This window comes from Pseudodesulfovibrio senegalensis (genome assembly GCF_008830225.1).
Lineage (GTDB): Bacteria > Desulfobacterota > Desulfovibrionia > Desulfovibrionales > Desulfovibrionaceae > Pseudodesulfovibrio > Pseudodesulfovibrio senegalensis.
The window spans coordinates 57672-115342 of the sequence record NZ_WAIE01000004.1; the positions used below are offsets into that span (position 1 = coordinate 57672).

Below are 57671 nucleotides of genomic sequence, written 5' to 3' on the forward strand. Positions count from 1 at the left end.
GCGGCCATGTCCTGCGAAAGGGCCAGCCACGAGTAGCGTTCGTAATAGAATAGTCGCTGCAGGGTTTCGGGTTCTCGGCACTCGTGTACTAGGTAGTGAATATCCATGGGTTCCCTTTATACTCAATCGGACCGGTTTTCCACCTTTACGGCAAAATTCTTCGGGCACCCACATAATGCTCGCGCCAGAACGGGTTGTTCATGTCCGATTCCATGACATGCTTGCCTGAACGGGGGCTGTGAATAAAGGTCCGTTTTTCCGTGACGATGCCCACATGCAGGCTTTTCCCTGTCAGGACCCGATAGAAGACCAGATCGCCGGGGCGGATGTCCCGCTTGTCAACGAACCGCCCGGCCCCGTACTGCTGCCACGAGACGCGGGGCATGCGCACGCCGTTTTTGGCAAAGGCCCACCATACCAATCCGGAACAGTCGAATCCCTGCGTGGGGGTTTCACCGCCCCATGCGTAGGGGCGTCCCAGCGCCGAGCGGGCTGTGGCGATGACGGCTGCGGCCCGTTTGGTGGCCGGGGGGAGCGGGCCTGTGGCAATCGGTGCGGCATTACCCCCGAAAGGGGTGAAACCCGCGCAGCCGCCCATGCACAGAACCACCAGCAGAAAGAACAGGGGAACCGCCCGGCAAACCGGGAAACGACTGGCGAATTCGGCCCCCCTGTCCATCATGCGTTATTTGACCTTGAGGAACGATTTCACGCTGCGCACGCCCGTGACGCTTTTGGCATGGGCCACGGCACGGTTGCGTTCCGCGGTGGAGCCGACAATGCCCACGAGCACGGCGTTGCACTGCACCATGTACACGTCCACGTTGGTGGACCAGATGTTGCTGTCCTCAATGAGCCGTTTCTTGATGCTCGCTTTCAGTTCAAGGCTGTCGAAGGTGCCGCAGGCGTCGTTTTCACGCTTGGGCAGCAGATAGGTGCTGACCCTGCGGACGCCTTCCACCTTGCGGGCCAGGGCAACGGCCCTATCCGCCTGACTGCGGCTTTCGTATTCGCCCATGATGAAGATGTGGCCATGGTAGCTGGCAACGTCATAATCGAGGTATTTCACGGAGTCGTCGTTCAGGAACTCCTTTTTGATGAGCAGGGTGATCTTTTCGTCGCTGGCAATGTCGCCCACGTTGCGTTCGTCCACGGCCGCCTTGTATACGGTGCAGCCCTGGAGCAGAACCGCACAGGTCAGAACGGCCAGGACCAAAACGGGAACAAGCAGTCGTTTCATGGGATACCTCCATGGTTTATCGGGTATCGTGCCGGAGTGCCGGCGTTTGCATTTGGCTGCAGCTTTTCATCTTATACGAGAAATTCATTCGGCAGCAGGCCCCGGGCTTTGCGAAGGTGTGTTTCGGAAACAGCCCATTTCCCCTGCCATGCCGGGGGCAGGCAAAAGGTCTGTTTCGGCAACTGCAGGCAGAAACAGTGCAGTTTGAGCCCGGTGCGCGCGATTTTGCCGTATTTACCGTCTCCTATCACCGGATGCTCCCGGGATGCAAGCTGTAGCCGTATCTGGTGGGTGCGTCCGGTGAGCAGGCGGATGGCCATGAGACTGGCGGTGTCATGGCTGCACAGGCACACGACCTCGGCCTCGGCGTGTTTTCCGCTTCCGGTGGTCATTTTTTCGCTTCCGGGGCCGCCTTTTTTTTTCACGCGATCCCTGAGCATGGTCTTGCCCGGCCGCGTCCAGCACCCGGTCACCCAGGCCAGATACAGCTTGTGCACGCCGTTTGATGCAAAGCGGTCGTTCATGGCCCGGAGCGTGGCGTAGCTGGTGGCGGCCAGCAAAAGCCCCGAGGTGTCGCGGTCCAGCCGGTGGCAGAGCGTGGGGCCGAAGTCCGCGTCCGGGTACATGGCCTGCAGTCGTGACACCACGGAATCGTCATGGCCGTCGCCGCCGTGCACGGCCAGTCCGGCGGGCTTGTTCACGGCCAGCAGTCCGTTTTCATGATGGATGATGTCCAGCGGCTTTGCCTGAGAGTCTGCGGATTGTTGCGGGGCGTCCTCCGCGCGGTACGGCGGGATGCGCACGTTTTGCCCGGCCCGCACACGGTCAAAGGGCTTTTTGCGCCCCTTGTCCACGCGCACCTGCCCCTTGCGTATCCAGCGCATGATGGCCGAGCGCGGGACGTCGCCCTGCAACCGGCGCTCAAGGAACTGCACCAGTTTCTGGCCGGATTCGGCCTGCGTTACTTCGATGATGGCAGCCTGCGGCATGAGGGTTCCCGATTGAAAACGAGTTGGTTGGCGAAAAAATAGATGTTTTGCCGCGCCGGGGCAAGCCCTCTACATCATGGAGGGCAGGAACGTGACCAGCGCGGGAAAGGCCAGCAGCAGGCCGGTGAGCAGCATATAGGCGACCATGAAATGGAGCACGCCCTTGAACACGCTGCCCATGGGCACTTCCGGGGCCATGGAGGCCACGATGAAGATGTTCACGCCCACGGGCGGGGTGATGGCGCCCAGCGTGGTTACCACGGTGATGAGCACGCCGAACCAGAGCGGATCGTAGCCCATGGCCTGCACCACCGGAAAAAATATGGGAATGGTCACCAGCAGCATGGCCAGCGCGTCCATGACCATGCCGCCCACCACATAGATGAGGCAGATGAGCATGATGATCACCAGCGGCGGTATGTTCAGCGCGGCCACGGCGTTGGCTGTTTCAAAGGGCAGCCGGGTCACGGCCAGAAAGCGGCCGAAGATGACCGCGCCCATGACGATGACCATGATCATGCTCGAAACCTTGAGTGTGTCCGTACAGGCGGTGCGGAATTTCGCAAAGGTCATGGTCCGCGTGACAAGGCTGATGAGCAGGGCCAGCGCGGCCCCGGCAGCGCCCGCTTCCGTGGGGGTGAACAGGCCCATGAACAGGCCGCCCATGACCAGCGCGAACAGCACCAGCATCTCCACGGACCCGGGCAGGGTGGCCATCTTTTCGCGCAGGCTCATGCGCGCGCCCGCCGGACCCCAGTCCGGGTTTTTGCGGCAGAGCCGGTACACGGTTCCCAGAAAGAATGTGGTCAGCAAGACGCCCGGAATGATGCTGCCCACGAAAAGTTCGGCGATGGACTGGCTGGTCTGCAGACCGATGATGATCAGCACAACGGATGGCGGGATGACCACGCCCAGCGTTGCCCCGGCAGCCACGGATCCGGTGGAGAGGATCGGGCTGTAGCCGTATTTTTTCATCTGGGGCAGGGCCACTGTGCTCATTGTGGCGGCCGTTGCCGAGTTGGAGCCGCAGATGGCCGCGAATCCGCCGCAGGCCAGCACCGTGGCCATGGCCAGTCCGCCGCGGATGTGTCCCATCCATGCGTAGGCCGCCTTGTACAGGCGCTCGTTGACCCCGGAATAGAAGCATATCTGGCCCATGAGTATGAACAGGGGGATGACCGTGAGCCCGTAGGAGGAAAATACGCCCCAGACCTCGGTGCCGAGCATGCCGGTGGCCGCCTTCCAGCCGAGGATGTGCGTGAATCCGGCAAAGCCGATGATGCCCATGGCAAAGCCCACGGGAACGCGCAGCAGGAAAATCGATGCCAGCAGGATGATGATTCCGGTCAGGCCGGCTGCGGACGGGTCCATCAGTGTTCGGTCCTTCCGGTTACGGTTTTCAGGGTGTCCACCAGCAGCACGAAGGCCATGAGCAGACAGCCCGCTGCCGTGGCGAACACAAAGGGATGGTAGGCGATGCGCAGGGTCTCGGAGAGCTCGCCTGTGTTGACCAGATAGCCTGCCCACTGGGCGGTTTCCGAACCGATGAGCGCAAAGAACGCGCAGGAGATCAGGCTGGTCAGCGCGTCCAGCAGGCGGCGCACTGGCCGGGGCAGGTGCTTCATGAGAATGCCCACGGAAATGTGGCTCTTGTTCAGCTGGGCGAACGCCAGGGCAAATGCCGTGGTCACCGCACCCAGAAAGCCCATGAGCTCGAACGTGCCCTGAATGGGCAGCCACACGGCGCGGGAGACCATGTTGGCGCAGGCCAGCAGCATCATGGCCACTAGCATCAGTCCGGCCAGCAGGGTCAGCGCCTTGGTCAGCGCGCGGCTTATTCGGTCCAGCGTGTCGATCATGGGGATGGAAGGGCTGTCCCGGCACAGGGCAGGGACAGCCCGGATTGTTGCTATTGGGCGGGATATTCCGCTTCGTACTTGGCCTTGAGTTTCATGACGTCGCCGAGCACGGTGTTGGCGTCGTAGCCGGCCTTGGCGGCTTCGGTTTTCCAGTCCGCGATGATGCCCTGACCCTTGCTGCGGATTTTGGCCTGTTCCGCTTCGGTCAGTTCATAGATGTTGATGCCGTATTTTTCCTTGGACCATTCGATTGCCTCATGGATGTGTTTGTCCATGTACTGGCCTGTCCAAAGAGCCTGTTCGCGGCCGAGGTCTTCCAGCACCTTTTGGGTGCTTTCGGGCAGGGAATTCCATTTGTCGAGGTTCATGACCACGGCAAAGGGGTAGACCGGCAGGTTGGTGATGGTTTCATGGCGGCAGATTTCCGCGAAATTGAAGTCCTTGAGCACTTCCAGCGAGGAGACAAGCCCCTTGACCACACCTTTTTGCAGGGCTTCCGGGGTCTGGGACATGGGCATGCCCACGGGCTGCGCGCCCATGATCTCGATCATGCGCAACAGGGATCCGCTGCCGCGCAGTTCCACGCCGCGCATGTCGTCGAGGCTCTTGAGGGGTTCCTTGCTCATGACGTTGGACGGTGCGGAAGTGAACATGGTCAGCACCTTGAGATTCTTGAACTCAGCGGGTTTGTACTTCTGGAAGAGGTCCCACAGGGTCAGGCTGGCCACCGTGGCCGAGGAAAAGCCCACGGGCAGGTTGGTGGCGATGGTGCACGGAAACACGCCGGGGTAGTAGGCCAGGCTCAGACAGCCGATGTCGGCCTGTCCTTCCTGCACGCCGCGGAGCATGTTCTTGGCGCCCAGCAGGGTGGATCCGGGAAAGGTGTTGACCGTGACCGCGCCATCGGTGCGGGCGTTCACTTCCTTGGCCCAGCGTTCCATCTGCACGCAGGGGAACGTGATCTTGGGCGGGAAGTTGGCGTAGCTCAGGGTTACGGCTTCGGTCTTTTGTTCGGCGGGTTTGTCCGCGCCGGAACAGGCTGCCAGCCCCAATGCCAGAATGGCCAGGGTAACGGCGACGAGGGTCTTTTTCATGGCGTGCACTCCGTTGGGTGAAAAAAGGCCCGGCCGCAAACGGGTTCGCGGCCGGGCAATGATTTACATGTCCAGTTCGTAGGTGACCACGATGGTCTTGCGGGCCTTGACCCCGAGGTTGCCGGGGTAGGTGTTGACCAGCACGGCAAGCTGTTTCTTGCCGTCGTTGTTCAGGTCCACCACGTCGTAGTCCGTGACCGTACCCTTGATGCGGCGGGTCTTCCAGGCGAGGTTCATGCCCACGCCGTCCCAGACCAGCGAGTGGATTTCACCCTGCGCAAACTGGTGGAAGCGGTCAAAGACCACACCGGCCAGGGTAATGTCCTTGTTTACCAGCAGCTCGAACTTGTCCTTTTGGGTCAGGTTGGCCGCGGTCATGCGGATGGGGATGTAGATGTAGGAATCGATTCCCTTGGTGGGGGAACCGCCCATGCCCAGAGGGACATCCTCGAATTCCACCATGATGGGCGAGGTGTTGTAGGATTCCTGCGTTTCGGCCTGCCGTTCCAGCGTGGGCGTGAATGTCAGCAGTCGGCGGAAGTCGTTGATCAGGCAGATCTTGTACGAATCGCCGTCCGGCAGGTAGCAGATGTTGAAGATGTTGCCGAATGCGGGCGTGGGGATCTTGTTGGCCAGCTTGACCTCGCCGTCCTTGTAGTAGGCCTCATACATGTATTCGTCGAAGAATTCCCGGCGGCCCAGCTTCTGCGCCACGAGCATGGGGCGGTAGGTGGGCGGCGTTTTCAGCGCGCCGAGGAATTTGGTGAAGCTGTCCACCAGTTTCTCATATTTGCCGCCCTTGAAGGACAGGATGTGGGAAACCGGGCGTTCATCCTGATAGCCGCAGACAATCAGGTCTTCGGCGCCGTCACCGTTTACGTCCAGATGCGAAAGGCGCAGGGGCTCGAACCGGCGGACCAGTTTGAAGGATTCCAGCGGCAGGAGCTTGCCCTCGGAGAACCGGTAGGCGTGGATGTTGTGTTCCGCCATGATGAATACTTCGTTCTTGCCGTCGCCGTCGCCATCGCAGACCACCATGTTGAAGGAGGGGTAGCGCAAGGTCTGGCTGCGCCAGCGGCCCGGCGTGTTCACGCCGCCTTCATAGCGGAACTGCGGGTTCAGGGTCTTGACCCCGTAGTTGTTGCTGGGGTTGTTGGAATTGGCGGAAAGGAAGTTCGGTCCCTTGGGCCCGGAGTTTCCCTGCTGTTGCGCCTCGAGTTTCTGTTCGGCTGTCTGTCCGTAGCCGGGGCGCTGGAAAACGTCGCCCATGATGGCGTCCGCGGATTTGCGCATCCAGTTGGTGATGCCGGTCATGGGTATCTGGCCCTTGTTGCTCCATTTCTTGCCGCCCACGCCCTGAATGGAGAGTTTCATGGTGGCGGTCTTGTCCAGAATGGTGGTGGAGCCCCAGGCCACGTAATCCACGCTGAGGTTCTTGGCCAGTTGGATGGCTTCGGCCTCGTTGTTGGGGATTTTCACGTTGGTGGTGTCTATCTGGTTTTCGGGCTGAAAATGTCCGGTCCATTCCAGCTTGCTGCTCAGATCGGCCTGCAGAGCCTTGGAATAGTATTGATATTTGGCCGGGCCGGTGTATTCGAACGGCAGGACCAGATACCGTTTTGCATTCTGCGCTTGCGTGGGCGCGGCCATGAGCAGCAGGCCGAAAAGGACCAGTGCGGCATGCCGTGAAAATGCGGAAATTCGAGACATGTATGTTCCTCCGAATGAAAAAGGGCGGTGCGCCCGGTGTTTTCTTGGTGTACCGTCTACGTTTCGGACGGGAGCATGTAATAGCAGGTTACGGCCCGCCTTGCAAAGGGGCTGTGGTCTTGTAAACCGCGGATTATGCCTGTAATGAGGCGGCACGGGACATATGAGCCCGGTCTTTGTTTTTCAATTGCAACATTTTCGGGGGGAATCAATGGGGCGCGAGAGCCGGGGCCATGAGAGCCGGGAATCGGAAAATCGTACTTTCCGGCTTGTTTGCGGCGAAGCGGAGATTCCCGCGGTGGAGCGGCTGCTCCGCGTGCAGGGATACGAATTCCGGCCCCTGCCGTTTGATCCCTTTGCCCGCGAACTGCTGGCCGAACCCTTTCCCCTCGGCACCTCCTTTGCCCTGCGTTTCGGGCGCATCTACATTCAGGACCGTTCGTCCATGCTGCCGCCGCTGGCCCTTGCGCCGCCTTCCGGCGCGGGCGTGCTGGACATGTGCTCGGCCCCGGGCAGCAAGACCGGCATGCTCTCGCGCATGGTCGGGCCGGACGGGTTCGTGCTGGCGTCCGAACCCTCTGCCGAGCGCGTGGGCATCCTGCGCATGAACCTGCGCCGCTACAACGCGGCCAACGTGGGCACGGTGCGTTCGCCCGCGCAGGATTTGTCCCTGTCCGCAGGCCGATGGACCCACATTCAGCTGGACCCGCCGTGCAGCGGCTGGGGAACCCTGAACCGCAACCCCGGCGCGCGGGAGCTGTGGTCCGGCGACAAGCTGCCCCCGCTGATCGCACTGCAAAAAACGCTCCTGACCAAGGCGGCCTCGCTGCTGGCTCCGGGCGGGGTCGTGGTCTATTCCACCTGCACCACCAACGTGCAGGAAAACGAGGAACAGGTGCGCTGGGCCATGGACAACCTCGGGCTGGTGCCGGAATCCCTTGAACGGCCGCAGGGTTTCACTTTTGAAACGCCGCTTTTGCCGGGCATGGACGGGGTGCTGCGCGTGGCCGACGATTCGCTGGGGCAGGGCTTTTTTCTGGCCCGCTTGCGCAGGCCCGGTGCATTGCCCCATGACGTGCTGACGGGAGCGGGTGCGCACGATTGCGCACGGCCCGGAGCAAAAAATGCGCTCGGATCGCTGCCCGGCGCGCCGCTGGACCGCGAACGTCTGCCCGCCATGCAGGGGGCCGGGCCCATGGCCGTGGAAAGCCTGCCACCCGGCATGTTGTACGAATCCCGGGGCACGCTCTTCTTTTTGCATCAGGGGCTGCTGCCCTGTGTGGAACAGGGGCTTCGGGTGCGCGGATTTCCGCTGGGGCGCTGCAAAACGCTGGAATCACGCGGCGGAGGCAGGCCGGGATCAAAAAAGATGGGCGGCAAAAAAGCGGGCAAGGGCCGTAAGAACGGCGGTGCGGGCGGCATGAACGACCGCGCACGGTTTCAGGTGGACCCCACGGCCCGCGCGCTCATGCCCTCCGTGCAGGAGGCCGGACCGGCTGCCGTGCAAGTGGACGATGCGGCGTCGCTGGAGGCCCTGTTGCAGGGGCGTTCGCTCACGGCCGCGAGCGCGGATGCCAAAGGCCCGGCACCATTGTATTTTGACGACATGCCCCTCGGCTGGCTCACCCGCAAGGGCAAACGGCTTCTCTGGCCGGAAAAGTCCATGATAAGCTGAATGATTCCGAGTAATTATCTGGTGGTTATTTTTTTTGAAAATTCTGTTGACAATCCACGCGTCTGTGGGCATATTCCCATCTCGACGCTGGATGGGGCAACCCATACGGCGCAGGAGCGGAGCCGTAGTTAAGCTGGTTATAACGCCGGCCTGTCACGCCGGAGGCCGCGAGTTCGAGTCTCGTCGGCTCCGCCACTTGAAAGTACAAGGGCATTGACCATTCAGGTCAGTGCCCTTTTGCTTTATCTGGTCCGGAAAACATCGGACACATCCATTAGATACGGTTTTATTCTTCGAAAACAATCGTGCAGGGTTGGAATGTTCTATTTTGTTGTGGCTTTCGGCTGGATGAGTTTATCCTATCGGGTTTATTTGAGAAGTGAGGTGGGTGGGGAGGTCTATGTCAATGCCATCAATGAATTCTAGGGCGCACGAGCTTCCATGGAAGATATATTTGTGTTTGGCTTTGATCGTCATTTATGGGCGTGTTTGTTCATACTATGGGAGCATTATGTTGACCTTGTTGAACATTGCTTCAAAGCGAGCCAATGTCTCTTCACTAACAGGGATGTCTTTTCCAATAACGGATAAGGCTGTTTGTGAGGGTTTAAAGTGGTTGAAGGGAGTATCAATCTTTTCAGACTTTATAAAAGATTCAATCCGCTTAATGATTCTAGGCTGCTGGCCCAGTTTTGTGACAGTCAGTTGCTTAAGTTTCGGATATGTTTTCTTAACCAGCTTTATATATTCGCCAGGAGTAAAAAGATCTTCAATGTCAGCATCTTTCTGTTTGGTAAATTGGTTGAGTTCAATAATTTGTTTACGAGTTAAGAAGTGGTTTTTAATCAAATTATCTACTCGTTGTTGGTCTTTCTTTGTAATGTCCATAAGTACACATATATTTAGTTCATTAGAACCAATTAACGTTGCAAATGTTGCGAGTTTGTCTGCTCCTCCAACAGGCGTAATAGCCCATTTGTCACTCAAACCTTCTCGTCCCTTATCTCGCAGCACTTCAGAAAGGATTTGCATGTAAAGAAGATCAGAAGGTCCTTCTACCAATAAGCAGTTGGGACCTAAAAATAATGTTTGTGCTAAACTGTACCCCATTGCTGCTTGAAGTGGGAAAACTGTGTTGTGGTCAACGCTCAGGCAGTCAGAAGAGACCTTAACGCCTACATCTTCCAAATCCTCTACAGTTCTAACTCGTTCAAGGTGCTGTGAGTCGATCATAAATGGAGAATGTGTCGTGTAGATAATTTGGTGATCTGTTGCCAATACCTCTTCTATAAAACGAAGTAGGTCTGCTTGAGCACTTGCGTGAAGGTTTAACCCTGGTTCATCAAGAAGTATGATGACGTTCGAATGGTCTTGAGACAGTTTTTTAAATGCCGTTAAGAAAGAGAAAAACCAAACGAAACCCCTGGAACGTTCATCAAAAGGAACTGTTACTCTGTGTTTGTTGTTTTTGATTCGAACATGGAATATCTCAGCTTGATTATTGCCAGGAGCCCTGTTGACATCAAATTCTACTTCTAGTTGTGAGTTTTGTTTCCAGTATTTGAAAACGTCATCTGTGATCTCGTTTGCGATTGCTTCCAAATTAGCTTTGTGGTGCTCGTAGTTAGTGTTTTGTTGAAGCTCTTGAGGTGTGATGTCTGCGAGTGCAAGTAGTTCATTCAAGGTCTTTATGCCGTCATCTGTAGAGTCCGTTATTTGATCTAACGAGGCTTGACCTTTCATGATTCGATAGTCGTCAAAAAAGAATATCTTTGGAATCCTGTCTTCTAAAATTGTGTTCCATATGTGGATTGTCAGGCTTTTGTCCTGAATATTCTTTAGTTCATCAATCCATCCTGCAACGACGGTTTGGTCTTCCAGAGCTTCTAGTGCTGCAATTTGGGATTCTATGTCTTTAGTTGTTTTAACTGTTGGAGATTCTTCCTCGGAGGCCCTTTTGTCCTTAATATAGTTTTTCAGCCATTCTTCTTCGTCGACACTGAGGCCTATGGTTCGATTCCCGTTGTATTTAATATCGACTGAAAGTTTGGCTCCCTTCGACACACAGCTTCCGTGTTCCTCAGAAATTGCATGGATGTCCGATGTGTCCAACGTGAAAACTGTTTTTAAGACAGTTGCGACTTGTTCTTTACCCGATTTAACATTTCGTTGGTAAGCTCTAAGTTTTTTACGAGGGTAGTCTCGAACTTCATCGTAAGTGCATTCTTCAACTGGATTTAGCCGATATAGAGCTTGCAGAAGGGTTGTTTTACCTGCTTCATTTTTCCCTACAAAGCATGTGACCTTTGACCCGGTATCAATTTTAGTAGAGTCATCGATGTTTTTGTAGTTAAGTACTTGGTAATGACTTAAGTGCATGGGGTCCTCCTTCAGCGATTTCTTGGATAGTTCTTGACCCTCCAAGCTCGTCGATGACCTTGACTGTGGGAATCATCATTTCATGGTATTGCGGCATGTTCATTTGTCGTTGATATACTCCTCTGTCTATAAAAAGCCAAGGTCTGAATAAAAAAAGTGATATGGAAACCTCAACACAATAGCCCTGTTGCAACACAAAGCCTCCCCGTTTGACAGCTCCCGTTGAAAATGTTTCGGTTGCCTTCCCTTCGACTGTCTTCTAACGCGGGATCGATTCCATGTTTGAATATTCCCTTGCGCACTGGTCGGCCTTTCTGGCCGCAGCCTTTTTGTTGAACGTTTCCCCGGGGCCGGACATGGCCTTTATTCTGAGCCACACGGTCAAGGGCGGCAAAAAGGCCGGGCTGGCCGCCATGCTCGGCATCTGGACCGGCGCTTCCTGCCACGTGCTGCTGGCCGCGCTCGGGCTCACGGCCATTGTGGCCGGTTCGGCCATGGCCTTTTCCGTGGTCAAGTGGGCGGGTGTGGCCTATCTGCTCTGGCTCGGGGTGCAGGCCATCCGTTCGGACGGTGGGACGCTGCTCGTTGAAAAGCGCGGCAAGTCCGTAAGCATCGGCTCCGTGTTTCGCCAGGGCGTGTTCATCGATTTGCTGAACCCCAAGGTGGCCACGTTTTTTCTGGCATTTCTGCCGCAGTTCGTGGTGGAAGGGGCCGGACCCGTATGGGCGCAGCTTTTGCTGCACGGCGTGCTGATCATCGCTGTGGCCGCGTTTGTGGAGCCTCCGGTGATCCTGTGCAGCGACAGGTTGACCGAAAAATTGCGCCGGAGCCGTTCCCTGCGCGTGTGGCTGGACCGCGGCCTCGGTTCCGTGCTCATTGCGCTCGGCGTCCGGCTGGCCCTGACCGAGCGGTAGGGCGGAACACGCCGCGTCTGTTGCTGACCGTATTTATCAAGGACCCGCACATGGATGTGCGGGCCCTTTTTTATGCGGTTAGCGTTTCTTTTTCATGCGTTTTATGCGCAGGGCCACGTCTTTCCAGCGTTCCTTTTCAACGCGGTCCGCGCTTTTTTCGCTGCGGGCCGAAACGTATTCCATTTCCCGTTTCATTTTGTGGTAGCTGGCCAGCCTGTCTTCGCCGAGGTCGCCGGAGGCCACGGCGCGGAGCACGGCGCAGCCCGGTTCGTGCTGGTGCGTGCAGTCGGCAAAGCGGCAGGATTCCGAAAGCTCCCGTATCTCGGGAAACGCGCCGTCAAGGCCGCTGCCGTCCGTGTAAAAGGCGATTTCGCGGATGCCGGGATTGTCCATCAGCAGCCCGCCGCCGGGCATGGGGATGAGTTCGCGCGCCGTGGTGGTGTGGCGGCCCTTGCCCACGCTTTGGCTCACGGACGCCGTGGCCTGGATGTCGCTGCCATGCAGCAGGTTGGCCAGCGTGGACTTGCCCGCGCCTGAAGAGCCGAGCATGATCACGGTTTTTCCGTGTCCGAAGTGCACGCGCAGTTCGTCCACGCCGGTGCGGTCGGTCATGGATGTCGGCACCACGGGAACGCCGAAGGCTATCTGTTCCACTTCCTGCCGGTACGTTGCCGGGCTCTGAACGAGGTCCGCCTTGGTCAGCACGATCACCGGCGCGATGCCGCAGTTGTAGACCAGCGCCAGATAGCGTTCCAGACGCCGCAGGTTGTAGTCGCGGTCCAGCCCGCAGACAATGAACGCTGTATCCATGTTCGCGCCCATGGGCTGTTCGTTTCTGGCGGTTTCGTCCTGTTTGCCCCGTGCGCCAGCCCGGCCTCGGCAGAGCATGTTCCTTCGAGGCAGGACCTCGGTTATGACGCTTTCCTTTGTGAGCACCCAGTCGCCGGTGACCGGATAGCGGTGCTGTTCCCTGCGCAGCAGCCTGCCCGCCGGGGCGCAGAGCCATTCCGCATGGCCGTTGCCCACCAGAAAACGGCCGCGTTGCGCGCTGAGAACACGGGCGACGCGGGCGTGCGGTCGGTCCATGGTCGCGAGGTGGTGCTCGAAGAGGTCGTCCCATCCGAGTTGGTTGAGCCTGTCGATTCGTTGTGCCGGGTCCGTGCCCGTATTGTCGTATATGGTCATGGTTCACCTGTATTGTCGTGCCGACGCCGTGCATCGGCCCTGATTCGTGAGCAAGGGCGGCCGGTGGGTAACCGGCGGCCGGTTTCATGCATAGTGGTGAATGGCGTGAATCACGGGCACGACAAAAGACCTGTTTCGGGCGAAACAAATCGGACAGGCTGAAAACAGCCGAATGGAAGCCGTACCAGAATACGGCGGGGACAGTTTAGACCTGCGGGGTGCCCTTGGTGTTCACGACATGGGGCACAAGATCCATTGACTGGCTATACATCCAAACTCCTTTGGCGTGTTAAGATGCCGCTTTTGTGAAGAAAATACGGAGCAGTGTCAACCCTGCTTCGGCGAGGGGCGGCCGCAAAAAGATAAAGGGCCTCAGGCAAACGCCTGAAGCCCTTTTAGGTCCCGGAACAAGGCCCCATGTCCGGGACGCAATATGGTTGCGGGCGAGCTACCAGCCTTTGCTGCCCATGATTTCTTTCATCTTGGCTTCGGTCTCGCGTTCCACCAGCAGCATCTTCTTGGCCTGGGCCTTGTGGATTTTCTCGGTCAGCGAGTTGATGTCCGCGGGTTTTTCCATGAAGTCCATGGCTCCAAGCCGCATGGCTTCCACGCCCTTTTCCAGCGAGGCGTGCCCGGTGAGCAGGATGATCTGCATGTTGGGACGCTCGGCCTTGATGCGCTTGAGCACCTCGATGCCGTCCATGCCGGGCATTTGCAGGTCCAGCACCACGGCATCGAACGAGTCCTGATTCACGGCGTCCAGCGCGGCGTTGCCGTCCTGTGCCGTGGTCACTTCCATGCCGCGCAGGTTCATGCGGTCCGAAAGGTTTTGCAGGAAATCGGTTTCGTCGTCGATGAGCAATACTTTTTCAGCCATCTGGGGTCTCCTTGTGTGGCTTTGATTGAATGAAGTGTATTCTTTGCCCGTTTACGCCTGCCGGAGCGGGAGGGTCAGCTCCAGCGCGTTGCCGTGTGCGTGCAGGGTTGCGCCCACGGCTTGGGCCGTTTCTCGCAATTGTTGGTCGGGCGCGGGTTCCTGTTCCAATCCCTGGAGCAGGACCTGTACGCCGTCTGCCACGGTGGTGGCGGAAAATTTCAGGGCCGTGCCCTGCTGTGCGCTCTCCAGCGCGCAGAGTATCATGCCGTGCAGCACGCGCTCCACGCCGTACGGGTCGGCCCGTAAATGGGCCTCTCCGGGCAGCGCTTCCAGCGTGGCACCCTTGGCGTTCACCGGTCGGCGGCACAGCTCGCTCATGAGCGTCAGCATTTCGCCCATGTCCATGGAGCGCACGTCCTCGTCCACGCTGTGGGCAAAGGTGTTCATGTTCTTGATGATCGAATCTCCGCGGCGCACCTGTCCCAGTATGGACTTGGCCACCGACACCAGACGCTCGGGCTCGATGGGCCGCCCCTTGTCGGCCAGCATGCACAGGTCGTCCAGCAGGCCTGCGCTTTCGTTGATGACCGCCAGCACGTTCTTGAGATCGTGCGAAATGGTGGCGCTTACGCGGCCGAAGAATTTCAGGTCTTCGCGTCGGGATGATTCGCTCATGCTATTTCTCCATGACTCTACGCAGGGTTTCCATCAAGTCTTCGATGGCCACGGGTTTGATCAGGTAGAAGGCGGCTTCGGCGCACCCTTGTTTGAAGTCCTCTTCGGACCCGTGTCCGGAAAGGAAGACAAAGCGCATGTCCGGGCACAGGGCCGAGAGTTCGCGCCGAAGTTCAAGCCCGCTCATGCGGGGCATCTTCATGTCCAGCACGGCCACGTCAAAGCATTTTTCCTTGGCCATTTCAATGGCATCCGTGCCGCAGCAGCAAAATTCCGCGTGAATGCCGCGCATGTCCAACCGTTCAGCCATGGCGGAAACCAGTTCGTGTTCGTCGTCTACCAGCAGTATTTTCATGCCTGTTCAGCCTTGTTGGTTGTGGGGGTTATGGGCAGTGTGATGGTGAAGGTGGTTCCCTTGCCCACTTCGCTTGCCACGGTCATGGTGCCGTCCAGTTCCTGCACCAATCCGTACGTGATGGAAAGGCCCAACCCGGTGCCGCCGCGTTTCTTCTTGGTGGAGAAGAACGGTTCGAATATGCGTTTGCGGTCGTTTTCCGGGATGCCGCAGCCGTCGTCGCTCACCGTGAACTGCAACGCGTTGGGCCCGGCCTTGTGGGCCGTGATGGTCAGGGAGCCGCCGTCGTTCATGGCCTGGAAGGCGTTGTTGACCAGGTTCAGGAATATCTGCTGCAACTTGCCGCGGTCCGAGGTGAAATCCGGCAGGTCGTCGGGAATATCCATGGTGATGGATATGCTGCGGTATTCGGCCTCCTTGTGCAGAAAGCCGATGACCTCGGTGGCCAGTTTCTTGAAATGAATCTGTTCCATGGCCACGTCGATGTGCCGGGCAAAGCTCAGCAGCCGTTTGGTGATGGTGCCGCAACGGTGCACGGACTGGAGAATGGAGTCCACGTTGCGCACCAGCCGTTCATCCTTGCCGTATTCGTCGCGGAAGGTGAAGATGTCCTTAATGAGTCCGGCCTTTTCGTTGATGATGGCCAGCGGATTGTTGATCTCGTGGGCCACACCCGCGGCAAGGCGTCCGATGGAGGCCATGCGGTTGGTGTGTTCCATGTGGTGCAGGGTCTTGGCCCGGGTCTGGTCCGCAATGAATATCTTGGAAACCATGCGGGTGGCCACGCCCACGATGACCAGCAGAATGACCACGATGCTGACCACCAGCAGCCAGAGCAGTTCCATGCGGATGGTTTCCCATGGCTGCATGACCTGTTCGGTGATCTTGACCACCATGAGCACGAACGGGGTGTCCGTGATGAACGCGTACCCAACCATGACGCCGGTACCGTCTTTTTCCTGCGCTTCGAGCACGGTGGTCTTGGACGAATACTCGGGCATGGGCAGGCCGAGGTCCGTGAGAACGTCGCCGTGCCAGCGCGAAGGGGTCTGGAGCGTGCCCTTGTGGTTGGTGATGAACACATCGCCGCCGTGGGCGAGGTCCAGCGAGGCCAGCAGCGCGTTGAAGCGGGCCGTGTCCAGGGTGGCGCGTATCACATAGGGACCGTCGGGTCCGGTTTCCGGGCAGCGCACCGCCACAATCAGGTGCGGCTCGTCGCGGTAGCCCAGAAACACGCCGCTGATGTAGGCACCCTTTTCACGGGTGCGGGTGAACCAGTATTGCTCCCCGTAGTCCCGGCCCTGCAGTTCGTAGGGGCCGATGTAGGCCACCTGCCTGCCGCTGCCGTCGATGAGCCCGATGTCCACGAATCCGCCGAAGCTGCTTTTGAGTCCCTGCAGGATGCTTTTCAGCCGTTCGGGATTGCGCAGGTTGCGCACGGATTCGCGCTGGGCGATGAATTCCAGCGCGCTTTTGCGTTCGTCCAGAAAGTAGGCCACCGAGCGGCGCGTGTTGGAGGTGACCCGCGTGAGACGCAGGATGTTTTCGGATTTCAGGGAACGACGGGTGACGTTGTAGTCCATGAAGGTCATGATCAGAAGCGGCACAAGGGCCACCACGGTCAGCAGGCCGATTGCCTGCCGCCATGTGCGCCTGTAGTTGAACAGGCTCTTGTGCGGTCCGGCGTCCGGGTTGGTATCCCAGAAATCCGGTATCAATCGCTTCAGAAAGGACATTTCGCCACCCGTCTCCCGTTGCTATCTGTTCTGGTTGATCTTTTCGTTGGCCTTTTTCAGCGTTTCGCTGAGAACGTCGATGTCCACCGGCTTGTGCAGGTAGGCAAACGCGCCCAGTTCCATGCATACTTCGCGGTCCTTTTCCGAACCGTGGCCTGTGAGGATGATGACCTCGATGCCGGGCCGGGTACTCTTGACCCGTCTGAGCACCTCGATGCCGTCGATGCCGGGCATCTTGAGGTCAAGGATCATCACTTCGGGCTCGTCATCTTCCATGAGATCCAGCGCGGACTCTCCATCGTAAACCACAGCGGAACCCATGTCACGCAGGAGCAGCCGTTCGGAGAGGGTCTGCACGAATTCGCGTTCGTCGTCCACCAGCAGCACCTTGGACGGCAGGGCGAAGTCCACCTTGCGGTAGATGTCGGTCTGGTGGAAGCCCTTGCCCACCTGCGTGTTCACGCCGGTCACGCCGTCCACGCCGGAGACGATCTCCTTGAGTTCGCGTTCAAGGCGTTCCAGCATGAGCACGTGCTTGTTGATGGTCAGGGTGATTTCGCCCTTGTGCGCCCGCACGGTCACGTTGTGGCCTTCTCCGGCCAGCACGGTTTCCACGGTGGCGGCCAGCAGGAAATCGCGCACGGCCTGACGGCTGGCGTCGGTGGTTTCCAGCGCCTTGTTGCCGAGCTGTTCGATGATCAGGTCCGCGCAGCGTTCCACGCCGGTGGAGGCCACGGGCAGCACCATGTCGTAGAGGGATTCGGCCCAGGGGTCTTCCGCACCGGTCACGGCCTTGACCCATGCAGCGCGGTCTTCGTCGTCCTTGTGGATCAGCTTGTGGGCGTGCTTTTCGGCATAGCCTTCCTGCTTTTCAGCCACGGCGAGCCGGGCCTGCATGTCGGAGATGAGGCAGACGCGCATGACATGGCTGATTTTCCTGTCCGCCAGTTGCGAGGCGAAACCGGACACCAGCAGGTTGTCGGCGTCTTCAAGCTTGTGGGCCATGGCCAGCCGCAGCCAGGCAATGGCGCGTTCTTTTTCATGGCTGAATTTGTTGAATACGGACGCTCCCGAGGAAAAGGCCCGGGTGATGGCCGATTCGGCCATGCCCGAGAGCTTGGCGGCGTCGGCCACGATTTCCTGATCGGTGATCAGCCGGTGTTCCGTGGCGTCGAGCACGCGCTTGACCACGAGTCCCGCCTCGGAGAAGAGACCGTTGAATACGGTAATTACGGACATGTTCATACTCCTTTCGTGCCGCGCCTAGGCGAGGTGGCAGACAGAGGTGAGAGGACAGGAATCTTCGCTGCCGTCCTTGTGCGCCTGTTCATGGGTGGCGTACAGGGCGGTTTCCATTGTCGGATAGACATGGTCCCTGCCGATCTTTTCGAGCAGGTGGGTGCGTTCCAGCACGGCCATGACCGATTCGTTGACCCCGCTGAGCGAGATGTCCAGCCCGGAGCTGCGCACGCGGTCCACGATCAGGGAGAGCGCTTCCTCGCCGGATGCGTCCATGTCGTTGATGCCGTTGGCCACGATGATGATGTGCCTGAGCTTCTGGTTGTTCATCATGCGGTCCGTGATCTGGTCCTCAAGGAAGCTGGCGTTGGCAAAGAAGAGCGGGCCGTCGAAGCGGACCACCGCAATATGTTCGCACTGGCGCAGGCCGTGGGCCGTGGCGTCGCGCAGGGATTCGTCCTCCGAACGGGAGAGGTCCGCCACCTTGGGGCGCATGCTCTTGTAGAGGAACACGCCCAGCGAGAGGACCACGCCCACCATGATGCCCTTGTCCAGATGCGGGGCAAAGGCCAGGGTGCAGGCAAAGGAGAGGATGGAAATGGCGCCGTCATACCACTGGGCCTTCCATGCGTGGATGAAACCCGAGGCATTGATCAGCCCGATGACCGCCATCATAATGACCGCGGCCAGCACGGCCTGCGGCAGGTGGTAGAGCAGCGGGGTGAAGAACATGAGCACGATGACCACCATGAGCGAGGTGAACACGCTGGAGAGGCCGGACACCGCGCCTGCCTGCAGGTTGACCGCCGAGCGGGAGAACGAGCCCGAAGCCGGGTAGCTCTTGCCGCAGGCACCGAGCATGTTGGCAAGGCCCTGGCCGATGAGTTCCTGGTTGGGGTCGAGGCGCTGGCCGGTCTTTGCGGCCATGGCCTTGGCAATGGAAATGGCCTCCATGAAGCCCAGCAACGAGATGATGGCCGCAAACGGGATCAGGTGCAGCATGATCTTGAGGTCCAGCTTGGGCATGCCGATGGCCGGGATGCCCGAGGGGACCGTACCCACCACGGCGCCGCCGCCCATGATCCGGAGGGATGCGGTGTCCAGCGCGGTGTTGCCCACCTTGATGCGCCAGGTGCGGCCGTCCGTGGCCATGCCCTGCGGCGCCTGACCTTGCGGGTAGAGCAGCAGGGTTCCGCTGTCCTCCACGCCGTCGAACAGGGTGGATCGCAGGTCCTCGCGCAGCAGGTGCGCTTCATGCTTGAGCCGGGATATCTGGATGTTCAGCACGCTGAGGTCGTGCTCCGCGTCCAGCGCGGCAACGACCTCCTTGGCGGACCGGGCCTCTTCAAGGCTGGCCGTGAGCGCGGTGCGCTGGGTGGCCAGTTCGTCGATGTTTTTCACGGCATTGTTGAAGGCCAGCACGTTCTGCTGCACTTCGGGTGCGTTGATCGCGTCCAGGGCGATTTTGGAATCGTGATTGAAGCCGAGGCCCCAGGACAGGCCCGTGGTGATGACCACGGCCACCAGCACGTTGGGGATCTTGGGATTGATGCGTTTGAGGACGATCATGATGGCGAAGGCCAGCACGCCCATGCCCAGCGTGGGCAGGTGCGTGTAGTGCAGGGCGCTTTTGACCACGTTGATGATGGTTTCATAGTGGTGCTCGGCCTTGTCCACGTATACGCCGAACATCTTGGAAAGCTGGGATGAGGCGATGATGATGGCTGCGGCGTTGGTGAAGCCGTTGACCACCGGGTGGGACAGGAAGTTGACCACCAGCCCGAGGCGCAGCACGCCCAGCAGGAACTGGAATCCGCCCACCATGAGCGCCAGCAGGATGGCGTAGGCGATGTATCCCTCGCTGCCCGCTGTGGCCAGCGGCTCGAGCGAAGCCGCGGTCATGAGCGATACCACCGCCACGGGACCGGTCGCCAACTGGCGGCTGGAGCCGAACAGGGCGGCGATGAGCGGGGGCAGAAACGATGCATACAGCCCGTAGTATGCGGGCATGCCCGCCAGCTGGGCATAGGCCATGGATTGCGGGATGAGAACAAGGGCGACCGTGAGACCGGATATGGCGTCCGCCCGGAGCGAAGCCATGTCGTAGCCCTTGAACCAGCCAAGGAAAGGAAAAATTTTCGTAACCATCAGTTGTTCCTCTGGGTAGCCTGCAGCAGAGTGCGGCATGCGTTCATCAACTCGTTGAACAATGCGCCTGCGTCGTACAGATTATAGTTCTTGAACCTCACAAGACCATCCACCATGGTAAAAAGAATCAGCGCGGTTTTTCTCGGATGCAATTCCGGATTTATGGTCCCGTCTTCCTGTCCGGCGATGATCGCCCATTCGAAAAAGTCGGTCAGGCAGTTGTATATTTCCTCAAGATGCTTCCGGAATTCGGGGTTGGTCTCGGAAAATTGATATACATGATGCCTGTGCAACAACAGGAATTGATCCTCCAGAAAGCCCGCCAGATACAAATAAAAGGAAACGGTTTCTTCCACACGGTCCAATCCCGAGCTGAACTCCCGGGCTTCCAGAAATTCCTCGAACTGATGCACGATGGATTTTCTGGTCTGCTCCAGGATGGCCAGCAACAGGCCCTCCTTGGTACCGAAATGGTAGAATATGGTTCCCTCGGCCGCCCCGGTCAGGCGCGACAACTCCTGCACGGAGGTGTCGCTGTAGCCCTTGTTTGCAAACAGCACGGTGGCGACTTTGAGAATTGCTTCCTTTTTTTTCATTGCATCTCCTCCGAGTGGCGTCGGAAAACCGAGTGACCACTCAGTATCTTTGTCCCTATAAGCGCAAGGCACGAATGTCAAAGAAATCGCCAAAACTGAGCGTTTACTCAGTTTTGGCGACAATATGTGCGGAACCGTTGGTGATTTTGTGATCAGCTAATAAAAATCAGCAGGGAGAATTACATTTTTTTTGGTTTCTTTCATGCGTTTTGCCGGGAAAACGTTTGGGCGTCCATGTTGGCGAAACGCACCTGCCAGCTTCCGTGGTCAAGGGTCAGCAGGGTCAGGCGGCAGTAGTCCTGATCCATGTCGAACAGGCGGTCAAGGGGCGTTTGTCGCACAAGGCAGAGCAGGGTGCGTATGAACCCTGCGTGGGTCACGGCCAGCACCGAGTCGGCGGGTTCGTTTTTCATGATGTCCAGAAAGCGGGCGGCCCGTTTCTGCACCTGCGCAAAGCTTTCGCCCTGCTCGGGAACGAACCCCCCCAGATCGTTTCCCCGCTGTTCAAATTGGCCGGGAAATGCGGCCCGGACGTCGTCCTTGGTCATTCCCTCCCAGCGGCCGAGGTTGATTTCGCGCAGCAGGGGCATGGGCTCGGCCGCAAGCGGGGCGGGGTGTTGTTCCAGCGCGAGCCGGGCAGTATGCATGGTGCGGCCCAGGTCACTGCATACGGCCTTGTCCAGCCGCACGTTTTTCAGGGCCTGTCCCATGGCCGCGGCCTGTTCTTTGCCGGTTTGGTCCAGCGGCACGTCCGTGCAGCCAATGAACCGGCGCGGGGTGATCTGGGGAATCTGGCCGTGGCGGAGGATATAAAGCTGCTGCATGGCGATGCCTCTAGAGGGTGTTCAGGATTACGGAAAGGGCCTTGAACGAGAAACGTGCCGTGTCCCCGGCCTGTATGCCCATGATCTGCGCGGTTTTGGTGGACACGAGTGCGCAGACATTCTGGCCGAACTTCGTGCGGGCGTTGATTTCCGTGATGACCGGATTGGAGCGCACCGAGGTCACGGTCGCGTCCAGCCGGTTGCGGCGGGAGCCCCCGGTGTGGGCCGGGTTGGCGCAGACCGCCACCAGCGGGGCCTTGACCGAGGCGGCCACAGTGGTTCCCGGCTGCAACGCCAGCGTGTTCAGGCTTTCCGTTGTGATGACCGCGCAAAGGCGTTGCCCGTGGGCGGTTTCCAGCATGATTTCTGCCATGACCGGATCGCGAACGATGTCCGTGACCCGGCAGGAAAAGGTGTTGCGTGCGCTGGTCTTGTCGCGGAGGTCGTCCATTGCCAGCCTGCGCACGATGCGGGAAGCGTCCTGACTGGAATAGCGTTGCAGCACGGCGGTGAGTTCCGGGGAAGACTGGCCGAGCACGGATTGCACCACGGCCAGGGGTACGCCGTTGCGCAGCATTTCCACGGCGCGGGTATTGCGCAACACGCGGGCTGTGGCCAGTTCGCGCGGCACGCCGCATTGGTCTGCCCGGGCATAGAAGGCGCGGCGCACCTGTCCCTGGTCTGCATTCAGGAAATGGCCCTGGCTGCCTGCGGCCATGGGGCTTTCCAGCACCCGGCGCAGTTCCCGGCACAGCCCCTGCGGCAGGGGAACCTCGCGCGTGTTGCCGTTTTTGCCGAACAGGGCCGTGCCCTGCGTCAGGTCAAGATCCCTGTCGTGGTCCAGAGCCAGCACCTCGCCCAATCGCGCTCCGGTGTGGCGCAGCAGCAGGAAGATGAGGCGCATGCGTTCGCGGGCGCGCATATGGTCTGCACGGGAAGCCGTGCCGCGCCAGATGTCGAATGCGGCTTCCAGCCGGGCCGCCTGTTCGGGGCTGAGCAGCCTGATTCCTTCGGGAACCGTGAAAATTTCACTGGGTGCCAGATTGCTGTCGGATGCGTTCATGTGGTTGCCGTGGGTCACGGATTTTCCAGCAGGCGTGACTCGGTTGAGGTTGGGCAGCGTTGTATCTACATATCAAGACGGGCGGGTGTTGTAAATTACGCACGATATAAAGGAGATTGGAATGAAACGCATTGCTTCCATTGTTTTGGCTCTGGTTCTGTTGCTGCCGTCCTCGGTTTTCGCGGCGGACATCATGGTGGCGCAGGCCGCCAACTTCATGCCCGCCATGAAGGAAATCATCCCCGCGTTCGAGGCCAAGACCGGGCTGACCGTGCAGGCCACCTACACGTCCACCGGCAAACTTTACGGACAGATCATCAACGGCGCGCCTTTCGACCTGTTCCTGGCCGCGGACCAGCGCCGTCCGGAAGCCCTTTTTGCCAAAGAGCTTTGCGAAAAGCCGTTTGTGTACGCCAAGGGCCAGATTGTGCTCTGGACCAAGAAGAAGAACCTCTGCGCCATGGAATGGACCAGCGCGCTGAAGGACCCGTCCGTTTCCAAGATCGCCATCGCCAACACGGAAACCGCTCCCTACGGAACCTCGGCCATGAACGCGCTGAAATCCGCGGGGCTGTGGGAATCGATGAAGTCCGAACTGGTCTACGGCCAGTCCATCGCTCAGGTGTTCCAGTATGCGTCCACCGGCGCTGCCGACGTGGGCCTGTGTGCCTTTTCTTCTGTCTTTACCGAAGAAGGCCAGAAGGGCTGCTACACGCTCATCGAACTGGCCCCGCCCGTGGTGCAGGCCGCCTGCGTGCTCAAAAAGGCCGCAAACAACAAGAACGTGGCCCGTTTCGTGGAGTTTCTCGGCTCCGACGAGGTCGCTGCCATCAAGAAAAAGTACGGGTACAAGTAACGCATGGAATGGGAGCCGTTTTACCTTTCGGCCAAGCTGGCCTTCTGGACCATGCTGATCATCCCGTTCATCGCAGCTCCCATCGCCTGCATGCTGGCCTTTGGCCGGTTTGCGGGCAAGAGCGCGGTGGACGCGCTGGTATCCCTGCCCATGGTGCTGCCGCCCACGGTGCTGGGGTTCTGGCTGCTGGTGATCATGGGGCCGCACGGCTCGCTGGGCATGTTCTGGGAAAACATGACCGGACAAAGGCTTGTGTTCAGCTTTATGGGCATCCTCCTGGCTTCGCTGGTGTTCAACCTGCCGTTTGCGGTTCAACCCCTGCGCGCCGCCTTTGAAAAGCTGGACCACAGGCTGCTGGAAAGCGCAGCCATACTGGGGCTTACGCGCACACAGGCCTTTGTGCGGGTCATCATTCCCAACAGCCTCGGCGGGCTGGCCGCCTCTTCGATTCTGGTGTTCGCCCACAGTCTGGGCGAGTTCGGGGTCATCCTCATGGTCGGCGGGAGTATTCCCGGCGAGACCAAGGTGGCGTCCGTGGCCATTTTCGAGGCCGTGGAAGCGCTTCGGTTCGACGACGCGTTCCTCATGTCCGCCGCGCTGGTGCCGGTCAGTTTCGTGGTTCTACTCATCATCAACCGAATCAACGGGAGGCGTTCATGACAGCGCCGTCAATCTTGCAAGTGGCCGTACGCAAGCAGCTCGACCATTACGACCTTGACGTGGATTTTACCTGCGAGGCGGGAACGCTCACGGCCATCGTGGGGCCGTCCGGTGCGGGCAAGACCACGCTGATCCGCATCATCGCCGGGCTGGAACGGCCCGATGCCGGGCGGGTCTGTCTGGGCGATACCTGCTGGACCGACACGGACGCGGGCGTGTTCATGCATGCGCGCAAACGTCGGCTCGGGCTGGTCTTTCAGGAATACACGCTGTTTCCGCACCTCAACGTGCGCAAGAACGTGGCCTTTGCCGCCTCGGACCCGGGGCGCGTGGAACAACTCATGACCCTGTTCGGCATCAGCCACCTTGCGGACAAGCGTCCCTCGGCCATTTCCGGGGGCGAACGCCAGCGGGCCGCATTTTGCCAGGCCCTTGCCCGCGACCCCGTGCTTCTGCTGCTGGATGAGCCGTTTTCCGCGCTGGACGCCGGGACCCGGCGCAGCCTGCGCAGCGAATTGCGGGATATCAAGGACGAACTGGACATTCCCGTGCTGCACGTGACGCACGATCTGGAAGAGGCCGAATATCTGGGCGATTCCATTCTGGCCGTGGACCATGGCCGGGTGTCGCCGGATTGGTTCAGCGGCCAGATGTGTTCCTTGCGCAGTATGAATACTTCCATAAATCAAGAGAGTTACATATGAAACGCTTTCTATGCATGGTGGTGGCGCTGGTTCTGTTTGCCGCGCCTGCTTTTGCCGGAGAAAACATGGTTTTGGCCGCGGGCGGCGGATACAAGAAAATGGTCAACGCCTTGGCCAAGGTCTACAAGACCGAGACCGGCAACGACGTGCAGCTCGTGTATGGCAACATGGGCCGGGTCACGGCCCAGGCCAAGAACAGCGGCGCCGTGGACATGGTCATCGGGGCCCGGTTCTTTTTTTCGCGCGCCAAGCTGAATTTTGCCCGCACCATGGAATTGGGGAGTGGCCGCCTTGTGCTGGCATGGCCCAAGGATGCGAGCGGCGGCAATGATCCCGCGGCTCTGCTCACGGCCTCTTCGGCCAAGCGCATTGCCCATCCCGATCCTGTCCGGGCCATATATGGCCGGGCCGCGCACCAGTATCTGGAACGTTCCGGGCTGTTGCCGGAGGTGGAAAAACACATCGTGGTGGTGGCCACCGTGCCGCAGGTGTTTTCCTATCTGAGCATCAACGAGGTGGACCTCGGATTCCTGAATCTGACCCATGCCCTGAACGTGCACGATTCGTTGGGCGGGTTCATCGAGGTGCCGCAGCAATATTACGACCCCATCGACATCATTGCCGGGGAGTTGAACAATGCCGCCCATCCCGAGCGGGTCGCGGATTTTTTCCGTTTTCTGAAAACGGACAAGGCCCGCAGCATCATTCAGGAAAACGGACTGTAACCCGTGTCCTGGCAGGCGATCCTGCTTGACGCCTCGACCTGGGGGCCGTTGCTGCTAACTGCCCGGGTCATGGCTGTGGCCGGGGTGCTGTTGCTTGTGGCCGGGGTGCTCATCGCCTATTATCTCACCTGCAGCCGGTCGCGCCTGCGGCCGGTTGTGGATTTTCTGGTTACGTTGCCGCTGGTTTTCCCTCCCATTGCCACGGGGTTCGCCCTGCTGCTCTTTTTCGGCAGGGACGGCCCGGTGGGAAGGCTGACCGGAGCGGAACTGGTCTTCAGCTTTCCGGGCGTGGTGCTGGCCTCGTTCGTGGCCGGGCTGCCGCTCATGGTCAAACCCGTGGAGGCGGCCCTGCGCGGTCATGGTCGCAAGCTGGCCGAGGCCGCATACGTGCTGGGCAAAAGCGAATGGCAGACTTTTTCACAGGTCTTGCTGCCCAACGTGCGCCGCAGCGTGCTGGCCGGCTGGCTGCTGGCGTTGGGACGCTGCCTGGGCGAGGTGGGCATGACCCTCATGCTGGGCGGCAACGTCATCGGCAAGACCAACACGTTGTCTTTGGAGATATACAACGCCGTATTCAGCGGCGAATTCGACCGGGCCATTGTACTGTCCTGCGTCATCGGGGTGGTTTCCCTTGCCCTGTACGCGGCGCTCAGGCGGTTGTCCGCAGTTTGACAGGTAACGGAATACAAGGAGTAGACATGAGCGAGATTCTTGCCGCGGTCCGGGACAGGGCCGTGGAAATATGGAAAAAGGAAGATATTCTGGGACAGAGCGTGCGGGTGGTCACCGGCCCGCTCAGTGTGGAACAGGCCATCGGCGATCCGGGCGGCGGGGATTTTCCCATCCAGAAGGGCAAGGAAAAACTCATGGAGGCCGGAGTGGGCGATGCCCGCGGGCAGGCCTTTACCGACGACTTCGGCACGCACAGCGCCACGTTGGGCGAAATTGCGCAGTTGCCGCTGGATTCCAATTTCAACCGCGCCGTGTTCGTGGCCGCGTTCAATGCGGCCATGCGTAGCATCGGGCAATCGGAAAACACCGTGCATTGCAGGGACAACGGCCCGCACGACTGTGCCGCGCAGTTGCCCGATTACATTCGGAAAACCTACGGCAAGCCGCGCATAACCCATGTGGGCTTTCAGCCCGCTATGATCGAATCCGTGGGCAGGGAGTTCGAATTGCGGGTGCTGGATCTCGACCCGGACAACATCGGCCAGACGCGGCGCGGCGTGCTTGTGGAAGGCCCGGAAGCGGCCGCCGAAGCCATTGAATGGGCCGAACTGCTCATGGTCACCGGCACCACGCTGGCCAATGCCACCATCGACAACTTCATTGACGCCGAAGGCCGGGGCGTGACAGGCGCGCCCGTGCTCTTTTACGGCACCACCATTGCGGCGGCCTGCGATCTCATGGGCTGGGACCGTTTTTGCCCCATGAGCAGCTAGCCTTTCATACGCATACTCGATTTCACCGGGCGGTGCAGGAGTTCTCCTGCGCCGCCTTTTGTCATCGTGCTGTGCAGAACATATTAAAAAGGTCATTGACCGAATATGTCTTTTGGGGCATAATAATAATATTATATTGAAATAATTATTATTTTTTTTGAAAATAACGAAAAAAGATCTCCCGGTCAGCCTCGTTCGACGGCGTTGTTCGGGAGGATATCACGGAGTTTGGTGAACATGAAAACGGTAGCAGTGGAGGAGGCCGTGGGAATGGTCCTGTGTCATGATATGACGCGGATCGTTCCCGGAGAGTCCAAGGGACCGGCCTTTCGCAAGGGGCATGTCATCAGCGAGCAGGATATTCCCCTGCTTCTGGAAATAGGCAAGGAACACATCTACGTGCTGGACCTCGAAGAGGGCCAGCTGCATGAAAACGAAGCGGCGCGGCGCATCGCCAATGCCGTGGCCGGACCGGGCCTGAGCCTGAGCAGCGTGAGCGAGGGCCGCATCAACATGACCGCCTCGCCCGGGCTTTTGCGCGTGGACGTTGCAGCCCTGAACCGCGTCAACTCGGTGGAGGAAGTGGTCGTGGCCACCATGCACAACGGCCTGCTGGTGACCGAGCCGCGCGAGGTGGCCGGAACCCGCGTTGTTCCGCTGGTGGTGGACGAAGAGCGCGTGCGCCGGGTGGAGGAGATCTGTAGCGAGACCGGCCCGGTGCTTCGGGTCAAGCCGTTTCTGCCCTTCAATGTGGGCGTTGTCACCACGGGCAGCGAAGTTTTTCATGGCCGCATCCGGGACCGTTTCGGCCCTGTGGTGCGCCGCAAGTTCGAATCCATGGGTTCCACCATCGCCGGGCAGGTTTTCGTCAGCGACGAGCCGGACATGACCCGCGACGCCATTCTGGAATTCATCGACAACGGAGCCACCATGGTGGTGCTCACGGGCGGCATGTCCGTGGACCCGGACGACCAGACCCCGGCCAGCATCCGCGCCACCGGGGCCGACGTTGTCACCTACGGCTCGCCCACGTTCCCGGGTGCCATGTTCATGCTCGCCTATCTGGACGGCGTGCCCATCGTGGGCCTGCCCGGGTGCGTCATGTACTACCGCGCCTCCATTTACGATCTCGTCGTTCCCCGACTGCTGGTGGGTGAGAAGGTCACCCGTGAAGACATCGTGGCCCTTGGCCACGGCGGTTTTTGCGCGGGGTGCGATACGTGCCGATTCCCGGTCTGTCCGTTTGGCAAGGCCGGTTAGAGCAATACTGCCCCTGAAGGGGTGACGATAGTCTGAATGCGTAAATCCGAACAAGGAGGATTTCGGATGATCAAGAGAACAATCAAAGTGAATGATGTCGAACGCATGGTCATTGCCGAGGCCGACAAGTCCTTGGCTCTGGTCCTGCGGGAAAACCTCGGGCTCACCAGCGTCAAGGTGGGCTGTTCCACGGGACAGTGCGGCAGCTGCACCGTGATTCTGGACGGCAAGGTCATTCGTTCCTGCACCCGCAAATGGGGCAAGATGAAGAACGGCGCCCGGATTCTCACCCTCGAAGGCGTGGGCACGGCGGGCAACCTGCATCCCATCCAGCTGGCGTGGATCGCCTACGGCGGCGCCCAGTGCGGATTCTGTTCCCCGGGTTTCATCGTCTCCACCGTGGGCCTGCTGGAATCCAACCCCTCGCCCACCCGCGAGGAAGTTCGCGACTGGTTCCAGAAACACCGCAACGCCTGCCGCTGCACCGGCTACAAGCCGCTGGTGGACGCGGTCATGGCCGCGGCCGAGGTCATGCGCGGCGAAAAGACCATGGACGACCTGCTGTTCAAGATTCCCGAAGACGGCCGCATCTGGGGCACCAAGTATCCCCGCCCCACCGCGGTTGCCAAGGTCACCGGCACATGGGACTTCGGTGCGGACATCGGTCTGCGCCTGCCGCAGGGAACCCTGCACTGCGCGCTGGCGCAGGCGGAAGTTTCCCACGCCAAAATCCTGTCCATCGACACCAGCGAAGCCGAGGCCATGCCCGGCGTTTTCAAGGTGGTCACCCACAAGGACGTCAAGGGCAAGAACCGCATCACCGGCCTGATCACCTTCCCCACCAACAAGGGTGACGGTTGGGATCGTCCCATTCTCTGCGACGAAAAGATCTTCCAGTACGGCGACGCCATCGCCATCGTCTGCGCGGACTCGGACAAGCACGCCCGCGAAGCCGCCAAAAAGGTCAAGGTGGAGCTGGAACAGCTGCCCGAATACATGAGCGCCCCGGCCGCCATGGCCGAAGACGCCATCGAGATTCATCCGGGCACGCCCAACGTCTATTATGAACAGAAGGTCGCCAAGGGCGAGGACACCAAGCCCATCTTCGACAAGGCCGACGTGGTCATCGAAGGCGACTACTACACCCAGCGCCAGCCGCACATGCCCATCGAGCCGGACGTGGGCTTTGCCTATGAAAACGACGAAGGCAAGCTGGTCATCCACTCCAAGTCCATCGGCGTGCATCTGCATATGTTCATGATCGCTCCGGGACTGGGCATGGATCCGGAAAACATGGTCATGGTCCAGAACCCCACGGGCGGCACCTTCGGGTACAAGTTCTCCCCGACCATGGAAGCGTTGGTGGGCGCGGCCGCACTGGCCACCGGACGCCCCTGCTTCCTGAATTACGACTGGTATCAGCAGCAGACCTACACCGGCAAACGTTCGCCGCAGTTCACCTCCGTGCGCATGGCCGCCACCAAGGACGGCAAGCTGCTGGGCATGGAGAGCGACTGGACCGTGGACCACGGCCCGTACTCCGAATTCGGCGATCTGCTGACCCTGCGCGGCGCGCAGTTCATCGGCGCGGGCTACGACATCCCGGCCATCCGCGGCGAAGGCCGCACCGTGTGCACCAACCACGCGTGGGGCGCGGCGTTCCGCGGCTATGGCGGACCCGAAGCCGAATTCCCGTCCGAAGTGCTCATGGACGAACTGGCCGAAAAGCTGGGCATGGACCCGCTGGAACTGCGCTACAAGAACGTGTACCGCAAGGGTTCCACCACACCCACCGGACAGGACCCCGAAGTCTATAGCCTGCCCGAGATGCTCGACAAGCTGCGTCCGGTCTATGAAGAAGCCAAGAAAAAGGCCGAGGCCAATTCCACGGACGAAATCAAACGCGGCGTGGGCATTGCCCTCGGCATCTACGGTTCCGGCCTTGACGGCCCGGACACCGCCGAAGCCGATGCCGAGCTGAACGAAAACGGCACCGTGACCATCTATTCCTGCTGGGGCGACCACGGTCAGGGCGCGGACATGGGCACGTTGGGCACGGCTCACGAAGCCCTGCGTCCCCTGAACATCACGCCGGATCAGATCAACCTGATCATGGCCGATACCAGCCTCGCCCCCAATGCAGGCCCGGCCGGCGGCAGCCGTTCGCAGGTCATGGTCGGACAGGCCATCAAGAATGCCTGCGAGCAGTTGGTTGCGGCCATGAAGAAGCCGGACGGAAGCTTCCGCACCTATGATGAAATGGTGGCCGAGAAAAAGGAACTGCGCTACTTCGGCAAGTTCACGGCCCCGGCCAACAACTGCGACGAAAACGGACAGGGCAACCCGTTCTGCTGCTACATGTACGGCGCGTTCCTGGCCGAGGTTGCCGTGGAGACCGCCACAGGCAAGACCACAGTGGAAGGCATGACCATGGTTGCCGACATCGGCAAGGTCAACAACTTCCTGCTGGTGGACGGCCAGATTTACGGCGGCATGGCACAGGGCATCGGTCTTGCGCTCACCGAAGATTACGAGGACATCAAGAAGCACTCCACCATGTCGGGTGCCGGATTCCCGTACATCAAGCAGATTCCGGACAAGATGGACATCATCTACGTGGAAACCCCGCGTCCCGACGGCCCGTTCGGCGCGTCCGGCGTGGGCGAAGTGCCGTTGTGCGGTCCGCACCCGGCCATCATCAACGCCATCTACAATGCCTGCGGCGTTCGCATCCGTGAACTGCCCGCACGCCCGGAAAAGGTCCTTGCCGGACTCAAGGGCTAATTGACGAACCGACAACACGGGGCGGTGGTTTTTGCGAACCGCCGCCCCGATTTTTTTATGGAGTGCCGCGCCCATGGAACAGGCTGATCTCAGGAAACTGGAAGCGCAATGCGTTCAGGAGGAACCGCCGTTTTGCACGGCGGCCTGTCCGCTGCATGTGGACGCCCGCGCCTTTTGCTCGCTCATGGGCCAAGGCGATTGGGACAAGGCCTGGGCCGTGCTGGCGCGCACCCTGCCGTTGCCCGGCGTGCTTTCGCGGCTGTGCCACGGCCCGTGCATGGAGGCCTGCGTGCGTTCCGCCAAAGGCGGTGCCATCAACATTCCGGCCCTGGAGCGTTTTTGTGCCGAACAGGGCGGCAGGGCCGCCCGGACCATCCCCATGCCCGCAAAGGGCAAGCGCGTCTGCGTGCTGGGCGGCGGGCTGGCGGGGCTGAGCGCGGCCTGGGATCTGGTGCGCAAGGGTATCAGGGTGGTGCTGCATTCCGAGCGGCCCGGTCTTGATCTGGCCCGTGAAGGCGCTTCGCCGCTGCCTGCGGGCGTACTGGACGCGGAACTGGAACGCATGGTCAGACTGGGAGCGGATTTTCAGGCTCCCGTGGCCATGACAGCCGAGTCGTTGCAGGCCCTGCTGGAGGAGTTCGACGCCGTAATCGTGGACTGTGCCGAGCAGGACATCGAAGGACTGGGGCTGGGCGAGCCGGACACCATGACCTTGGGCACGAACATGCCCGGTGTTTTTGTGGCCGGGCAGTGCGACGAGCATGTTTTTCAGGCCGCGTCCGGCCGCAAGGCCGCGCTTTCCGCAGAGCGGTTCATGCAGGGCGCGTCCATGGTGGCCGGGCGGGAGCGCGAAGACCCGTATCCCAGCAAGCTCTTTACCAATGTGGACGACGTGGCCGAGGTCGCGCCCGAGCCGGTTCCGGAGCAGGGATACGATGCGCAGCAGGCCCGGGCCGAGGGACTGCGCTGCATCCGCTGCGAATGTCTGGAGTGCGTGAAGCATTGCGAATATCTGGCGCGGTTCGGGTCGTATCCCAAGGTCTATGCGCGGCAGATTTACAACAACCAGTCCATAGTCATGGGCACGCGCCAAGCCAATACGCTCATCAATTCCTGCACCATGTGCGGATTGTGCGAGGAGTTGTGCCCCGGTGATTTTTCCATGGAAGACCTCTGCCTGCAGGCGCGGCGCGAATTGGTGGAACAGGGCAACATGCCGCCCTCGGCCCATGAGTTCGCCCTGCGCGACATGCATTTCGCCAACGGGCCGGACTGCGCCCTGGCGCGTCATGCGCCGGGCGAAAAGACCAGCACGCACCTGTTTTTTCCGGGTTGCCAGTTGACGGCCTCGCGGCCTGCGGCCGTGCGCGCGGCCTATGATCATCTGCGTGCGCATATCCCGGCCATGGGCATCATGCTGCGTTGTTGCGGTGCTCCGGCGCATTGGGCCGGCAGAACGCGCGAATACGAGCGGTCCATGGACGAGCTTCGCAGCCAGTGGGAGTCGCTGGGCCGCCCAGCGATCGTCTGTGCCTGCCCAACCTGTCAGGGCATGTTGCAAAACGCCCTGCCTGCGGCAGCGGTGGTCGATTTGTGGCAGGTGTTGCAGGGGGCCGGGGTTCCCGAATCCGTGAAGGGTGCCGACATGGAGCTGACCGTGCATGACCCCTGCACCACGCGGTACGAGCCGGAAATTCGGCAACAGGCCAGAGGTTTGCTGCAATCCGTTGGCGTGCGCGTGCGCGAGGCGGACATGAGCGGCAACCTGACCGAGTGTTGCGGGTTTGGCGGGCTTCTGGCCGAGGCCAACCCGGAGCTGGGCGCGGACGTGGCCAAAAGACGCGCCGATTCCCTGCCCGGCGAGCTGGTGACCTATTGCGCCATGTGTCGCGACATGCTGGCCAAGGGCGGTGCGCGCATCAGCCATGTGTTGGACATTCTTTTTCCGGACCCGTCGGCCGGAGACTTGGCAGCGCGGCCCGCTCCCGGATATTCCCGCCGCCGCGAGAACCGCGCGCATCTGCGCGAAGGCCTGCTGACGGACCTGTGGCGCGAGCCGGGCGATCCGCCCAAGCCCTACGAGGAGCTTGCGGTTTCCTTTACCGAAGCGTGTCTGGCCACCATGGAACAGCGGCGGATTCTGGAGAGCGACGTGCGCAAGACCCTGCTGCGTGCACGGGAAACGGGCAGACGGCTGGTTTATGCGCAGAGCGGGCGTTACCGCGCCGTGTTCCGGCCCGTGGCCGTGACCTATTGGGTGGAATTCGAGGAAACCGGCGACGGTTATCTGGTACACAATGCATGGTGCCACCGCATGCGCGTGGCGGGAGGTGCGGCATGAGCGTGATTCGAGTGCCCGAGGCGGACGCGCAGGGTTGGTCCTGCGACGCCTGCGGAGAACCGTTGGTTCCGGCTCCGGTGGATCTGGAATATCTGGACAGCCGTTTTACCGTGGAATTGCCCCGCTGTGCCAAGTGCGGGTTCGTGCTCATTCCCGAGGCGCTGGCCATGGGCAAGATGCTGGAAGTGGAGAAGCTGCTGGAGGACAAGTGAGCCTGACCACGAATGTGCGCATTCCACATTGGAAACAGCCGTACATGCGGGTGGCCGCGGGCGAGACATTGCGCCCGGGCGGTTTTGCGCTCACGGACCGGGCCGCGGCATTGGCCGGACTTGCGCCGGGCGCGCGCGTGCTGGACGTCGGTTGCGGCACCGGGGCCACGGTGCGCCGGTTGCGGTCCCGTTTCGGCGCGTTTGCCATCGGCGCGGACAACAGCGCAGACCAGTTGGCCGAGGCCCGGGCGCTGCCCGTGCTTTGCGCCGAGGGCACAAGCCTTGGCGTGGCCTCTGGAGTCATGGACATGGTCTTTTGCGAATGCGTGCTTTCCCTGCTGACCAACCCTCGAAAGGCCTTGGATGAGTTTTACCGCGTGCTGCGGCCGGGCGGATATCTGGCCGTGGCCGACCTGCACGCCCTCGAGCATGAACAATGCGCTGACGGACAGGCCTGCGGCTGCGCGGGCAACGCCTTTGACGCCCGTCAGTTGACGGACATGGCCAGCAGGGCCGGATTTTCAATCAGGACGCGTGAGGACCATTCCGGGCTGCTTCGGGAACTGGCCGCGCGCATGGTGCTGGCGGGCGGTTCGCCCTGCGGTGCACCGTCCGGCTACATGCTGGTTTTGGCCCAAAAAAGGAACGACGATGCTTGATGATATGGGATTGGAATTGTTGCGCCTTTCCGGGGCTGGGTATTGCTGCAGCCAGATATTCGTGAAGCTGGCGCTCGACGAGATGGGCCGCGACAACCCGGACCTGCTGCGGGCCATGACGGGCCTGTGCCACGGCATGGGCGATTGCGCGGGAACCTGCGGCGTGCTTTCCGGCGCGGCCTGCGTGCTGGGAATGCATGCGGGCAAGGGTGGTGACATGGAACAGCCCGACGAACGGCTGGCCCTGATGCTGGAACAGTTGAACCAGTGGTTCCGGGAGCGTTGCGCCGGGCAGTTCGGCGGCATCGGTTGCGGCGAGATCACGGGCGGGAACTGTTCCGCGCCGGACCAGTCCGTGTGCGGTGCGCTGCTGAACGAGACCTATGCGCAGGTGCGGTCCATTCTGGCGGAAAACGGATTCGACCCCTCGCTGGGCAGGGACGACGACCATGGATTTTGACCGCGAGAGTGTCTGTCCTGTCTGCCTTGCGCGCATCCCGGCGCGGCACGAAACGCAGGGTCAGGACGTGTATCTGGTCAAGCAATGCCCGGAGCACGGCGAATTTCGCGCCGTGGTCTGGCGCGGCAGGCCCGCGCTGGAGCATTGGCAGCGGACCAAGATTCCTTCCTATCCCGAACAGCCCGTCACGGGCCGGGACAGGGGCTGCCCGTTTGACTGCGGCCTGTGCCCGGACCATGCGCAGCATACCTGCACGGCCATCATCGAGATCACCGAGCGCTGCAACCTGCACTGCCCGGTCTGCTTTGCCGTGGCCGGGGAAAAACAGGCGCGCCCCGACAGGACCGTGGACGATGTGCGCGACATTCTGGCTGGAATCATGCGCGTTTCCGGCAAGTGCAACATCCAGTTTTCCGGGGGCGAGCCGTCCGTGCACCCGGACCTGTGCGCCATGGTCCGCGCGGCCAAGGACATGGGCTTTCCCTTTGTGCAGCTCAACACCAACGGCCGCCGCGTCGCGCTGGAGCCGGACTTTGCCGCGAGGCTGGCCGGGGCCGGGCTGGATTCGGCGTTTTTTCAGTTCGACGGCACGCGTGACGACATCTACGAGTCCCTGCGCGGTCAGGCTTTGCTGGACGAGAAAATGACCGCGCTCAAACGCTTCATCGATGCGGGCATCGGCGTGGTGCTGGTGCCCACGGTGGTGCCGGGCGTGAATGCGGACGATCTGGGCGGCATTCTGCAACTGGCCGTGGACCATGCGCCGGGCGTGCGCGGCGTGCATTTTCAGCCCGTGAGCTATTTTGGTCGCTATCCCGCCCAGCCGGACGATGGAGCGCGCATCACCCTGCCCGAGGTCATGGCCGGGTTGGAGGAGCAGACCGGCGGGGCCATCCGCACCGAAGATTTCCTGCCGCCCGGGTGCGAACATCACCAGTGCTCGTTCCATGCCAATTATCTGGTCATGGAGGACGGTTCGCTCAAGCGGGTGTCCGCCAACCGGGGCGGGTGTTCCTGTTCGTCCGAGCCGCAGGAGGCCCGCAAGGGCGCGGACAAGTCCAAGGGATTCGTGAGCCGCCAATGGGCAGCGCCCGCAGCCGTGACCTTGCAGGACAAGCCCATGGACGATCTGGACCGCTTTTTGGCCCGGGCCTCCACGCACATGCTGGCGGTGTCGGGCATGGCCTTTCAGGACGCGTGGACCATGGATCTCGACCGGGTTCGGGGCTGCTGCATCCATATTGCCGGGCCGGGCGGAAAGCTGGTGCCCTTTTGCGCCTACAACCTCAGCTCCATGCGGGGCGAGACATTGTACCGTCCGGCACCGGGCGCGGATTCGTGGGAAAAGGCATGAGCAATCCGCTGCTGGACCAATGGCTGGCCCGGCGCACGGGCGGTGCGTCCACGCCGGAGAGCCTTGCCGCGTGGCAGTTGGAGCAGGTGCGGCGCACCGTGGCCCATGCCCGGGAAAACAGTCCGTTCTATGCCCGGCGGCTTGCGCACGCGGAGCCGCAGGCCATCGCGACCATGGACGACCTTGCCGCCTTGCCCGTGACCCGGCCCGAGGACCTGCAACGGGATTCGGACGCGTTTCTGTGCGTTTCTCGCGACGAGATTGCGCGCATCGTGACTTTGCGCAGTTCCGGGACCACGGGCGAACCCAAACGAATTTTTCATACGCGGGGCGATCTTGAGCGCACCGTCGATTATTTTGCTCATGGCATGGGAGCCATGACCCGGCCCGGGCAGGGCGTGCTGGTGCTGCTGCCCGGAACCACGCAGGGGGGCGTGGCCCGGCTGCTGGGCGAGTCTCTGGAACGCCTCGGCGCGCGCCCGGAACTGTTCGGGCCGTTGGAATACGGTTCGTCGCAAAGCGTGGACGAGGCCGTGGATCATATTCTGGTGCACGGCGTGCACACCGTGGTTGGTTCCCCGGCCCATGTGAACGTGCTGGCCCGGGCATGGCAGCGCCGCGGACTGGGCCGCTCCACCATCGAAAGCGTTCTTCTGTGCTGGGATTCGGTTTTTCCGGCCGTGGTGCGCAACGTGGAGCAGGCTTTCGGATGCCGCGTGTTCGAGCATTGGGGCATGGTGGAGACCGGGCTGGGCGGTGCGGTTTCCTGCGCGCCGGATTCGGGCATGCATGTTCGGGCTGCGGACATTCTGGTGCAAGTGGCAAACCCGGAAACCGGGGCCAACCTGCCCGACGGCCAGTGGGGCGAGATCGTGGTGACCACCCTGAGTCGCAGAGGCATGCCGTTGATCCGCTATGCCACGGGCGACCGTGGACGATTGCTGCCCGGTTCGTGCCCGTGCGGGCATCCGGCTCCCCGGCTGGATCGCATTTCCGGCAGACTTTGCAGCGCGTTGCCCCTTGGGAAAGCCGGAACATTGGAGTACGGTGTGGTTGCGAATGCCGTGTACGGGGTTGACGGCGTTGCGGATTTTTCGGCGCAGGCGGTTTTTTCCAACCCTGCGCACGGCTCGAGGCATGGCCCTGCATTGCGCGTGGGGCTGAGCATCGTGCCGGGAACCGACACGGAGCAGGCCATGGCCCAGGCCTGTGCCGCCTTGAAGGAAAACGGGCTGTGCAACGTGGAATTTCATGTGGCCGCACAGGGTGGCCCGGCCGAGCCGGGACTGGCCAAGCGGCGCATTACAAACGCAAACGGAATTGGTGCTCATGAAGAATCTTGTCAGGGAAATCGTTCGGCTTCTGGAATCGGGTGAAAGCGTTGTTCTTTCCACGGTGGTGGAAAGCTGCGGCTCCACGCCGCGTTCTTCCGGGGCCAAGATGGCCGTGCGCCGCGACGGGCGCATCGAAGGCACTGTGGGCGGCGGCATCGTGGAGGCCAAGGCCTGCCGCTGCGCCGCCGGAATGCTGGAAAAACAGGGCGACTCCGCGGTGTTGTCACACATGAGCCTGACCAATGATCTGGCCGCGGGCACGGACATGATCTGCGGGGGCGACCTGACCCTGTTCATGGAAACCGTTGCCCCGGAGTCCGAGGCGGCCAACTGCTATCAGGCGCTGGACGGGCTGTTGCGGCGCGGGCGCAGGGCGGTCATGTTCACGGCGTTCGAGGGTTGCGGCACAGATGACGACACCGTGCGCGTCAAGGGCCGCAGCATCGGCGAGCGCATCGAGGACATGCCGGATACCTATGGCCTTGGCGCGGACGAGGCCAGGGACCTGTTCGACCGCGCCCTTGCCATGGGCGGGGCCACGCAGGAGGCGGACGGCGTGCACGTGTTTGCCGAGGCCTTTATTCCGCCCGCACCCCTGTACCTTTTCGGGGCCGGGCATGTTTCCCGGGCCACGGCCCGCATTGCGGCCACCGTGAATTTCCGGGTGGTGGTCATCGACGACCGTGGGGATTTCGCCAACGAGGAGCGTTTTCCGGACGCGGACGAAGTGGTCGTGCTGGATTCCTTTGACGATTCCTTTGCCGGGCGGGAGGTCGACCCCGGCGATTACATTATCATTTTCACGCGCGGGCATGTGCACGACAAGACCGTGCTGGGGCAGGCCCTGAAAACCCCGGCGCACTACGTGGGCATGATCGGCAGCAAGCGCAAGCGCACCGCCATTTACGAAGCCCTGCTCAAGGAGGGCACGCCGCAGAAGGATATTGACCGTACCTACAGCCCCATCGGTTTGAGCATCGGCGCGCAGACCCCCGAGGAAATAGCCCTGAGCATCGTTTCCGAACTGGTGGCCGTGCGTGCCGGAGTGCGCGATTCCGTATGCTGAACCCGGACGCGTCCATGCATGGCATGGCGGCCCTGATTCCGGCGGCCGGGTTTTCCTCGCGCATGGGCAGGCTCAAGCCGCTTTTGCCGCTGGGGGATTGCAGCGTGCTGGCACGGAGCGTGCGCCTGTTTCGCCGGGCCGGGATCGCGGATATTGTGGTCATCACCGGACACCGGGCCGACGAGGTGGGGCGCGAGGCAGAAGCCTGCGGGGCGCGCGTGGTCCACAACCCGGATTTCGAGCAGGGCATGTTCGGTTCGTTCCGGGCCGGTGTGGCCGCGCTCAGGCCCGATTGTACGGCGTTCTTTGCCCTGCCTGCGGACATCCCCCTTGTGCGGCCGTCCACGGTCGCCGCTTTGCGTGCGGATTTTGCCGGGCATGGCGCGGCCGTGACCTACCCGGCATTTCTGGGTGAACGCGGCCATCCTCCCCTGATTCGCGCGGACGTGGTTTCCGATATTCTGGCCCATGACGGGACCGGTGGGCTGCGCACGGTTCTGGAGGCTCGCGAGCCAGAGGCCCGCGAGGTGGCTGTGGCGGACATGGGCACCATGCTGGACATGGACCGGCCCGAACACTACGAGCGGGCGCAGGCCATGGCCGATGCCGGATATCCGCAGCCGGACGAGTGCCGCGCATTGTGGAACATGCGTGAGCCGAACCCGGCCCTGCGAGAACATTGCGCGGCCGTGGCCGGGCTGGCCCTTGCCATGGCCGAGGCCCTCAATGAACGGCGTGCGGCCAATGGTCACGCCGGCCCCGGTTTGCTGGACACCGGGCTGGTGCTGGGCGCGGCCCTGACCCACGACATCGCCAAGGGCGGCCGCCGCCATGCGCAGGCCGGAGCGGATTTTCTGGAATCGCACGGCTTTCCCCGCGCCGCCCGCATCGTGGCCGACCATGCGGATCTAACCCTTGCGCCGGACCAGCCCCTTGGCGAGCGGGAGATCGTTTTTCTGGCCGACAAGCTGGTGCGCGGCAGCGGGCGCGTGGAGCTGGAATCGCGCTATGCGGCCAAGATGGAACAGTACGGCCACGACCCGGACGCCCGCGCCGCCATTCAGGCCCGCCTTGAACGCGCCCGGACCGTGAATGAGCAGTTCACAATCGAGGCCGTCCGCAATCCTGCGCTTTTGGACGCACACGACTTCGATCTGTTCTGATCCTGTTTGGTTGTTCATGACGTTTCTTTATGTGTTGTTGACAAAACCCGCATCTTGACGATAGTGAGAATCAAAATCATGTAGATGATTGACCGTGCGTGCGGGCCGCCCACGGTCGTATCACTATTTCCTTTAGCGTCAGTGAGGGTCGTTCATGTACATGGAGTCACGCGAGTACGCGCCGGTTGCCGAACAGGCGTCCGTGGTTGATCACTACAGGAAGTGCTACGGAGAGCTGGATGTTTTTGTGGAACGGCCGACTTCCCATCAGCACGCGGACGAATATATCCGTTGGGAGATCATGGATACGGCCGGGGACGGATTTGCGGAACTGGTGCATCTGAAGAGCGGGCTCAATGTGGGGGTGTGTGGGTATCGGTTTTTCAATCCGCTGGATTCGTGCGTCAAGGAAATGAGTTCCACCTTCCAGTTCTGCATGCTGCTTTCCGGAAGTTTCGAGGTGCGCGACGGTTCGCAGGTGCGCCGGTTCAACAGCGGCGAACTGGTCATGCGTAGCGGCTGCATGCGCGATGTGCGTTATGTGCAGCCCGCCAACAGTTTCATCAGCGGCGTTTCCATCGAGCTCTCCCACTCCATGGTGGAATCGTGGCTCGGCAAGACCCCGTGCGAATTGAGCAAGGCCCTTGAATGCTGCATGAAGAACCGGTTTTCCGACGTCGGGTGCGTGGGCATGTGGAGCATACCGCCGAAGCACCCGCTCATGCAGGCGGCCAAGACCCTTGCATTGACCGGGCACAACACGGTTTGCGGCAGGCTGCAGTTCGAATCGCTGGCGCTTGATTGCCTGTGGCGCATACTGTCCATAGATACCCCTTTGAAGTCCGGTTCGCAGCGCCGGGGGTCGCAACGCCAAAAAGCAGTGGACGAGGCCCTGGACATACTGAACGAGGAATGGCCCGATCCCCCAACCATCAGCGCGCTGGCCCGGCGGGTGGGTATAAACGACTGCTATCTCAAGTCGGATTTCCGCGCGCGCACGGGCATGTCCATCGGTGAGTACGTGCGCAAGCTGCGTATGGAAAATGCCCTGAGCCTCATCGAGTCGGGCCGCTGCTCCATTCTGCAGGCGGCCACGTTCGTGGGCTATTCCAATCCCAGCCATTTCAGCGAGGCCTTCAAGCGTTTTTACGGCAGGCTGCCATCGGCCTGCATTCCGCGCTGATTTCGGCCCGCACCTTTTTTCCCGCCTGCGGGTTTTATTTTACTGATCGGGGTAGAGAATCCTTTGCGGGTTCTGCATCGTGCTTGTGGATTTCAAGGCACCGATGCCGGACCCGTGATGCATTGTCGCTTCCGGACCAGCGGTTTCGGTGCAAACCAACCGAGTCGGCGACCCGGCCATCTGTGCCGCCGCCGTCCAAGCGAGGTTTCCCGATGAGTTCTCAGTCCCACTGCGCGTGTTCCGGATATGCGTCGTCAGCACGCCCCGGATCGCACACCAAGAAAAAATACGGCATCTGGGCCCTGATGCGCCCCGTCATTTTTCCCATACGTTCGGCCATGGTCATGTCCGGCGCGGGTTCCGTGGCTGCCTTGGGCGGTATAGCCGCCCTTGCGCTGGTCGTGGCCTCCCTGATGAGCCATGACGAACGGCTCTGGTTCTGGATTCTCCTGTCCGCGGGCCTGACCGTGGCTGCCGTGTTGCTGCGCATTTATGCCTTCACCGTGTCCCATGTGGCGGCCTTCAGGCTGGAGATCCTCTTGCGCACGGGCATGAGCGAGCATCTGGCCCGTGTCCCGCTCGGCCATCTTCTGGTCAACGGTTCGGGCAGCATCGCCAAGGTCATGCAGGAGGACGTCAAGAACCTCCACGCCTTTGTGGCCGACACCACGCCCCTGATCGGCAAGAGCGTGGCCACGCCCGTGGTCACGCTGGCGCTGCTGCTGTTCATCGACTGGCGCCTGGCTTTGGTTGCGCTCGGTGTTTTGGCGGCCGGGACCGTTTGCGTCAGTCTGGCCATGCGCAACAACAGGGAGATGCAGGAAAAGTATGATGCGGAAAGGGAGCGCATCAACGGTGCTGTGGTGGAGTTCGTGCAGGCCATGCCCGTGGTGCGGACATTCGACGACGGCGCGGACTCGTTCGGCCGGTACAGTTCGGCACTGGACGGTTTTCATTCCATCATGACCAAATGGCTGCGGGTTTGCGGCACCAGCGGCAAGGTCGGAATCGTGGCGCTGGCTCCGTTGCCCACGCTCACGGCCGTGACCGCCGCCGGATTGATCCTTGTGCAGGGCGGTACGCTCGACTTTCCCCGCTGGGCCGGAATCCTGCTGCTGGGCACGGGCATGGCCGAATCACTCATGCCGCTCATGTGGCTCAATTTTTTCATTCGCAAGGCCAATGCCAGCGCGCGCCGCATACAGGCGCTCATGGACATCCCGGCCCTGCCGGAATCCGGCAATGCGCTGGAGCCCGAAGACGCGTCCCTAAAGTTCCGGGATGTGAGCTTTGCCTACGACGGCAGAAGGGACGACGCATTGCAAAACGTGAATTTTCAGGTGCCCACGGGCACGGTGACCGCTCTGGTGGGGCCGTCCGGCGCAGGCAAGAGCACGGCCGCACGGCTGATTCCCCGCTTCTGGGACGTGCGTTCAGGCAGCATCAAGGTGGGCGGCGTGGACGTGCGCGACATGGACCCGGTTCGGCTCATGCAGACCGTGGCCTTTGTCTTTCAGGACAATTTCCTGTTTCAGGACACCATAGCCGACAACATCCGCATGGGGCGGCCGGACGCGTCCATGGAGGATGTGGAGGCCGCGGCCCGAGCCGCTCAGGCCCACGAATTCATCATGGAGCTGCCGGACGGCTACGGCTCCATGGCCGGGGAGCGCGGTGCGCGTCTTTCCGGCGGGCAGCGCCAGCGCATCACCATTGCCCGCGCCATATTGCAGGACAGCCCGGTGGTGGTGCTGGACGAGGCCACTGCCTTTGCCGACCCGGAAAGCGAGGCGCTGGTCATCGAGGCCCTTGCCAATCTCATGAAGGGCCGCACCGTGATCATCATTGCGCACCGCCTTTCCACGATCCGCGACGCGGACCAGATCGTGGTGCTGGATCAGGGCCGGTTGGCGCAGAGCGGAACCCACGACGAACTCATTGCCGCGGGCGGGGTGTACGCCCGGCTCTGGCAGAGCCACGAACAGGCCCGGGGCTGGACTCTGGGCGCGTCCGCGCACGAACAGCGGGAGGAGAACTGAAGTGACCACACAGACCGAAACCATGCGTTCCACGCCTCTTTCCGCCACATGGGCCAGAATGCAGAAAGCGAGCGGGGATCAGGTCTCCCAATTGCGTCGCTGCATGCTCTTTTCAACTCTTTCCGCCGTGGTGCAGGGGCTGGCGTTCGCCTGCTTCTACCCGCTGCTGGATGCGGTGTTGGCCGCTCCTGCGGATTGGGACAGGGCCTGGCTGTGGGTAGCCGCGCTGGCCGCATGCACGGTGCTGGATATTGTTTTCATCTGGATCGCGCGCGGGTTCGACTATGCCGGACCCATTGCGGACGTGACCCACAACCTGCGGCTGGTGCTCGGCAGGCATCTGCGAAACATGCCCCTCGAGGCTTTGGACAAAAAGCGTTCGGGCGAACTGGCTGCCGTGCTGGCCGGAAACGTGGACGAGGTGGTCACGCCCATGGGCATGCTCTCCTCTGCGTTTCTGGGCATCGTGGTCACCCCGGTGGTGGCCGTGGCCGCCACGGCGTTCGTGGATTGGCGGCTGGCGTTGGCCATGGTCAGCATCGTTCCGCTGGCCCTGCCCCTGTACTACTGGCGCAGGCGCGCCGCAGGGCGGGGCTATCGGGCCATAGCCAAGGCTCACGCACGCACCTCCGCCGAGCTGGTGGAATATGCACAGGGCCTTGCGGTGCTGCGCGCTACCAATCAGGTGGGCAAGAAGGCCCGCCGTCTTCAGGCCGCGCTGGAAAACCTGCGTGACGTTCAGGAGCGCGAGCAGTGGTGCCTTGTGTGGCCCGGTGTTTTGTATTCCTCGCTGGTGCAGGTGGGGCTGTTGGTGGTTATGGCGCTCGGCGTCTGGTTCATCCTCTCGGGAACGCTCAGCGTTGCCGTGCTGGCCGCGCTGTTGGTGGTCGTGGTCCGTTTCAGCGAACCTCTGGCGCTTCTGTTCGGTATCAGCCCGGTTTTCGATTACATGGAGGCCGGTCTGGAGCAGGTGGAAAAGCTGCTGGCCGTCCGGCCCCTGCCTGTAGCCGACGAACCGGAGCAGCCGTCCGGTTTCGAGGTGGGCTTCAAGGACGTGCGTTTCCGCTATTCCGGCACGGACGAAGACGTGCTGAAAAACGTGAGTTTCACGCTTCCCGAGCACTCCCTGTCCGCGCTGGTCGGGCCTTCGGGATCGGGAAAGACCACCATAACCCGGTTGCTGATGCGCCATGCGGACCCGCAGCAAGGCACTGTCCGCATCGGCGGCGCGGACGTGCGCACCATGGACCAGTTGGAGTTGATGCGCCATGTCTCGGTGGTGTTTCAGGACGTGTATCTTTTTGACGACACCATTCTGGCCAATATCCGCATGGGACGGCCCGATGCCGATGACGCGGCTGTGGAGGCCGCGGCCCGCGCCGCGCACTGCCACGAATTCATCACCCGGTTGCCCGATGGCTACCAGACCCGGGTGGGTGACATCGGGGGCTGCCTTTCCGGCGGCGAGCGGCAACGCATCAGCATTGCCCGCGCCATTCTCAAGGACGCGCCCATCGTCATTCTGGACGAGCCCACCGCCGCATTGGACACGGAAAGCGAAGTGGCCGTGCAAAAGGCCATTGACACGTTGGTGGGCAACCGCACGGTCATCGTCATCGCGCACCGCCTTTCCACAATCGTGGGCGCGGACGCCATTCTGGTGATCGAGGATGGTGAAGTGGCGCAGAAGGGCACGCACGCCGAGCTTCTGGAACAGCCGGGCCGCTACCGCGCCATGTGGCAGGCCCAGCAGTGCACCAAGGATTGGCACCTTGCAGCCGTTAAAGATGCTCAATGAAAATAATGTGTTGCCGGAATGGGGTGGTGGTTTTTTCCGTTTCGGGTGGACCGGGCAGAGCAATTGTCCAAAAAGGGTGGATCAAATCAATCTTGAGGAGGATTGCTACAATGGAGAATACCATCATTCCCCCGTGCCGGGGGAGAGGGTCGGGCCTTGCCGTGGTTGCGAGGTCCTTGCTTCTCGTTGCTCTCATGCTGGCGGTGACGGCCGGGCTGGCCTTTGCCGATGAGAGCGGGGACGAGGGCCAATCCGGCAAGACCGTGAAACTCGAGGCCGTCAAGGTCACGGCCAACAAGATGGAGGAATCGCTCAAGGACGTGCCCCAGAGCATCACCGTCATCAACGAGATGGACATCGAGGAGAAGGGCATTGAAAACATGTCCGACGTCATCGACAACATCCCGGGCATGTCCTACTCCGCGGACCATGGGCTGGCCATCAACTTCCGCGGGCTGAACTCCTCCATGTTCACCATGAACAACCCGGTGACCATGTACGTGGACGGCATCGCCCACAGCGGCAAGACCGGATTCGACACGTCCATGGTCAACGTGGAGCGTGTTGAGGTCCTGCGCGGTGCGCAGTCTACCCTGTACGGCAAGAACGCCATGGGCGCGGTCATCAACGTGGTCACCAAGGACCCCACCAACGAGTGGCAGGGCAAGGTGGGCACCGAGTACGGCAGTTGGGATTACATCAAGGGCTACGCCGCCATGAACGGTCCCATTGTGGAGGACAGGTTGTTTCTCGGCCTCAGCGCCCAGTACGATCAGGATCAGGGTTGGATCAAGAACGACTATCCGGGCATGAACGAAGACGCCAACCGTGAGCATGAACGCAAGATCAACGGCTACGTCCTGTTCAAGCCCATTGAGGACCTCCGCATGCGTCTTGCCGCTTACCATTCCAAGGAAGTGTCCCATTGGGCCGACGAGTATGCCATGGTTCCCGGATCGGACCTGAGTTCCTTTAACGCGGACGATGCCAAGCACGTGAGCTATGACGTGCCCACCAAAAGCACGATCGAGGACAATTCCCAGAGCCTCAGGGTCGAATATGACTTCAGCGGGTACAAGTTCGATTCCATCACCACCCACAAGAAAATCGAAGTCGATGCCGTTTACGATTCGGACTTTGGCGTGGACCCCAACTATGCCGGGCTGACCATGTTCGATGAAAACGAGGATGAAACCTGGGCCCAGGAGCTTCGGCTCTCCGCAGGCAGGGCCGATGAGTTCCGCTGGACCTGCGGCGTGTACGGCGATCTGGGCAACCGCAAGCAGGGTCCGTACGGTCAGCAGTTCTATGATCCGGGAATGGGGATGGCCTTTGAACAGGACGCCCATTCCGAACAGGACAGCTACACCATGGCCGCGTTCGGCCAAATCATGGCACCGCTGGGCGCTGGGTTCGAACTGACCCTTGGTGCCCGCTTGCAGCGTCTGCACAAGGAATTGGATCTGGACATGTATTATCAGGCCGTGGGCGCGGCTCCGAACCTGTTTTATTCCATGCACGGGGACAAGACCTGGAACGCGTTTCTGCCCAAGGCCGCATTGTCCTATGCCATCAATGACGAGTGGACCACCTACGTCTCCTATTCGCATGGCTACATGCCGGGCGGATTCAACTACTTTGCCATGCAGGGATCGGCGGATGCCAACTCGTTCAAGCCGGAAAAGTCCAAGAACTACGAGTTGGGCCTCAAGGGCGACTATGACAGCCTGCGTATTGCCGCGGCCCTGTTCTACATGGATATCGATGACATTCACGTCTACAAGACGATCGGTTCCGGCGCTGGCGCAATGTATGTGACCGACAACGCCAAGAAGGCGCACTCCTACGGCGCCGAGCTGGAAGTGACCTACCTGCCCGTGGACACGCTGGAACTCAGCGGTTCCGTATGCGTGACCAAGGCCAAGTACGATGAATACGACGCCGGAACCACGAATTTCGACGGCGAGGACATCGAACAGACCCCGTCCCATGTGATTCGTTTGAGCGCGGCATACCATCATCCCTGCGGCTTTTACGCCCGTGCGGACGCCCGCCACTATGGTTCCCGGTCGTTTTACGACGATGTCAATAAGAGCTTTGACGAGGCCGACGCCTATACCATCGTGGATTCCAGAATCGGGTACCGGTTCGACAGCTTCGACGTGTACGGCTACGTCAAGAACCTCACGGACGAGGAATACGTGACAGCGTTCAGGTCGAATGGAATGGCCTCCATTGTCGGCGTGGGCGCACCCCGCACCATCGGCGCCGGCGTGATGTACTATTTCTAACCGTTTTTTTGTGCCGCCGTATTGATTTTGATTATTGTGTTCATTTTCAATACGTCGGCACAAGCCAATGATAACAGCAGGAGAAATCATGAAACGATTGCTTTTTGTCATGCTATGCGCATTGCTGGGAACGGCGGCCGTGGCCAACGCCCATTCCGTGTGGATCAACAATTTTCATTGTGACGCCCACAAGCCGGGGCACGCCATGGTTTCCGTGGGCTGGGGGCACGCCATGCCCATGGACGACATTCCCAACTCACCCAACGGCAAGATCATTCTGGATCGTTTCGAGCTGATTGATCCGGCCGGCAAGAGCCATGCGCTCAAGACGCCGTCGGTGGAGCCGAGCAAGGCCTCGCTGACCACTGCCGATTTCGACGTGTTTCCCGGCGACCTGGCCGTGCAGAAAGTCGCCCTGAAAAAGGAGACCAAACGCGGTGTCTATCTGTTCAGCGCGGTTTCCAAGCCCACCTTCTACACCCAGTACCTCGACAAGAAGGGTCGTCAGCGTCTCAAGCTCAAACCCAGAAACGAGATCAAGGACATCGACAAGGTGCTCATGGCCGTCAAGTTCCAGGCCTTTGCCAAGTCGTACATGACCGTGGGCGAGTGGGCCCAGCCCAAACCTGTGGGCCATGGTCTGGAGATCGTTCCGCTGACCGACCTGAGCAACGTGCGCGTGGGCGATCTGGTTCAGGTGGAAGTGCTGTTCTACGGCAAGCCGCTGAGCGCCACGGCCAAGAGCATCGACTACATTACCGCCAGCAGCCCGGGCTTCGGCCAGAGCGAGGGCTATTCCATGTGCTCCTACATCATGAACGGCAAGGCCCAGTTCCGCGTGAAAAATGCCGGAGAGTGGATGATCGCCGTCAACCACAAGGACGACGTGACCAAGGACGGTCCGCTCAAGGACCTCTACGGCAAGGCCGAGCAGGTCTACCACGCCGCAAGCCTGACGTTTGTGGCCAAGTAGACATGGTGCCCGGAGCCTCGTGGCTCCGGGCCTTTCTCCCTATCCCATGTTTTTTTGTATCAAGAAGAGGTTTTCAGGATGTCCAAACTGGCAGCAGGCGTCTGTGTCTTTCTGAGTTTCCTGATATGTTTTCCGGCATTTGCCGCAGAACTGACAGGACGTGAGGTCATGGTCCTTGAGGACGAGCGTCCGGACGGCGACGACCGCACCTCCATGATCACCATGACGCTCATCAACAAACGCGACCGCAAGCGGGTGCGTCAGGTCAAGAGTTTTTCCAAGGATTACGGCAAGGACAAGAAGTCGGTCATGATTTTCCGCGAGCCTGCGGACGTGCGCAAGACTGCGTTTTTGTCCTGGGAATACGACGATGCGGACCGGGAAGACGACAAGTGGCTCTACATGCCCGCCATGCGCAAGACCCGGCGCATCAGCGGCGCTTCCAAGAACGAGTATTTCATGGGCACGGACTTCACCTATGACGACATGGGCGACCGCAGCGTTGACGAGGACGTGCACACCCTGGTCGGCGAGGAACCGGCCATGGGGCATGATTGCTGGAAGATCGAATCCGTGCCCGTGGACAAGGAGGATATGTATGCGCGCAAGGTGCTGTGGGTAAGCAAGACCGCGCACATGATCATGCAGGCCGAGTATTACGACAAGGACGGGCTGCTCAAGGTCTACAAGGCTCTCGAGGCCGAGGAGCGCAACGGCTTCTGGACCCTGCTCAGCTCCGAAATGAACAACGTCTCCCGCCAGCACAGGACCCTCATGGAGACCACGGAGGTCTGCTACGATTCCGGCCTTGACGACAGCCTTTTCCGCGTTTCCACGATTCAGCGGGGCAGGCTTCCCTAGGCATGCGAGTTTTCGTCACGGCCCTTGCCCTCGTGGTCTGTCTTGCCGCCTCCGCTGCCCGGGCCGGGGCCGTGGCGGATTTCGCGGACCGTTTGAAACTCTCCGGCTGGGTGGAGGGCATTCAATCCGTGGGTATGCACGCCCCCAATGAGGAGGTTACCTCGCGGGCGCGGCTGCGCCTGAATCTGGAAGGTGATTTCGACTGGATTTACGGATGGATATCCGCTGATCTGGAAAAGAACTGGAAGATTGAGTCCGAGACCGGGGCGGACATCCACGAGGCGTGGCTGGAGCATGTGGGCAACGGCTGGGACGTGCGCGTGGGGCGGCAGACCATCATCTGGGGCAGGGCGGACGGCGTGCAGATCACGGACATCATTTGTCCGCCGGACTACACCGAGTCCATTACCCGCGATCTGGATGAAATCCGTATGCCCGTGGGCGCGGCCAAATTCCGGTTGCTGGGGTCCACGGTGGATACCGAGCTGATCTGGATTCCGGTTTTCCGGGCGGCCAAGCTGCCCAAGGACAGCAACCCGTGGGCTGTTTCTTCGGCGTGGCCCGCCGGGCTCGACGTGCATCAGGAAGACGTGGACGAGCCGGACATCTCTTTGGAAAACAGTGAATTGGCGCTCAGGGTGTCCGCATATTTTTCGGGTTTCGATTGTTCGGCCTCGGTTTTTCACGGCTGGGACGACATGGCCGCCTACCACCGGCATGCGGTTTCCGGCGGTGGCGGCACGGATGTCTACATATCGCCCGAGCACCACCGGCTCACCGTGCTCGGCCTGGACTTTGCGCGGCCGTGGTCGGACTTTGTTTTTCGCGGGGAGATGGCGTGTTATCTGGGCCGCTATTTCGCTACCGACGTGCTGGAAGGCGGGGTGTTGCAGCGTGATGCGGTCAAGTGGCTGGCCGGGGTGGACTGGACCCCGGGCAACGACTGGACCGTAATCGCCCAGATATATGGCCAGCGGATTCTGGATTACGACGACACGCTTGCGGAGCATCGCCACAACGTGACCACGACGCTGAATATTTCCAAGGATTTGTTGAACCAGACATTGACGCTATCCAGCATGCTCTACCTGAACCTGAACGATCTGGACTCATTCTACCGGGCAAAGGCGGACTACGAAATTTCGGACGGGCTTCATGTGATTCTGGGGGCGGATGTTTTCGGCGGCACGCGGGCGGGCAGTTACGGCCAATACCAGAATAATTCACAGATATGGCTCAAAACCAAGTACAGCTTCTAAGGAGCAGGTCATGTTGAATATCGTCAGGATAAATTCCTTTTTCCATGCGTTCGGCAATGCGGTCATACGCTTTCGATGGCTGGTGTTTGCCGTGTTCCTCGGACTGACCGTGTCTTTGGCCATGGGACTGCCGCATCTCAAGGCGGACGTGGATCAGGACAGCTGGTTCATGGAGGACGACGAATTGCTCAAGGCCAAGGACCGCATGGAGGCCATCTTCGGCAACGAGGATTTTTGCGCGGTGCTGGTCACGGCGGACGACGTGTTCGCGCCCGAGAACCTGCGCCTGCTTCGGGAATTGGGCGACGAGCTCATGGAGAGGATTCCCTATGCGGACGACGTGCAGTCGCTGGCAGACATGGAGTTCACCGAGGGGGTCGAGGGCGGCATACGGATCGACGAACTGGTTCCGGACGTCATTCCGCAGGACGGCGCAACGCTGGACGACATGCGCAAACGCGCACTGGCCAAGACGTCCCTGAAGAACCGGATGGTTTCCGAGGACTGCACCGAGACCTGGCTCATCCTGCGCATGAAGAAGCTGCCTGACGTAACACACCAGATCAACGGGGAAGATCCCATCATGGCCGTGGGCCACATGTTCAACGAGGTGGTCAACCAACCCAAATACGCGCCTCTGCATCCCAAAACCGCCGGGATTCCGGTTGTATTTGCCGACAAGCTGGATTTTTTCGGCAAGGAAACCCCCAAACTGCTGGGCATTTCCCTGCTGTTTGCCGTGTTCACGCTGCTGTTTTTTCTGCGCAGCGTGCGCGGGGTGGTTTTTCCGATGGCCACGGTGGGCTGCGTCATGATCATTGTTTTCGGCGCACAGGGTTTTCTGGGTATCGGCACCGACCCCACGGTCATATTCATGCCCATTTTCATCACCCTTGCGGTGTCCATCGGGTATTCCATCCACATGTTCAACCATTTCAACATCGAATTCAAAAAGACAGGCAAGCGCCGGGAATCCCTGTTGCAGGCCGTGGAGGAAGTGGGCTGGCCTCTTTTGTTCAGCGCACTGACAACGGTTGCGGCCCTGCTGTCGTTCATTTTCATCCCTCTGCGGCCCATCCGCTGGGTGGGGATGACTTCCGCGCTGCTTGTGCTGTTGGCCTGCATCGTGGTGCTGACCCTGCTGCCCGCGCTGCTCAGCTTTGGCAAGGACCGTCCTGCGCGGAAGGATGAAAAAGAAGTCCGCGAGACCCGCATCCAGCGCTGCATGGGCTGGCTGGGAACCGGGACCCTGAATCGTCCCCGACTGTCTCTGGTGATGCTCGCGGTGCTCATGGGCGTTTGCGTTGCCGGGATTTTCAAGGTCGAGGTCTCCTTTGACGTGATCAAGTCTTTCGGCCGCAGGATTCCCTATGTGGATCGTATCTATTCGGTGGGCCAGTCGCAGGTCGGCTCCCTGTATTCCTATAATCTCGCTCTGGAGTTTGATGAACCGGGCGCAGCCAAAGAGCCGGAAAACCTGAAAAAGTTCGAGAAACTCGTGGAGGATATCCACGGCCTTGAGCTGACCAAGAAGACCACTTCCCTGCTGGAAATCCTCAAGGACCTCAATCAGGTCATCCACGAAGGCGATCCCGCGTGGTATCGGCTGCCCGAGAGCCGAGAAATGGTGGCCCAGCTGCTGCTTTTGTACGAGAACGCGGGCGGTGCGGAAGTGGAGCGCTGGATCGATTATGACTACCAGCGGCTCAAGCTGCAGGTGGAAATGGGGCACTACAATTCCGGCGAGGCCGCGCGCGAGCTGGACTGGATTCAGGACGAGGTCAGGCGGGTGTTCCCGCACGCCCATGTGGTGCTGACCGGCTCCATCTCACAGTACACGGTCATGCAGGAATACGTGTCCTTCGGCCAGATCAAGTCGTTTTTCATCGCCTTCATGGTGGTGACCCTGCTGATGATGCTCGTGTTCGGCAGCCTGAAAATCGGTTTTATCGCCATGATACCCAACATTGCGCCCGCGCTGGTGGTGGGCGGCATCATGGGGTATGCCGGTGTGCCGCTTGATCTTGTCACCGTGACCATCATTCCCATGCTGCTCGGGCTGGCCGTGGACGACACCATCCATTTCATCAACCACTATCAGCTGGAATTCGGGCGTTGCCGAAACTATGCGCTCGGCAACAGGAAGACCTTCCTTGCCGTGGGCGGGGCACTGCTCATGACCACCATCGTGCTCACATTGACCTTTGCCGCGTACATGGTTTCCGTGGTCAAGATATTCATATTCATGGGAATCCTCGTGGGTTCCGGGCTGTTTGCCGCCCTTGCGGCCGACTACTTCATCACGCCCGTGCTCATAGCGTGGGCAAAACCGTTCGGCCCGGAAGAGCAGGATTGCGAGGCCGGAAAAACCAAACCCGCCGAATCCGTCTCTCTTTCAAACCCGCAACCCGAGGTTTTCGCGGCAGAGGCGAATACCCAGCAACAAGGAGGCTACCATGGCTGATACGGTTTCCGTTTCCATCGCCGATAATGTGGCGGATACGCTGTTCATTCCCCTGTACATGCGCTGCCTTGAAACCAGGCGCGCGGACCGGGTCATCAACGACCCCATGTCCTGCGAGCTGGTGGAGCGGCTCGATTACGACTTCAGCCGCTACGAGAAGTCGCCCAGAAGCCAGTTGGGCGTGGCCGTGCGCATCCGGCGGTTCGATCAGGCCGTTGCCGATTTCATCGAGACCCACGACGACCCCGTGGTCGTCAGCGTGGGTGCCGGGCTGGATACCCGTTTTCAGCGCGTATACAAGGGCAAGGGCGTGTTTTACGAGCTGGATTTGCCCGAGGTCATCGAGCTGCGCAGGCAACTGCTCCCCGAGTCGGAAAACAATCCGTACATGGGCGGTTCCATGTTCGAGACAGGCTGGATAGACGAGATAAAGGGCAAGCATCCCGGCGCATCGTTCATCGTGGTGGCCGAGGGCGTGTTCCTGTATTTCGAGGAACACGAGATCAAGCCGCTGATCACCGCCATTGCGGAACGCTTTGGGCACGGCGAGATGCATTTCGACGTGTCCTCGCCGTGGGGCGTGCGCAACAGCCAGCGCCATGAAACCGTGAAAAAGACCAACGCGGCCTTCAAATGGGGCGTGAAGGGCGACCGCGACCTTGAAGCGTGGACCCCGAGCCTGCGCTACATGGACACCACCGATTATTTTTCTTCGGTCAAGAGCCGCTGGGGAATCATGGGCCTTTTGGCCCGCTGGTTCATCCCCGGCCTCAGAAACGCATTTCGCATGCTGCACTATGAAATGGTGCCGCAGGCGTAACACTGGCTCGGAAAAACGCCCCGAACATGGCCGGGGCGTTTCTCCCCGGTGCCGCACGCCGCAAAAGCCGCCCCAAGCGTTGACATGCGCTCGGTATGCGTATATACACGGCGTCTCTCTCGGGCGGTTAGCTCAGTTGGGAGAGCATCGGCCTTACAAGCCGAGGGTCACAGGTTCGAGCCCTGTACCGCCCACCATATAGCGGAGCCGTAGTTAAGCTGGTTATAACGCCGGCCTGTCACGCCGGAGGCCGAGGGTTCGAGTCCCTTCGGCTCCGCCAGTAAAGAACAAGGATTCTAAGGAGTTATCCCTAGAATCCTTTTTCTTTGTCCAACGCTAAAATAGCCGGGACGTAAAAGGGACGTAAGCGTCCGAATTAGTCTCATGCTGTTTTTACCTCCAATACCTTGAGGTGATCTCTCACCGAATCCAAGCCGCGCACATATCGCTCGGTGATTCTCAGATTCTTATGTCTGAGTGTGTCCCGAATTGCGACCATGGGTACGTTATGCTTGGCGAGTATTGAGGCTGTGAGTCCTCGGATGCCATGACAGCCAAAACGTTTAACCTCTGCTTTGTCGCATAAGGCTTGGGGGAATCCCCGGTTTTCTGTGTATGGCTTTCCTTTGTGCTGACCTTTGGGTTGAACGAAGACCCATTCATTTACCGCTGCTTGGCGGTGCTCTCTAAGCGTGTCGGTCAATTCCTTGGTCATAGGTATCCAATCGGATTCCAGTGAGCCGCCTTTTCGCTTCCTTGTCTTGAGGCGGATTCGTTCATTGGTGAAATCCACATCATCCCATTGGAGTCTGTAAATCTCACCGCGCCTGCCTGCTGTGTGTAGGAAGGTCATTAGCATTACCTTATCTTGGCCCTCGGCAATTCCGAGAACCTTTCTGAAGTCGTCCTCTGACGGCACGTAATGGCCTTTTTCGTCGGCAGGGAATTTGTCCACCAGCTCGAAAGGATTTGGCTTGGGCATGTCCAAATAGCGGATACCCCAATTCCAAGCGGCAACAAGGTTCTTCCGATCTCTGTTGACCGCGTTGCCAGTCCTTTTGTCGAACTCCTTTTGCAGGAACTCAAGGGCTAGGCGGGGTGACATTTTGTCTGCCTTTGCAGATGGTTTAATGAATTGAAAAAAGCGCCGGAAGGCCCCGCGCTTTTCACTGTATACCTTTGGTGAGAATCTTGTTGAGTAGTCCAGATATTTCTCAGCCCACTGTGCCAAAGATGGAATGGCGGTCAGGTCTCCCGCACTGTGCATTTCTGCTTCCCATGCTTTCGCATCCTTCTTGGTGTCGAATATCTTGCTCTTTCGGATTCCGTTTATCATTACGGTCCCGACCCAACGAGTCTTCCCGTTCTTTGTCTTTTTGAAGGGCATAAGCTTCCCTCACTGCTTCACATATAAGTTTGTCAAAGAACAGGACACGGCGGCCTATGCGCACTCCACCGTATCTGTGGGGATAACGTGTCACTGTGCTTTCTTCAACCTCGAAGATGGTAGCCACCGTCTTTGAGGATAGTTTGGTTCCTAGGTCGTTAATGTTCATCATGTTGCCTCCAATAGAAAAGACCGCCTCCCCTCACAGGAGAAGCGCTCCTTCTGCCTTCTTTGTCTTGTGGATTTTTTAGTTGTCGATAATTGTCGGCCCACTGTCTTCCAGTAGGTTGTCAGATTTCGCAGCAAGGCTAGCGAGGTCATTAGCCTGCTCATTCTGAGAGAGTTCAAGATGGTTATTTGCGCACAGCCATTCAATATTGTGTTGGGCTGCTAGCGGGATCATTTCTACCCATAAAGGGATATTTTTAACCTTTTTACCACTGGTATTTCTCCATTTGTTTGCTCTCCATTTGTTCAGCCAGCCTTTAGTAATACAGTCATAAACGTAATTAGAGACGTAGATAGTAATTGTAGAAGGATGCTTAAGGTTCGACAGGCCAGCAATCACAGCTCGTAGTTCCATTCGTTTATCATTTGTGTTTTTGTAGCCTTGTGAAAATTTGAAGGTTTGCCCGTTTTCGATGATGACTACACCGTAGCCGCCTCGGTTGTTAACGCTTTGGTTCCTTTTGCAGGCTCCATTAGCGAAAATGTATACTATTGACATGGTTGTCTCCTTGTTAGGTTAAATTGTTGTTGAGAGTACAAAACAAAGTCCCCTTGGTGTGGTTCACCAAGAGGACGGGGTATGGGGGGCATATATATCAAGCACACACTTGGATACCCAAGCGCGGATGCGTATCAAATATTTGCGTTAGTAGGGTGGAGTGTCGCCAGTAGGTACCACTATGGGTATCCCTCGCTTTTTGTGGGAATGTGAGATTTTACAATCTTTTTCTCAAATAGTGCGTAGTAAATCGTAACTATATGAAATTATGCGTTTTCCCACGTGTGATTATGTGTCCTTTGCCGCTCGTGGTACCCCTCGCTTTTTGTGTGAATCGTGAGTGGTTTATTTCTTCACATAGTCAGGGGTGAATTGAACTATCTGAATTATTGTATTCTTTTTAGAAGTCTGGCTACGCTTGTTGGGTGCCACTTTCCGCCTCTGGCGGTGCGGATACCTCGTGCTGTTAGTTCGGCTGCAATGCCACGCACAGATGTTGTCCCGCAGTTCTGTATGTCCTCAACGACATCTCTTAGGTCTTCCGCTCTATCTTGGGCATCACGTTTGATTTGCTCAACCGCCTCGGCGTTGCCATGATCTTTGATGTAGGCTGCCCCATGAGGGTTGCCCAATTTGACGCCTCTTGCTTTGGCAGCGGCAAGAGCGGCTTTTGTGCGTTGGGAAATCATCTTGCGCTCGTGCTGGGCCATTACTGCCATGATCTGAATTGTCATGTCGTTCGCTTCTGGCATGTCGGCACAAATGAACTGTACCCGGCTCTCTTGTAACTCTAATAGAAATCGCGCATTGCGGCTGAGTCGGTCCAATTTGGCAATGATGAGCGTGGCCCCGGTTACTTTACAGTGCTTGAGGGCTTTTTTTAGCTTCGGACGGTCATCACGTTTGCCGCTTTCGACCTCTACGTACTCCTCCAAAAGCTCGTAGTCCCCTCCGTTGAGGTAGTCCCTTACGGCAGCCTGTTGAGCCTCTAATCCGAGGCCGCTACGAGCCTGCTTTCCTGTACTCACCCTGAGATAAGAAATAAATCTGCCTGTCACGGCCTCGACCTCGTGTGTTTCAAATAGTCAAACCTTGGTTTGGCAATTTGTGACATAAGGGACCGACAAACGTCAAGGCGGGAAACAACCCGCTTGCGCACGGCTAATCAGCGAAGGCTTGTTCAGTTTCTTGGATGATTTTGGAGAGCGGGCAGTTTAGCCCTTCGGCGATCTTGAGGAGGTTTTTGATGGAGACATTCCGTTCCCCACGTTCAACAGCCCCATAGTAGGTCCTGTGCAGGTCGATAGTCGCAGCAAATCCCTCTTGGCTTGCCTTTAGGTCTTTCCGCTTGCTGCGAATAACGGCCCCAAGGATAACTGTGAAGCTATCTTTACCCATAGAAAATTTGCTACGGACTTGAACCTTATGAGTCTACAGACTATAAGTAGCAACACAGATTGGCCGTATACCACTTTTGGATGGAGGATGGGGCGGGCATGATAGGATTAGTGAATTTGATTGGATAGATATGGACGCACAGGTTTTTGGCGTGCTACCTGATGTCTAGCTTTAAATGTTGTTTGTAATCGTTGAGGTTAAATATGAAGATAATACGGACACTGTTTCCATTTTTTTTGTTTCTAGCGGCCACCTGTGGCGCCTATGCAGGATGTTTCGACTATACAGAGGGGTTTGCTGAAGAGGTCCCACTATACGAGATATGCGACCCAAGCGGGAAATGCGTACAGGCAAAGTTAGAGTCAGAGTGCTCAAGCCAATATCTGTCATTGCAGATTTTTGAAAATGGGGTGGCTTGGTATGCAACCCAAAACCCAGAGGAGTACAGGGTTGAGGGGCAGGATGGTGTCTTGTGTCGTGGAACTGACTGTGATGGGTGGAGCTTTACAGAGGTAGGCCGTGTGCCGTTTGTGTCGAGCGAGGGGGAGAAGTGATGTTCCTTTTTAAAAAGAAGAAAATGACACCTTCTGGGCCGCAGGAGGCGCAAGCTGCTAGCAATGCGAAGGTGCTTGCTGATTGTATTCGCTCCTTACAAATCATGCCCTATTCACGAGATCGTGAGTCTGCATTTTATGAAATTTATTCTGCTTTTCTTGGGTTGTACGCAGAATGCGACGAGTTTACTAAGAGGGTAAAACGATTGCCTTCCGACGCATACTTATCAAAAGTTCATGCGGACCAGTGTGCTGAAATAATAAGATTTTATTTAACAGTTGAAGAGGGGGTCCAGGCTCATGAGGAGTTATTAGCCGATGATATTCGAAGGTTTG

The 57671-nt window shown here is 59.7% G+C and carries 51 protein-coding genes and 3 tRNA genes (2 of these 54 cut by a window edge); 31 read left to right on the forward strand and 23 right to left on the reverse strand.

Features of this window, described 5'->3' with window-relative positions; genetic code table 11:
- The 8 genes from F8A88_RS10255 to F8A88_RS10290 form a co-directional block, all read right to left on the reverse strand.
- Positions 1-107, reverse strand: partial view of a sensor domain-containing diguanylate cyclase gene (locus F8A88_RS10255; RefSeq protein ID WP_151151069.1) — the beginning only. It extends 820 nt beyond the left edge of the window; only the first 107 of its 927 coding nucleotides appear in the window; the start codon lies at positions 105-107; its stop codon lies beyond the left edge, outside the window.
- Between the two features lie 38 nt (positions 108-145).
- Positions 146-682, reverse strand: coding sequence for a C40 family peptidase (locus F8A88_RS10260; RefSeq protein WP_241667420.1), 537 nt, complete (start codon positions 680-682; stop codon positions 146-148).
- 3 nt (positions 683-685) lie between these two features.
- Entirely contained in the window at positions 686-1240 is a 555-nt protein-coding gene (locus F8A88_RS10265; protein ID WP_151151070.1) for a BON domain-containing protein, read from the reverse strand.
- Positions 1241-1311: 71 nt separating this feature from the next.
- The gene (locus tag F8A88_RS10270; protein ID WP_151151071.1) at positions 1312-2229 is read right to left on the reverse strand and encodes a pseudouridine synthase; all 918 of its coding nucleotides are present in this window, start codon (positions 2227-2229) and stop codon (positions 1312-1314) included.
- A 69-nt stretch (positions 2230-2298) separates the two neighbouring features.
- Positions 2299-3600, reverse strand: coding sequence for a TRAP transporter large permease (locus tag F8A88_RS10275; RefSeq protein WP_151151072.1), 1302 nt, complete (start codon positions 3598-3600; stop codon positions 2299-2301).
- Positions 3600-4088, reverse strand: a complete 489-nt coding sequence (locus F8A88_RS10280; protein WP_151151073.1) for a TRAP transporter small permease — start codon at positions 4086-4088, stop codon at positions 3600-3602. The genes F8A88_RS10275 and F8A88_RS10280 overlap by 1 nt, the downstream gene beginning before the upstream one ends.
- Positions 4089-4138: 50 nt before the next feature.
- Positions 4139-5182 (reverse strand): TRAP transporter substrate-binding protein, encoded by a 1044-nt coding sequence (locus F8A88_RS10285; protein WP_151151074.1) that lies wholly within the window; start codon positions 5180-5182, stop codon positions 4139-4141.
- A 63-nt stretch (positions 5183-5245) separates the two neighbouring features.
- Entirely contained in the window at positions 5246-6892 is a 1647-nt protein-coding gene (locus F8A88_RS10290) for an FG-GAP repeat domain-containing protein (RefSeq protein WP_151151075.1), read from the reverse strand.
- 211 nt (positions 6893-7103) lie between these two features.
- On the opposite strand from F8A88_RS10290, the gene F8A88_RS10295 reads away from it, so the two are divergent.
- Positions 7104-8567, forward strand: coding sequence for an RsmB/NOP family class I SAM-dependent RNA methyltransferase (locus F8A88_RS10295; RefSeq protein WP_151151076.1), 1464 nt, complete (start codon positions 7104-7106; stop codon positions 8565-8567).
- 118 nt (positions 8568-8685) lie between these two features.
- Positions 8686-8762, forward strand: a tRNA-Asp gene (locus F8A88_RS10300).
- 303 nt (positions 8763-9065) lie between these two features.
- Here the strand turns inward: F8A88_RS10300 and F8A88_RS10305 are convergent.
- A complete protein-coding gene (locus F8A88_RS10305) occupies positions 9066-10946 on the reverse strand; it encodes an AAA family ATPase (RefSeq protein WP_151151077.1) in 1881 nt (626 codons plus the stop codon).
- A 278-nt stretch (positions 10947-11224) separates the two neighbouring features.
- On the opposite strand from F8A88_RS10305, the gene F8A88_RS10315 reads away from it, so the two are divergent.
- The gene (locus F8A88_RS10315) at positions 11225-11860 is read left to right on the forward strand and encodes a LysE family translocator (RefSeq protein ID WP_151151078.1); all 636 of its coding nucleotides are present in this window, start codon (positions 11225-11227) and stop codon (positions 11858-11860) included.
- A gap of 78 nt (positions 11861-11938) precedes the next feature.
- Here the strand turns inward: F8A88_RS10315 and rsgA are convergent, their stop codons facing one another.
- From rsgA to F8A88_RS10365, 10 genes are all read right to left on the reverse strand, one after another.
- A complete protein-coding gene (gene rsgA, locus F8A88_RS10320) occupies positions 11939-13045 on the reverse strand; it encodes a ribosome small subunit-dependent GTPase A (RefSeq protein WP_151151079.1) in 1107 nt (368 codons plus the stop codon).
- A gap of 448 nt (positions 13046-13493) precedes the next feature.
- On the reverse strand, positions 13494-13922 hold the full coding sequence (locus F8A88_RS10325; RefSeq protein WP_151151080.1) for a response regulator: 429 nt from the start codon (positions 13920-13922) through the stop codon (positions 13494-13496).
- A 51-nt stretch (positions 13923-13973) separates the two neighbouring features.
- Entirely contained in the window at positions 13974-14597 is a 624-nt protein-coding gene (locus F8A88_RS10330; protein ID WP_151151081.1) for an ATP-binding protein, read from the reverse strand.
- Position 14598: 1 nt separating this feature from the next.
- The gene (locus F8A88_RS10335) at positions 14599-14952 is read right to left on the reverse strand and encodes a response regulator (RefSeq protein ID WP_151151082.1); all 354 of its coding nucleotides are present in this window, start codon (positions 14950-14952) and stop codon (positions 14599-14601) included.
- Positions 14949-16688 (reverse strand): sensor histidine kinase, encoded by a 1740-nt coding sequence (locus F8A88_RS10340; protein ID WP_151151083.1) that lies wholly within the window; start codon positions 16686-16688, stop codon positions 14949-14951. The genes F8A88_RS10335 and F8A88_RS10340 overlap by 4 nt, the downstream gene beginning before the upstream one ends.
- A 21-nt stretch (positions 16689-16709) precedes the next feature.
- Complete coding sequence (locus tag F8A88_RS10345; RefSeq protein ID WP_151151084.1) at positions 16710-17927, reverse strand: response regulator; 1218 nt, start codon at positions 17925-17927, stop codon at positions 16710-16712.
- 24 nt (positions 17928-17951) lie between these two features.
- Entirely contained in the window at positions 17952-20075 is a 2124-nt protein-coding gene (locus F8A88_RS10350; protein ID WP_151151085.1) for a SulP family inorganic anion transporter, read from the reverse strand.
- The gene (locus F8A88_RS10355) at positions 20075-20671 is read right to left on the reverse strand and encodes a TetR/AcrR family transcriptional regulator (protein WP_151151086.1); all 597 of its coding nucleotides are present in this window, start codon (positions 20669-20671) and stop codon (positions 20075-20077) included. The genes F8A88_RS10350 and F8A88_RS10355 overlap by 1 nt, the downstream gene beginning before the upstream one ends.
- A 200-nt stretch (positions 20672-20871) precedes the next feature.
- The gene (locus F8A88_RS10360) at positions 20872-21495 is read right to left on the reverse strand and encodes a histidine phosphatase family protein (RefSeq protein WP_151151087.1); all 624 of its coding nucleotides are present in this window, start codon (positions 21493-21495) and stop codon (positions 20872-20874) included.
- A 10-nt stretch (positions 21496-21505) separates the two neighbouring features.
- Complete coding sequence (locus tag F8A88_RS10365; RefSeq protein WP_151151088.1) at positions 21506-22558, reverse strand: TOBE domain-containing protein; 1053 nt, start codon at positions 22556-22558, stop codon at positions 21506-21508.
- A 121-nt stretch (positions 22559-22679) separates the two neighbouring features.
- On the opposite strand from F8A88_RS10365, the gene modA (F8A88_RS10370) reads away from it, so the two are divergent.
- The 27 genes from modA (F8A88_RS10370) to F8A88_RS10500 all read left to right on the forward strand — a co-directional run bounded on the left by modA (F8A88_RS10370) (position 22680) and on the right by F8A88_RS10500 (position 53549).
- On the forward strand, positions 22680-23414 hold the full coding sequence (gene modA / locus F8A88_RS10370) for a molybdate ABC transporter substrate-binding protein (RefSeq protein ID WP_151151089.1): 735 nt from the start codon (positions 22680-22682) through the stop codon (positions 23412-23414).
- A gap of 3 nt (positions 23415-23417) precedes the next feature.
- Positions 23418-24074, forward strand: coding sequence for a molybdate ABC transporter permease subunit (modB, locus tag F8A88_RS10375; protein WP_151151090.1), 657 nt, complete (start codon positions 23418-23420; stop codon positions 24072-24074).
- On the forward strand, positions 24071-24778 hold the full coding sequence (locus F8A88_RS10380) for an ATP-binding cassette domain-containing protein (RefSeq protein WP_151151091.1): 708 nt from the start codon (positions 24071-24073) through the stop codon (positions 24776-24778). The genes modB and F8A88_RS10380 overlap by 4 nt, the downstream gene beginning before the upstream one ends.
- Positions 24775-25503 carry a molybdate ABC transporter substrate-binding protein gene (gene modA / locus F8A88_RS10385; RefSeq protein WP_151151092.1) on the forward strand — a complete coding sequence of 243 codons (729 nt, stop codon included), beginning with the start codon at positions 24775-24777 and terminating at the stop codon, positions 25501-25503. The genes F8A88_RS10380 and modA (F8A88_RS10385) overlap by 4 nt, the downstream gene beginning before the upstream one ends.
- 3 nt (positions 25504-25506) lie before the next feature.
- Entirely contained in the window at positions 25507-26175 is a 669-nt protein-coding gene (locus F8A88_RS10390; protein ID WP_241667421.1) for a molybdate ABC transporter permease subunit, read from the forward strand.
- A gap of 26 nt (positions 26176-26201) precedes the next feature.
- On the forward strand, positions 26202-26948 hold the full coding sequence (locus F8A88_RS10395) for a Rossmann-like domain-containing protein (RefSeq protein ID WP_151151093.1): 747 nt from the start codon (positions 26202-26204) through the stop codon (positions 26946-26948).
- A 237-nt stretch (positions 26949-27185) separates the two neighbouring features.
- Entirely contained in the window at positions 27186-28208 is a 1023-nt protein-coding gene (locus F8A88_RS10400) for a molybdopterin-binding protein (RefSeq protein ID WP_151151094.1), read from the forward strand.
- Positions 28209-28274: 66 nt separating this feature from the next.
- Positions 28275-30992 (forward strand): molybdopterin-dependent aldehyde oxidoreductase, encoded by a 2718-nt coding sequence (locus tag F8A88_RS10405; RefSeq protein WP_151151095.1) that lies wholly within the window; start codon positions 28275-28277, stop codon positions 30990-30992.
- A gap of 73 nt (positions 30993-31065) precedes the next feature.
- Entirely contained in the window at positions 31066-33333 is a 2268-nt protein-coding gene (locus tag F8A88_RS10410) for a pyridine nucleotide-disulfide oxidoreductase/dicluster-binding protein (protein WP_151151096.1), read from the forward strand.
- A complete protein-coding gene (locus F8A88_RS10415) occupies positions 33330-33545 on the forward strand; it encodes a DVU_1557 family redox protein (protein WP_151151097.1) in 216 nt (71 codons plus the stop codon). Before F8A88_RS10410 ends, F8A88_RS10415 begins: the two co-directional genes overlap by 4 nt.
- Positions 33542-34204 carry a DVU_1556 family methyltransferase gene (gene trsM / locus F8A88_RS10420; protein ID WP_151151098.1) on the forward strand — a complete coding sequence of 221 codons (663 nt, stop codon included), beginning with the start codon at positions 33542-33544 and terminating at the stop codon, positions 34202-34204. Before F8A88_RS10415 ends, trsM begins: the two co-directional genes overlap by 4 nt.
- Positions 34197-34664 (forward strand): DVU_1555 family C-GCAxxG-C-C protein, encoded by a 468-nt coding sequence (locus tag F8A88_RS10425; protein WP_151151099.1) that lies wholly within the window; start codon positions 34197-34199, stop codon positions 34662-34664. The genes trsM and F8A88_RS10425 overlap by 8 nt, the downstream gene beginning before the upstream one ends.
- Positions 34654-36018, forward strand: a complete 1365-nt coding sequence (gene trsS / locus F8A88_RS10430) for a radical SAM (seleno)protein TrsS (protein ID WP_151151100.1) — start codon at positions 34654-34656, stop codon at positions 36016-36018. The genes F8A88_RS10425 and trsS overlap by 11 nt, the downstream gene beginning before the upstream one ends.
- The gene (locus F8A88_RS10435) at positions 36015-37394 is read left to right on the forward strand and encodes a DVU_1553 family AMP-dependent CoA ligase (protein ID WP_151151101.1); all 1380 of its coding nucleotides are present in this window, start codon (positions 36015-36017) and stop codon (positions 37392-37394) included. Before trsS ends, F8A88_RS10435 begins: the two co-directional genes overlap by 4 nt.
- Positions 37348-38418, forward strand: coding sequence for an XdhC family aldehyde oxidoreductase maturation factor (locus F8A88_RS10440; RefSeq protein ID WP_151151102.1), 1071 nt, complete (start codon positions 37348-37350; stop codon positions 38416-38418). The genes F8A88_RS10435 and F8A88_RS10440 overlap by 47 nt, the downstream gene beginning before the upstream one ends.
- Entirely contained in the window at positions 38412-39581 is a 1170-nt protein-coding gene (locus F8A88_RS10445) for a DVU_1551 family NTP transferase (RefSeq protein WP_241667422.1), read from the forward strand. Before F8A88_RS10440 ends, F8A88_RS10445 begins: the two co-directional genes overlap by 7 nt.
- A gap of 154 nt (positions 39582-39735) precedes the next feature.
- Positions 39736-40764 (forward strand): helix-turn-helix domain-containing protein, encoded by a 1029-nt coding sequence (locus F8A88_RS10450; RefSeq protein ID WP_151151103.1) that lies wholly within the window; start codon positions 39736-39738, stop codon positions 40762-40764.
- Positions 40765-40976: 212 nt separating this feature from the next.
- Positions 40977-42803 (forward strand): ABC transporter ATP-binding protein, encoded by a 1827-nt coding sequence (locus tag F8A88_RS10455; RefSeq protein WP_151151104.1) that lies wholly within the window; start codon positions 40977-40979, stop codon positions 42801-42803.
- Position 42804: 1 nt separating this feature from the next.
- A complete protein-coding gene (locus F8A88_RS10460; RefSeq protein WP_206666405.1) occupies positions 42805-44601 on the forward strand; it encodes an ABC transporter ATP-binding protein in 1797 nt (598 codons plus the stop codon).
- Between the two features lie 110 nt (positions 44602-44711).
- On the forward strand, positions 44712-46892 hold the full coding sequence (locus F8A88_RS10465; RefSeq protein WP_161598383.1) for a TonB-dependent receptor: 2181 nt from the start codon (positions 44712-44714) through the stop codon (positions 46890-46892).
- Positions 46893-46980: 88 nt separating this feature from the next.
- Positions 46981-47865 carry a DUF4198 domain-containing protein gene (locus F8A88_RS10470; RefSeq protein WP_151151106.1) on the forward strand — a complete coding sequence of 295 codons (885 nt, stop codon included), beginning with the start codon at positions 46981-46983 and terminating at the stop codon, positions 47863-47865.
- A gap of 78 nt (positions 47866-47943) precedes the next feature.
- Positions 47944-48726, forward strand: coding sequence for an outer membrane lipoprotein-sorting protein (locus F8A88_RS10475; RefSeq protein ID WP_151151107.1), 783 nt, complete (start codon positions 47944-47946; stop codon positions 48724-48726).
- 2 nt (positions 48727-48728) lie between these two features.
- A complete protein-coding gene (locus tag F8A88_RS10480; protein WP_151151108.1) occupies positions 48729-49985 on the forward strand; it encodes a DUF1302 family protein in 1257 nt (418 codons plus the stop codon).
- Between the two features lie 10 nt (positions 49986-49995).
- Positions 49996-52449, forward strand: a complete 2454-nt coding sequence (locus F8A88_RS10485) for an efflux RND transporter permease subunit (RefSeq protein ID WP_161598384.1) — start codon at positions 49996-49998, stop codon at positions 52447-52449.
- A complete protein-coding gene (locus F8A88_RS10490; protein ID WP_151151110.1) occupies positions 52442-53269 on the forward strand; it encodes a class I SAM-dependent methyltransferase in 828 nt (275 codons plus the stop codon). Before F8A88_RS10485 ends, F8A88_RS10490 begins: the two co-directional genes overlap by 8 nt.
- Positions 53270-53390: 121 nt before the next feature.
- A tRNA-Val gene (locus F8A88_RS10495) sits at positions 53391-53466 on the forward strand.
- A 6-nt stretch (positions 53467-53472) separates the two neighbouring features.
- A tRNA-Asp gene (locus tag F8A88_RS10500) sits at positions 53473-53549 on the forward strand.
- Between the two features lie 102 nt (positions 53550-53651).
- On the opposite strand, the gene F8A88_RS10505 is transcribed toward F8A88_RS10500, so the two are convergent.
- The 4 genes from F8A88_RS10505 to F8A88_RS10520 all read right to left on the reverse strand — a co-directional run bounded on the left by F8A88_RS10505 (position 53652) and on the right by F8A88_RS10520 (position 56781).
- Complete coding sequence (locus F8A88_RS10505; RefSeq protein ID WP_151151111.1) at positions 53652-54656, reverse strand: tyrosine-type recombinase/integrase; 1005 nt, start codon at positions 54654-54656, stop codon at positions 53652-53654.
- 247 nt (positions 54657-54903) lie between these two features.
- Positions 54904-55383, reverse strand: a complete 480-nt coding sequence (locus tag F8A88_RS10510) for a ribonuclease H family protein (protein ID WP_151151112.1) — start codon at positions 55381-55383, stop codon at positions 54904-54906.
- A 386-nt stretch (positions 55384-55769) separates the two neighbouring features.
- Positions 55770-56441, reverse strand: coding sequence for a recombinase family protein (locus tag F8A88_RS10515; protein ID WP_151151113.1), 672 nt, complete (start codon positions 56439-56441; stop codon positions 55770-55772).
- A 103-nt stretch (positions 56442-56544) separates the two neighbouring features.
- Positions 56545-56781, reverse strand: a complete 237-nt coding sequence (locus F8A88_RS10520) for a helix-turn-helix domain-containing protein (protein WP_151151114.1) — start codon at positions 56779-56781, stop codon at positions 56545-56547.
- 553 nt (positions 56782-57334) lie between these two features.
- Between F8A88_RS10520 and F8A88_RS10525 the strand changes: the two genes are divergently transcribed.
- A protein-coding gene (locus F8A88_RS10525) for a hypothetical protein (RefSeq protein WP_151151115.1) crosses the window boundary here: on the forward strand, positions 57335-57671 show its 5' portion. The gene runs 338 nt beyond the window's last position; 337 of the gene's 675 nt are visible here — the first part of the coding sequence; the start codon lies at positions 57335-57337; its stop codon lies off the right edge, out of view.

Excerpts from the sequence above, each read along its gene's own strand:
- F8A88_RS10425 (WP_151151099.1), top strand. The coding sequence starts at position 34,197 with ATGCTTGATGATATGGGATTGGAATTGTTGCGCCTTTCCGGGGCTGGG.
- F8A88_RS10360 (WP_151151087.1), bottom strand. The coding sequence starts at position 21,495 with ATGCAGCAGCTTTATATCCTCCGCCACGGCCAGATTCCCCAGATCACC.
- F8A88_RS10280 (WP_151151073.1), bottom strand. The coding sequence starts at position 4,088 with ATGATCGACACGCTGGACCGAATAAGCCGCGCGCTGACCAAGGCGCTG.
- F8A88_RS10265 (WP_151151070.1), bottom strand. The coding sequence starts at position 1,240 with ATGAAACGACTGCTTGTTCCCGTTTTGGTCCTGGCCGTTCTGACCTGT.
- F8A88_RS10295 (WP_151151076.1), top strand. The coding sequence starts at position 7,104 with ATGGGGCGCGAGAGCCGGGGCCATGAGAGCCGGGAATCGGAAAATCGT.
- F8A88_RS10330 (WP_151151081.1), bottom strand. The coding sequence starts at position 14,597 with ATGAGCGAATCATCCCGACGCGAAGACCTGAAATTCTTCGGCCGCGTA.
- F8A88_RS10480 (WP_151151108.1), top strand. The coding sequence starts at position 48,729 with ATGCGAGTTTTCGTCACGGCCCTTGCCCTCGTGGTCTGTCTTGCCGCC.
- F8A88_RS10305 (WP_151151077.1), bottom strand. The coding sequence starts at position 10,946 with ATGCACTTAAGTCATTACCAAGTACTTAACTACAAAAACATCGATGAC.
- F8A88_RS10365 (WP_151151088.1), bottom strand. The coding sequence starts at position 22,558 with ATGAACGCATCCGACAGCAATCTGGCACCCAGTGAAATTTTCACGGTT.
- F8A88_RS10335 (WP_151151082.1), bottom strand. The coding sequence starts at position 14,952 with ATGAAAATACTGCTGGTAGACGACGAACACGAACTGGTTTCCGCCATG.
- modA (WP_151151092.1), top strand. The coding sequence starts at position 24,775 with ATGAAACGCTTTCTATGCATGGTGGTGGCGCTGGTTCTGTTTGCCGCG.
- F8A88_RS10450 (WP_151151103.1), top strand. The coding sequence starts at position 39,736 with ATGTACATGGAGTCACGCGAGTACGCGCCGGTTGCCGAACAGGCGTCC.
- F8A88_RS10325 (WP_151151080.1), bottom strand. The coding sequence starts at position 13,922 with ATGGCTGAAAAAGTATTGCTCATCGACGACGAAACCGATTTCCTGCAA.
- F8A88_RS10520 (WP_151151114.1), bottom strand. The coding sequence starts at position 56,781 with ATGGGTAAAGATAGCTTCACAGTTATCCTTGGGGCCGTTATTCGCAGC.
- F8A88_RS10485 (WP_161598384.1), top strand. The coding sequence starts at position 49,996 with ATGTTGAATATCGTCAGGATAAATTCCTTTTTCCATGCGTTCGGCAAT.
- F8A88_RS10400 (WP_151151094.1), top strand. The coding sequence starts at position 27,186 with ATGAAAACGGTAGCAGTGGAGGAGGCCGTGGGAATGGTCCTGTGTCAT.
- F8A88_RS10510 (WP_151151112.1), bottom strand. The coding sequence starts at position 55,383 with ATGTCAATAGTATACATTTTCGCTAATGGAGCCTGCAAAAGGAACCAA.
- F8A88_RS10440 (WP_151151102.1), top strand. The coding sequence starts at position 37,348 with ATGAAGAATCTTGTCAGGGAAATCGTTCGGCTTCTGGAATCGGGTGAA.
- F8A88_RS10465 (WP_161598383.1), top strand. The coding sequence starts at position 44,712 with ATGGAGAATACCATCATTCCCCCGTGCCGGGGGAGAGGGTCGGGCCTT.
- F8A88_RS10475 (WP_151151107.1), top strand. The coding sequence starts at position 47,944 with ATGTCCAAACTGGCAGCAGGCGTCTGTGTCTTTCTGAGTTTCCTGATA.
- F8A88_RS10410 (WP_151151096.1), top strand. The coding sequence starts at position 31,066 with ATGGAACAGGCTGATCTCAGGAAACTGGAAGCGCAATGCGTTCAGGAG.
- F8A88_RS10355 (WP_151151086.1), bottom strand. The coding sequence starts at position 20,671 with ATGAAAAAAAAGGAAGCAATTCTCAAAGTCGCCACCGTGCTGTTTGCA.
- F8A88_RS10445 (WP_241667422.1), top strand. The coding sequence starts at position 38,412 with ATGCTGAACCCGGACGCGTCCATGCATGGCATGGCGGCCCTGATTCCG.
- F8A88_RS10505 (WP_151151111.1), bottom strand. The coding sequence starts at position 54,656 with ATGCCCTTCAAAAAGACAAAGAACGGGAAGACTCGTTGGGTCGGGACC.
- F8A88_RS10270 (WP_151151071.1), bottom strand. The coding sequence starts at position 2,229 with ATGCCGCAGGCTGCCATCATCGAAGTAACGCAGGCCGAATCCGGCCAG.
- F8A88_RS10290 (WP_151151075.1), bottom strand. The coding sequence starts at position 6,892 with ATGTCTCGAATTTCCGCATTTTCACGGCATGCCGCACTGGTCCTTTTC.
- F8A88_RS10415 (WP_151151097.1), top strand. The coding sequence starts at position 33,330 with ATGAGCGTGATTCGAGTGCCCGAGGCGGACGCGCAGGGTTGGTCCTGC.
- F8A88_RS10350 (WP_151151085.1), bottom strand. The coding sequence starts at position 20,075 with ATGGTTACGAAAATTTTTCCTTTCCTTGGCTGGTTCAAGGGCTACGAC.
- F8A88_RS10260 (WP_241667420.1), bottom strand. The coding sequence starts at position 682 with ATGATGGACAGGGGGGCCGAATTCGCCAGTCGTTTCCCGGTTTGCCGG.
- modB (WP_151151090.1), top strand. The coding sequence starts at position 23,418 with ATGGAATGGGAGCCGTTTTACCTTTCGGCCAAGCTGGCCTTCTGGACC.
- F8A88_RS10470 (WP_151151106.1), top strand. The coding sequence starts at position 46,981 with ATGAAACGATTGCTTTTTGTCATGCTATGCGCATTGCTGGGAACGGCG.
- rsgA (WP_151151079.1), bottom strand. The coding sequence starts at position 13,045 with ATGACCATATACGACAATACGGGCACGGACCCGGCACAACGAATCGAC.
- F8A88_RS10490 (WP_151151110.1), top strand. The coding sequence starts at position 52,442 with ATGGCTGATACGGTTTCCGTTTCCATCGCCGATAATGTGGCGGATACG.
- F8A88_RS10405 (WP_151151095.1), top strand. The coding sequence starts at position 28,275 with ATGATCAAGAGAACAATCAAAGTGAATGATGTCGAACGCATGGTCATT.
- modA (WP_151151089.1), top strand. The coding sequence starts at position 22,680 with ATGAAACGCATTGCTTCCATTGTTTTGGCTCTGGTTCTGTTGCTGCCG.
- F8A88_RS10345 (WP_151151084.1), bottom strand. The coding sequence starts at position 17,927 with ATGTCCGTAATTACCGTATTCAACGGTCTCTTCTCCGAGGCGGGACTC.
- F8A88_RS10315 (WP_151151078.1), top strand. The coding sequence starts at position 11,225 with ATGTTTGAATATTCCCTTGCGCACTGGTCGGCCTTTCTGGCCGCAGCC.
- F8A88_RS10395 (WP_151151093.1), top strand. The coding sequence starts at position 26,202 with ATGAGCGAGATTCTTGCCGCGGTCCGGGACAGGGCCGTGGAAATATGG.
- F8A88_RS10275 (WP_151151072.1), bottom strand. The coding sequence starts at position 3,600 with ATGGACCCGTCCGCAGCCGGCCTGACCGGAATCATCATCCTGCTGGCA.
- F8A88_RS10380 (WP_151151091.1), top strand. The coding sequence starts at position 24,071 with ATGACAGCGCCGTCAATCTTGCAAGTGGCCGTACGCAAGCAGCTCGAC.
- F8A88_RS10285 (WP_151151074.1), bottom strand. The coding sequence starts at position 5,182 with ATGAAAAAGACCCTCGTCGCCGTTACCCTGGCCATTCTGGCATTGGGG.
- trsS (WP_151151100.1), top strand. The coding sequence starts at position 34,654 with ATGGATTTTGACCGCGAGAGTGTCTGTCCTGTCTGCCTTGCGCGCATC.
- F8A88_RS10435 (WP_151151101.1), top strand. The coding sequence starts at position 36,015 with ATGAGCAATCCGCTGCTGGACCAATGGCTGGCCCGGCGCACGGGCGGT.
- F8A88_RS10455 (WP_151151104.1), top strand. The coding sequence starts at position 40,977 with ATGAGTTCTCAGTCCCACTGCGCGTGTTCCGGATATGCGTCGTCAGCA.
- F8A88_RS10340 (WP_151151083.1), bottom strand. The coding sequence starts at position 16,688 with ATGTCCTTTCTGAAGCGATTGATACCGGATTTCTGGGATACCAACCCG.